This window comes from Oceanobacillus luteolus (assembly GCF_023715655.1).
Classification (GTDB): Bacteria; Bacillota; Bacilli; order Bacillales; family Amphibacillaceae; genus Oceanobacillus; species Oceanobacillus luteolus.
In genome coordinates, this window is record NZ_JAMBON010000010.1 from 1 (window position 1) to 57671 (window position 57671).

General features: G+C 38.3%; 64 protein-coding genes, 4 pseudogenes and 1 other annotated feature (1 of these 69 running past the window's edge). Of the genes and pseudogenes, 13 read left to right on the forward strand and 55 right to left on the reverse strand.

Going from position 1 to position 57671, the window contains the following annotated elements; genetic code table 11:
• Positions 1 to 597 precede the first annotated feature (597 nt).
• The gene (locus tag M3210_RS08310) at positions 598 to 2481 is read left to right on the forward strand and encodes a collagen-like domain-containing protein (protein WP_251513186.1); all 1884 of its coding nucleotides are present in this window, start codon (positions 598 to 600) and stop codon (positions 2479 to 2481) included.
• Between the two features lie 160 nt (positions 2482 to 2641).
• On the opposite strand, the gene M3210_RS20690 is transcribed toward M3210_RS08310, so the two are convergent.
• A complete protein-coding gene (locus M3210_RS20690) occupies positions 2642 to 2896 on the reverse strand; it encodes a YfzA family protein (RefSeq protein ID WP_432806980.1) in 255 nt (84 codons plus the stop codon).
• Between the two features lie 103 nt (positions 2897 to 2999).
• Positions 3000 to 3299 carry a YfzA family protein gene (locus M3210_RS08315; protein ID WP_251513188.1) on the reverse strand — a complete coding sequence of 100 codons (300 nt, stop codon included), beginning with the start codon at positions 3297 to 3299 and terminating at the stop codon, positions 3000 to 3002.
• A gap of 342 nt (positions 3300 to 3641) precedes the next feature.
• Between M3210_RS08315 and M3210_RS08320 the strand changes: the two genes are divergently transcribed.
• A complete protein-coding gene (locus M3210_RS08320; protein ID WP_251513191.1) occupies positions 3642 to 4262 on the forward strand; it encodes an NAD(P)-dependent oxidoreductase in 621 nt (206 codons plus the stop codon).
• A gap of 64 nt (positions 4263 to 4326) precedes the next feature.
• On the opposite strand, the gene M3210_RS08325 is transcribed toward M3210_RS08320, so the two are convergent.
• From M3210_RS08325 to M3210_RS08350, 6 genes are all read right to left on the reverse strand, one after another.
• A complete protein-coding gene (locus tag M3210_RS08325; RefSeq protein WP_251513193.1) occupies positions 4327 to 4812 on the reverse strand; it encodes a tetratricopeptide repeat protein in 486 nt (161 codons plus the stop codon).
• Entirely contained in the window at positions 4793 to 5491 is a 699-nt protein-coding gene (locus M3210_RS08330) for a class I SAM-dependent methyltransferase (RefSeq protein WP_251513195.1), read from the reverse strand. Before M3210_RS08330 ends, M3210_RS08325 begins: the two co-directional genes overlap by 20 nt.
• Positions 5492 to 5572: 81 nt before the next feature.
• The gene (locus tag M3210_RS08335; protein WP_251513197.1) at positions 5573 to 6010 is read right to left on the reverse strand and encodes an NUDIX hydrolase; all 438 of its coding nucleotides are present in this window, start codon (positions 6008 to 6010) and stop codon (positions 5573 to 5575) included.
• A 149-nt stretch (positions 6011 to 6159) separates the two neighbouring features.
• Positions 6160 to 6504: an ASCH domain-containing protein gene (locus M3210_RS08340; RefSeq protein WP_251513199.1), complete on the reverse strand. Its 345-nt coding sequence runs from the start codon at positions 6502 to 6504 to the stop codon at positions 6160 to 6162.
• A 42-nt stretch (positions 6505 to 6546) separates the two neighbouring features.
• Positions 6547 to 6777: a hypothetical protein gene (locus M3210_RS08345; RefSeq protein ID WP_251513202.1), complete on the reverse strand. Its 231-nt coding sequence runs from the start codon at positions 6775 to 6777 to the stop codon at positions 6547 to 6549.
• 161 nt (positions 6778 to 6938) lie between these two features.
• Positions 6939 to 7688 carry an alpha/beta fold hydrolase gene (locus M3210_RS08350; protein WP_251513204.1) on the reverse strand — a complete coding sequence of 250 codons (750 nt, stop codon included), beginning with the start codon at positions 7686 to 7688 and terminating at the stop codon, positions 6939 to 6941.
• Between the two features lie 363 nt (positions 7689 to 8051).
• Between M3210_RS08350 and M3210_RS08355 the strand changes: the two genes are divergently transcribed.
• Positions 8052 to 8879: a helix-turn-helix transcriptional regulator gene (locus tag M3210_RS08355; RefSeq protein WP_251513206.1), complete on the forward strand. Its 828-nt coding sequence runs from the start codon at positions 8052 to 8054 to the stop codon at positions 8877 to 8879.
• On the opposite strand, the gene M3210_RS08360 is transcribed toward M3210_RS08355, so the two are convergent.
• The 14 genes and pseudogenes from M3210_RS08360 to M3210_RS20580 form a co-directional block, all read right to left on the reverse strand.
• Positions 8816 to 10063: an MFS transporter gene (locus M3210_RS08360; RefSeq protein ID WP_251513208.1), complete on the reverse strand. Its 1248-nt coding sequence runs from the start codon at positions 10061 to 10063 to the stop codon at positions 8816 to 8818. The two genes, M3210_RS08355 and M3210_RS08360, sit on opposite strands and share 64 nt — an antisense overlap.
• A 269-nt stretch (positions 10064 to 10332) precedes the next feature.
• On the reverse strand, positions 10333 to 10803 hold the full coding sequence (tnpA, locus tag M3210_RS08365) for an IS200/IS605 family transposase (RefSeq protein WP_251511490.1): 471 nt from the start codon (positions 10801 to 10803) through the stop codon (positions 10333 to 10335).
• Between the two features lie 225 nt (positions 10804 to 11028).
• Positions 11029 to 11214, reverse strand: a complete 186-nt coding sequence (locus M3210_RS08370; protein ID WP_251513210.1) for a MerR family transcriptional regulator — start codon at positions 11212 to 11214, stop codon at positions 11029 to 11031.
• Positions 11215 to 11419: 205 nt separating this feature from the next.
• On the reverse strand, positions 11420 to 11863 hold the full coding sequence (locus tag M3210_RS08375; protein WP_251513212.1) for an SRPBCC family protein: 444 nt from the start codon (positions 11861 to 11863) through the stop codon (positions 11420 to 11422).
• Between the two features lie 111 nt (positions 11864 to 11974).
• Positions 11975 to 12181, reverse strand: coding sequence for a DUF4177 domain-containing protein (locus M3210_RS08380; RefSeq protein WP_251513215.1), 207 nt, complete (start codon positions 12179 to 12181; stop codon positions 11975 to 11977).
• 218 nt (positions 12182 to 12399) lie between these two features.
• A complete protein-coding gene (locus M3210_RS20695) occupies positions 12400 to 12717 on the reverse strand; it encodes a DUF4181 domain-containing protein (protein ID WP_432806982.1) in 318 nt (105 codons plus the stop codon).
• Between the two features lie 60 nt (positions 12718 to 12777).
• Complete coding sequence (locus M3210_RS08385; RefSeq protein WP_251513217.1) at positions 12778 to 13191, reverse strand: VOC family protein; 414 nt, start codon at positions 13189 to 13191, stop codon at positions 12778 to 12780.
• Between the two features lie 171 nt (positions 13192 to 13362).
• Complete coding sequence (locus M3210_RS08390; protein WP_251513219.1) at positions 13363 to 13746, reverse strand: VOC family protein; 384 nt, start codon at positions 13744 to 13746, stop codon at positions 13363 to 13365.
• 83 nt (positions 13747 to 13829) lie between these two features.
• Positions 13830 to 14108 (reverse strand): ArsR/SmtB family transcription factor, encoded by a 279-nt coding sequence (locus M3210_RS08395; RefSeq protein ID WP_251513392.1) that lies wholly within the window; start codon positions 14106 to 14108, stop codon positions 13830 to 13832.
• Positions 14109 to 14296: 188 nt separating this feature from the next.
• Entirely contained in the window at positions 14297 to 14848 is a 552-nt protein-coding gene (gene lepB / locus M3210_RS08400) for a signal peptidase I (protein ID WP_251513220.1), read from the reverse strand.
• A 454-nt stretch (positions 14849 to 15302) separates the two neighbouring features.
• Positions 15303 to 16055, reverse strand: a complete 753-nt coding sequence (locus M3210_RS08405; RefSeq protein WP_251513221.1) for a tryptophan-rich sensory protein — start codon at positions 16053 to 16055, stop codon at positions 15303 to 15305.
• A gap of 292 nt (positions 16056 to 16347) precedes the next feature.
• Complete coding sequence (bla, locus tag M3210_RS08410; protein WP_251513222.1) at positions 16348 to 17277, reverse strand: class A beta-lactamase; 930 nt, start codon at positions 17275 to 17277, stop codon at positions 16348 to 16350.
• Between the two features lie 369 nt (positions 17278 to 17646).
• Complete coding sequence (locus M3210_RS08415; protein ID WP_349774332.1) at positions 17647 to 18057, reverse strand: hypothetical protein; 411 nt, start codon at positions 18055 to 18057, stop codon at positions 17647 to 17649.
• Between the two features lie 9 nt (positions 18058 to 18066).
• Positions 18067 to 18243 (reverse strand): annotated as a pseudogene (locus M3210_RS20580) (TetR family transcriptional regulator); the annotation flags it as partial.
• Positions 18244 to 18279: 36 nt separating this feature from the next.
• Here M3210_RS20580 and cyoE point away from each other — a divergent pair.
• Complete coding sequence (cyoE, locus tag M3210_RS08420) at positions 18280 to 19185, forward strand: heme o synthase (protein ID WP_251513223.1); 906 nt, start codon at positions 18280 to 18282, stop codon at positions 19183 to 19185.
• A gap of 143 nt (positions 19186 to 19328) precedes the next feature.
• Here cyoE and M3210_RS08425 read toward each other — a convergent pair whose 3' ends face one another.
• The 7 genes from M3210_RS08425 to M3210_RS08455 form a co-directional block, all read right to left on the reverse strand.
• Complete coding sequence (locus M3210_RS08425) at positions 19329 to 19520, reverse strand: hypothetical protein (RefSeq protein WP_251513224.1); 192 nt, start codon at positions 19518 to 19520, stop codon at positions 19329 to 19331.
• Positions 19521 to 19573: 53 nt separating this feature from the next.
• Complete coding sequence (locus M3210_RS08430; RefSeq protein ID WP_251513225.1) at positions 19574 to 20191, reverse strand: DUF5412 family protein; 618 nt, start codon at positions 20189 to 20191, stop codon at positions 19574 to 19576.
• The gene (locus tag M3210_RS08435) at positions 20175 to 20909 is read right to left on the reverse strand and encodes a hypothetical protein (protein WP_251513226.1); all 735 of its coding nucleotides are present in this window, start codon (positions 20907 to 20909) and stop codon (positions 20175 to 20177) included. Before M3210_RS08435 ends, M3210_RS08430 begins: the two co-directional genes overlap by 17 nt.
• 124 nt (positions 20910 to 21033) lie before the next feature.
• Complete coding sequence (yidC, locus tag M3210_RS08440; protein ID WP_251513227.1) at positions 21034 to 21828, reverse strand: membrane protein insertase YidC; 795 nt, start codon at positions 21826 to 21828, stop codon at positions 21034 to 21036.
• Positions 21783 to 22148: a hypothetical protein gene (locus M3210_RS08445; protein WP_251513229.1), complete on the reverse strand. Its 366-nt coding sequence runs from the start codon at positions 22146 to 22148 to the stop codon at positions 21783 to 21785. The genes yidC and M3210_RS08445 overlap by 46 nt, the downstream gene beginning before the upstream one ends.
• Positions 22149 to 22255: 107 nt before the next feature.
• On the reverse strand, positions 22256 to 22810 hold the full coding sequence (locus tag M3210_RS08450; RefSeq protein WP_251513230.1) for a nucleotidyltransferase family protein: 555 nt from the start codon (positions 22808 to 22810) through the stop codon (positions 22256 to 22258).
• Positions 22811 to 22821: 11 nt separating this feature from the next.
• Positions 22822 to 23847: a DUF2332 domain-containing protein gene (locus M3210_RS08455; RefSeq protein WP_251513231.1), complete on the reverse strand. Its 1026-nt coding sequence runs from the start codon at positions 23845 to 23847 to the stop codon at positions 22822 to 22824.
• Between the two features lie 324 nt (positions 23848 to 24171).
• On the opposite strand from M3210_RS08455, the gene M3210_RS08460 reads away from it, so the two are divergent.
• Positions 24172 to 24378 (forward strand): helix-turn-helix transcriptional regulator, encoded by a 207-nt coding sequence (locus M3210_RS08460; RefSeq protein ID WP_251513232.1) that lies wholly within the window; start codon positions 24172 to 24174, stop codon positions 24376 to 24378.
• Complete coding sequence (locus M3210_RS08465; protein WP_251513233.1) at positions 24375 to 24764, forward strand: DUF2178 domain-containing protein; 390 nt, start codon at positions 24375 to 24377, stop codon at positions 24762 to 24764. The genes M3210_RS08460 and M3210_RS08465 overlap by 4 nt, the downstream gene beginning before the upstream one ends.
• A 146-nt stretch (positions 24765 to 24910) precedes the next feature.
• Here M3210_RS08465 and M3210_RS08470 read toward each other — a convergent pair whose 3' ends face one another.
• The 8 genes and pseudogenes from M3210_RS08470 to M3210_RS08495 all read right to left on the reverse strand — a co-directional run bounded on the left by M3210_RS08470 (position 24911) and on the right by M3210_RS08495 (position 29970).
• Complete coding sequence (locus M3210_RS08470) at positions 24911 to 25393, reverse strand: NUDIX hydrolase (protein WP_251513234.1); 483 nt, start codon at positions 25391 to 25393, stop codon at positions 24911 to 24913.
• A gap of 316 nt (positions 25394 to 25709) precedes the next feature.
• Positions 25710 to 26273, reverse strand: coding sequence for a GNAT family N-acetyltransferase (locus tag M3210_RS08475; protein ID WP_251513235.1), 564 nt, complete (start codon positions 26271 to 26273; stop codon positions 25710 to 25712).
• Between the two features lie 85 nt (positions 26274 to 26358).
• Positions 26359 to 26608: a binding site (T-box leader), on the reverse strand.
• Positions 26609 to 27205: 597 nt separating this feature from the next.
• The gene (locus M3210_RS20700; protein ID WP_432806981.1) at positions 27206 to 27415 is read right to left on the reverse strand and encodes a DUF4306 domain-containing protein; all 210 of its coding nucleotides are present in this window, start codon (positions 27413 to 27415) and stop codon (positions 27206 to 27208) included.
• A gap of 75 nt (positions 27416 to 27490) precedes the next feature.
• Positions 27491 to 27871: pseudogene (locus M3210_RS20820) on the reverse strand (DinB family protein); the annotation flags it as partial.
• Positions 27872 to 27893: 22 nt separating this feature from the next.
• Positions 27894 to 28418, reverse strand: a complete 525-nt coding sequence (locus tag M3210_RS08480; RefSeq protein ID WP_251513236.1) for a helicase — start codon at positions 28416 to 28418, stop codon at positions 27894 to 27896.
• A gap of 40 nt (positions 28419 to 28458) precedes the next feature.
• Positions 28459 to 28944 (reverse strand): GNAT family N-acetyltransferase, encoded by a 486-nt coding sequence (locus tag M3210_RS08485; RefSeq protein ID WP_285853671.1) that lies wholly within the window; start codon positions 28942 to 28944, stop codon positions 28459 to 28461.
• Positions 28945 to 28987: 43 nt separating this feature from the next.
• Positions 28988 to 29623, reverse strand: coding sequence for a YdeJ family lipoprotein (locus tag M3210_RS08490; RefSeq protein WP_251513238.1), 636 nt, complete (start codon positions 29621 to 29623; stop codon positions 28988 to 28990).
• Between the two features lie 5 nt (positions 29624 to 29628).
• Positions 29629 to 29970 (reverse strand): hypothetical protein, encoded by a 342-nt coding sequence (locus tag M3210_RS08495; RefSeq protein WP_251513239.1) that lies wholly within the window; start codon positions 29968 to 29970, stop codon positions 29629 to 29631.
• A 278-nt stretch (positions 29971 to 30248) separates the two neighbouring features.
• On the opposite strand from M3210_RS08495, the gene M3210_RS08500 reads away from it, so the two are divergent.
• The 4 genes from M3210_RS08500 to M3210_RS08515 all read left to right on the forward strand — a co-directional run bounded on the left by M3210_RS08500 (position 30249) and on the right by M3210_RS08515 (position 32648).
• Positions 30249 to 30590: a hypothetical protein gene (locus M3210_RS08500; RefSeq protein ID WP_251513241.1), complete on the forward strand. Its 342-nt coding sequence runs from the start codon at positions 30249 to 30251 to the stop codon at positions 30588 to 30590.
• A 50-nt stretch (positions 30591 to 30640) separates the two neighbouring features.
• A complete protein-coding gene (locus M3210_RS08505; RefSeq protein WP_251513244.1) occupies positions 30641 to 30853 on the forward strand; it encodes a hypothetical protein in 213 nt (70 codons plus the stop codon).
• A 124-nt stretch (positions 30854 to 30977) separates the two neighbouring features.
• Entirely contained in the window at positions 30978 to 31940 is a 963-nt protein-coding gene (locus M3210_RS08510; protein WP_251513246.1) for a helix-turn-helix transcriptional regulator, read from the forward strand.
• Positions 31941 to 32015: 75 nt separating this feature from the next.
• Positions 32016 to 32648, forward strand: coding sequence for a type 1 glutamine amidotransferase family protein (locus M3210_RS08515; protein WP_251513249.1), 633 nt, complete (start codon positions 32016 to 32018; stop codon positions 32646 to 32648).
• Positions 32649 to 32961: 313 nt separating this feature from the next.
• Here the strand turns inward: M3210_RS08515 and M3210_RS08520 are convergent, their stop codons facing one another.
• The 8 genes and pseudogenes from M3210_RS08520 to M3210_RS08555 all read right to left on the reverse strand — a co-directional run bounded on the left by M3210_RS08520 (position 32962) and on the right by M3210_RS08555 (position 42580).
• Positions 32962 to 33978 carry a DUF1835 domain-containing protein gene (locus tag M3210_RS08520; protein ID WP_251513251.1) on the reverse strand — a complete coding sequence of 339 codons (1017 nt, stop codon included), beginning with the start codon at positions 33976 to 33978 and terminating at the stop codon, positions 32962 to 32964.
• Between the two features lie 56 nt (positions 33979 to 34034).
• Positions 34035 to 34626: pseudogene (locus M3210_RS08525) on the reverse strand (HAD family hydrolase).
• A 119-nt stretch (positions 34627 to 34745) separates the two neighbouring features.
• Positions 34746 to 35432 (reverse strand): hypothetical protein, encoded by a 687-nt coding sequence (locus M3210_RS08530; protein WP_251513254.1) that lies wholly within the window; start codon positions 35430 to 35432, stop codon positions 34746 to 34748.
• 246 nt (positions 35433 to 35678) lie between these two features.
• Entirely contained in the window at positions 35679 to 35906 is a 228-nt protein-coding gene (locus M3210_RS08535) for a hypothetical protein (protein WP_251513256.1), read from the reverse strand.
• 66 nt (positions 35907 to 35972) lie between these two features.
• Positions 35973 to 37178: a threonine ammonia-lyase gene (ilvA, locus tag M3210_RS08540; protein ID WP_251513398.1), complete on the reverse strand. Its 1206-nt coding sequence runs from the start codon at positions 37176 to 37178 to the stop codon at positions 35973 to 35975.
• 199 nt (positions 37179 to 37377) lie between these two features.
• Positions 37378 to 38717: pseudogene (locus M3210_RS08545) on the reverse strand (SagB/ThcOx family dehydrogenase).
• A gap of 20 nt (positions 38718 to 38737) precedes the next feature.
• Positions 38738 to 40681: a TOMM precursor leader peptide-binding protein gene (locus M3210_RS08550; protein WP_251513257.1), complete on the reverse strand. Its 1944-nt coding sequence runs from the start codon at positions 40679 to 40681 to the stop codon at positions 38738 to 38740.
• A 114-nt stretch (positions 40682 to 40795) separates the two neighbouring features.
• Positions 40796 to 42580: a S9 family peptidase gene (locus M3210_RS08555; RefSeq protein ID WP_251513261.1), complete on the reverse strand. Its 1785-nt coding sequence runs from the start codon at positions 42578 to 42580 to the stop codon at positions 40796 to 40798.
• 327 nt (positions 42581 to 42907) lie between these two features.
• Between M3210_RS08555 and M3210_RS08560 the strand changes: the two genes are divergently transcribed.
• Complete coding sequence (locus M3210_RS08560; protein WP_251513263.1) at positions 42908 to 43474, forward strand: glycerol-3-phosphate responsive antiterminator; 567 nt, start codon at positions 42908 to 42910, stop codon at positions 43472 to 43474.
• On the opposite strand, the gene M3210_RS08565 is transcribed toward M3210_RS08560, so the two are convergent.
• Genes M3210_RS08565 through M3210_RS08580 form a run of 4 tightly spaced genes read right to left on the reverse strand, consistent with a single transcriptional unit; the run spans position 43431 to position 48147 of the window.
• The gene (locus M3210_RS08565; RefSeq protein WP_251513267.1) at positions 43431 to 44249 is read right to left on the reverse strand and encodes an HAD-IIA family hydrolase; all 819 of its coding nucleotides are present in this window, start codon (positions 44247 to 44249) and stop codon (positions 43431 to 43433) included. The two genes, M3210_RS08560 and M3210_RS08565, sit on opposite strands and share 44 nt — an antisense overlap.
• Before the next feature lie 20 nt (positions 44250 to 44269).
• Positions 44270 to 45973: an ABC transporter permease gene (locus M3210_RS08570; protein ID WP_251513271.1), complete on the reverse strand. Its 1704-nt coding sequence runs from the start codon at positions 45971 to 45973 to the stop codon at positions 44270 to 44272.
• Positions 45970 to 47091: an ABC transporter ATP-binding protein gene (locus M3210_RS08575; RefSeq protein WP_251513275.1), complete on the reverse strand. Its 1122-nt coding sequence runs from the start codon at positions 47089 to 47091 to the stop codon at positions 45970 to 45972. The genes M3210_RS08570 and M3210_RS08575 overlap by 4 nt, the downstream gene beginning before the upstream one ends.
• Positions 47092 to 47106: 15 nt before the next feature.
• The gene (locus M3210_RS08580; protein ID WP_251513278.1) at positions 47107 to 48147 is read right to left on the reverse strand and encodes an ABC transporter substrate-binding protein; all 1041 of its coding nucleotides are present in this window, start codon (positions 48145 to 48147) and stop codon (positions 47107 to 47109) included.
• 461 nt (positions 48148 to 48608) lie between these two features.
• Here M3210_RS08580 and M3210_RS08585 point away from each other — a divergent pair, with 461 nt between their 5' ends.
• The gene (locus M3210_RS08585) at positions 48609 to 50906 is read left to right on the forward strand and encodes a glycerophosphodiester phosphodiesterase family protein (protein ID WP_251513282.1); all 2298 of its coding nucleotides are present in this window, start codon (positions 48609 to 48611) and stop codon (positions 50904 to 50906) included.
• A 45-nt stretch (positions 50907 to 50951) separates the two neighbouring features.
• On the opposite strand, the gene M3210_RS08590 is transcribed toward M3210_RS08585, so the two are convergent.
• The 6 genes from M3210_RS08590 to M3210_RS08615 are packed head-to-tail and all read right to left on the reverse strand — an operon-like array spanning position 50952 to position 56486.
• A complete protein-coding gene (locus tag M3210_RS08590) occupies positions 50952 to 51389 on the reverse strand; it encodes a hypothetical protein (RefSeq protein ID WP_251513286.1) in 438 nt (145 codons plus the stop codon).
• A gap of 12 nt (positions 51390 to 51401) precedes the next feature.
• A complete protein-coding gene (locus M3210_RS08595; RefSeq protein ID WP_251513290.1) occupies positions 51402 to 52937 on the reverse strand; it encodes an ABC transporter substrate-binding protein in 1536 nt (511 codons plus the stop codon).
• Between the two features lie 20 nt (positions 52938 to 52957).
• On the reverse strand, positions 52958 to 53752 hold the full coding sequence (locus M3210_RS08600; protein WP_251513293.1) for an ABC transporter ATP-binding protein: 795 nt from the start codon (positions 53750 to 53752) through the stop codon (positions 52958 to 52960).
• Positions 53742 to 54668, reverse strand: a complete 927-nt coding sequence (locus tag M3210_RS08605) for an ABC transporter ATP-binding protein (protein ID WP_251513297.1) — start codon at positions 54666 to 54668, stop codon at positions 53742 to 53744. The genes M3210_RS08600 and M3210_RS08605 overlap by 11 nt, the downstream gene beginning before the upstream one ends.
• Positions 54665 to 55555, reverse strand: a complete 891-nt coding sequence (locus M3210_RS08610) for an ABC transporter permease (RefSeq protein WP_251513300.1) — start codon at positions 55553 to 55555, stop codon at positions 54665 to 54667. Before M3210_RS08610 ends, M3210_RS08605 begins: the two co-directional genes overlap by 4 nt.
• Positions 55556 to 55571: 16 nt before the next feature.
• Positions 55572 to 56486 carry an ABC transporter permease gene (locus M3210_RS08615; protein WP_251513302.1) on the reverse strand — a complete coding sequence of 305 codons (915 nt, stop codon included), beginning with the start codon at positions 56484 to 56486 and terminating at the stop codon, positions 55572 to 55574.
• A 371-nt stretch (positions 56487 to 56857) separates the two neighbouring features.
• On the opposite strand from M3210_RS08615, the gene M3210_RS08620 reads away from it, so the two are divergent.
• Positions 56858 to 57671 carry the 5' portion of a nucleoside hydrolase gene (locus M3210_RS08620; RefSeq protein ID WP_349774331.1) on the forward strand. Its footprint extends 140 nt past the window's final position, so the window shows 814 of its 954 coding nt (coding positions 1–814); it begins with the start codon at positions 56858 to 56860; its stop codon lies off the right edge, out of view.

Sequence of the window (57671 nt, forward strand, 5' to 3'; positions counted from 1 at the left end):
AAGCAACATGTGCAAAAAAATAAAATAACCGTAAATCTGTTTAAAACATCTCAGATTCACGGTTATTTGGCGTTTCTGTTTTTAATTTTAGTTGCTTCTATTATAAAATTTCTTAGTTCGGGCTTACGGTCTAACTATGAATGTCCATACAATCGACTCGCAATATGAATAATCTAGTATTTAACGGAGCACTCAGAGGAGTGTAATTTTTAGTGGCAAGAATAGTCAACAACCAGATATACAGATGACCGATTATTAAAAAGAATTCTCTTAGATTTTATAACTCCAACTGAAATAGTTAACCGGACAGACTAAATTGACGAACTACACTCCTGCATATACCGCTTCCATTAACTCATCTGATGAAGAAATATTTCCAAAAAATCCACGACGAGTATATCTAACTTCTCGTAAAGGAGGAGCGGTTTTATCGTAATGAATTCTAGGGCTTGAGGATTAATCAGAAAGGATTGTTCATAAAATCTAGCTTTCAATAAAACTAGCCTCGTCAAAATCGTCAGATATTAGATTAATGTATTAATCCTTACTACTATCTGTTCGTTAAATATTAAATGTAAAAGATTGGAGGTGTCTTATATGACCAAAAAAGACAATAAACATTGTTCAGACCCCTGTAAACCAAGGATTGAAAAACCAGGAACTGATTCCTTTCCAAGGAGGGTTCCTAATTGGATAGTAAATGTACCCGACTCTCCTACTGGAACAATCGGACCTACTGGGCCTACCGGGCCGACGGGACCCCCTGGCGCCACGGGGCCAACTGGGGCTACTGGAGTACTAATTCCCGGCGAATCACTGTTTAATATACTAAGCGGTACTGGTGGTGAAGGTGGTAGTGTAGCTCTTGGTTATGGAGAAAATCTAATATTCGAATCTGATACATTAGATATAACTATAAGTGAAGGATCAGCCGTAGTAGATATTGAAGCTACAGGGATAACTGGAGCAACTGGCGCGACAGGACCTACTGGAGCTACGGGGACTACGGGAGCCACGGGAGCTACGGGAGTGACTGGCGCTACCGGAGCGACAGGGCCAACCGGAGCTACGGGAGTGACGGGAGCTACTGGACCGATGGGTGTAACAGGAGTCACTGGAGTGACAGGATTGACCGGTGCAACTGGAGCCACCGGAGCTACTGGACCTACGGGAGCTACGGGAGTGACTGGGGCTACAGGTGCGACCGGGACAACTGGAGCTACAGGACCTACGGGTGTCACCGGAGCGACTGGGGCTACTGGAGCTACAGGGCCAACCGGAGCTACCGGAGCCACCGGAGCTACAGGACCAACGGGTGCAACCGGAGTAACTGGAGCTACTGGACCAACAGGAGCTACGGGAGTAACCGGAGCTACTGGACCAACCGGAGCTACGGGAGTAACCGGAGCTACAGGGCCTACAGGTGCGACCGGGGCAACCGGAGCTACGGGAGCTACAGGATCGACGGGTGCAACTGGAGCCACCGGAGCTACAGGGCCTACGGGTGCAACCGGAGTAACTGGAGCTACGGGAACTACAGGACCTACAGGTGTCACCGGAGTGACCGGAGCTACTGGGCCAACGGGGGCAACCGGAGTAACTGGAGCTACTGGACCAACAGGAGCAACGGGAGTAACCGGAGCTACAGGGCTTACAGGTGTGACTGGGGCAACCGGAGCTACTGGACCAACAGGAGCAACGGGAGTAACCGGAGCTACAGGGCTTACAGGTGTGACTGGGGCAACCGGAGCTACAGGACCAACAGGTGTCACCGGAGTGACCGGAGCTACGGGAGGTACCGGACCGACTGGGGCTACTGGAGCAACAGGAGCTACAGGTCCAACGGGTGCAACTGGAGTGACTGGGGCTACAGGACCAACAGGTGCAACAGGCGTAACTGGAGCTACAGGACCAACGGGAGGTACCGGATCGACTGGGGCTACTGGAGCAATCGGGCCTACAGGACCGACTGGCGCGACCGGAGCTACGGGAGCACCAGGACAAACGGGAGCCACAGGTGCTAGAGGACCGACTGGCGCGACTGGTACTTTAGCTTCAGCCTATGGTTATGTTTACAATACCGGAGCTCAAACCGTGGCTGCAAATGGTAATGTTACATTTAACGCAAACGGCCCTTTATTCGGTGGAGTTACTCATACACCTGGGTCTGCAACTGTTACTGTAGCAAATGGTGGCGTTTACTGGGTTTCGTTTGAAGTGAACGTGTTAATCGCCGGAGGAAACACATCACTAGCTTACGCAATAGCCCTTAACGGAACGCCCCAACCTTCAACTGTTCATGGTCAGGTAGGTGGTACAACTAATACAACAAGAATAGCTCCAGGTTCTGTACTTCTAACCATTCCGAACGGATCTACAATAGCACTCCGAAACATTGGAGCCACCGCTGATCCCTTGGCTACTACGGCGGATGGGGCAACAATTGTTAATGCGTCAATCACTTTAACAAGACTAAGTTAATATTATTTAATTACCCTTTAAAACTAATAAGCTAATTTTGTTTATGAAAAAACTGACGTATGATCCCAATACGTCAGTTTTTTTACATAAATTTGCGATCGAGCTGTTTGCCATTTCTACCATGCTTACAAACGTAATATATAAGATTGCATATGAAGTTTTATTTTTTACTCCATAGCTTAGATGAAAAAACATATAACCCAGTAATCAAAAGTTGGAGCAATGCAATGAAGGAAACTACATTAAATAGTTGGTTATCATAGACGTTATACCATTCAGTAAAAAGTTTTGTACGTAACATCCTTTCACCGAAATCCCCCAACTCAAAATTATTCAATAAAAACGTGCCATCTACAATGAATAAAAGAACCGTCATAATTATAAAAAAGCCAAGATTGTTCAACCATTTTCTCAACTGAGCATCATTCCCTTACTATTATTTTTAAAAGGTATAGAGATTTATAATAAGCTAAGTTAAAACCTACTCTTCCTCAACTTCATAGAGCTGGTAAAACAAATTATTTTTGTTTATTCATTTTCATCTGTTTAATGGCATTGATAATAACTTCAGGGAGAAAAATAATTGAAATTAATAAAGTAAGGAAGTTTAACTCTGATTTACTATATGGAGTAAACCAGTCAGTAAAGAATCTGGAATGGAGAACCTTCCTTTCAACGAAAGTCCCCTCTCGAAAATTTATTGTCCATGACGAACTATCAATGAAAAACATAATAAATAGCAAACCTAAAAATATCCCCAGGGGAAGAATCCAAGTTCGTGTTCTAATAGGGTGATTATCATCTTGATTATCAAACATGCGATAAGCCCTCCTTTCTATATCAGATAACAATAAATGTAAAGAAAAATCATTAGGAAGACGTATGATGCGTAGACAATCACTCTGGTCTGTTTTTATGTACAAAGATGATTTCTTATAAAACAAACCGTATATACATAATATACACAGTATATATTATATATACATTTAAATCCCCTTACAAGACTATTTTCAAAAAACACACAAAAACACATATATGATGATGAAATTTTTAAGGTACACATTCCATCATGAAAACAATCCATCCGCTTCACCAATAAAGTTATTCAAAGGACAATAGATAACTTTTATAGTAAAGTGATTGTGAGGAGGCGCATTACTATGAATATATTAGTTTTAGGATCAACTGGAAGAGTTGGAAGTGCAGTAGTCAGCAATGCTCTACGTGACAACCATCAAGTCACTGCGTTCGCTCGAAATCCGAAGAAAATAGAAATAAATGATGAAAATTTAACTATTACTCAAGGGAATGTTTTAAATAAAGCTGATATCGCTCAAGCCATGCATGGAATGGATATAGTTATAAGTGCACTGAATACGGATGGGACAACCACCCTGTCTGAGAGTATGCCACTAATTATTGAAGCTATGGAAAATGAAGGGATACAGCGAATTATAACTGTCGGGACGGCAGGTATCTTACAAAGTAGAACTTCACCAGAGATACTGCGGTATCAGTCCAGTGAATCAAAACGAAAATCAACTCGTGCTGCGGAAGATCATCATAAAGCTTATGATATCCTGAAAGAGTCAACACTCGACTGGACAATTGTTTGTCCCACCTATTTACCTGACGGAGAAAAAATTGGTGAATATCGTATAGAACGTGATTTTTTGCCGGAGAATGGGGCTAAAATTTCAGTACCAGATACAGCGGAGTTTACCTATAGCCAGATCACTTCGAGAGATTATATTAAATCTCGTGTGGGTATCGCCTACTGATAAACGGGTGCGACCTCCTTCATGGAGAATCGCACCCGTTACTTTAAGTACATCTTTTCATAAACTACATCCAAACCTCATCGAATTTTTCCGAATAGAACTCAATTGCTTTTTTATAACCTAGAATCTCAGTGTCACTTGTCGTTTCTATTAAGCATTTCAATAATAGTTCCATTGCTTCACTATGTTCGTTCAAATTATATAAGGTCATCGAATAGAACGTTTGGATTACTTTATTATTGGGGAATAGTTCAATTCCTTTTAATAAGGTGCTTTTTGATTTTTCATATTCCCCTAGTGTTCTATATGTACTGCCCAATCCCAATAGAGCTCCTTCCAATTCCTCTGAAGGCAACCCTAACCTGATTCCTTTTTCGTAAAAAGGTACTGCTTTCGCTTCTTCTCCTAGTAAGTCAAAACTCCAAGCACACTGATAGTTAATCGATGCATGGTCTGGAAATTCCTGTACCAATTTTAGAAGTATCTCGTTAGATTCTCTGTAATTTCCATTCTTACGTAAATCAATTGCATTATTTAACTCTTTTTCCACCACTGTCACCTCCAATGATTAAGTTAGTTTCATTTTTCTTAGATAAAATTTCTAATGTACTGTGATAGTGCGGATGTCCGTGGGTAAGATCTAAAAACTTCGACCTCACTAAGCTGATTGTTTCATAGTCTGCCAACAGATCCTCAAGCTCGTTTTGAGTGAAATAATGATGGTACATTTTATTTTTCTCATCGTAATATGTAAATTCAGCTACCTGCTTACATCTTTCTTTTGCTTTTAATATACTAGGCTCTTCGTTATCAAATACATTTATATATATTAAACCGTTTTCTTTTAATCCAGTCTTTAATTTGCTGATGATGGTAACAATATCTTCAACTGAGAAAAAGTTCAATACATTGGATAGAATGATTAAAGAGTAATTATCTTTCTTAACCTCGTATTCTCTAATGTCACCAACTTTAGCATCTATCGGAAGGTTGTATTTTTCCGCCAGTTCCACGCACCTATTTATAGCAGTCTCTGAAATATCTACCCCTTCCACCTCATACCCCTCCTTAGCAAAAAAGAAGGCATTTCTTCCTTCCCCTATTCCAATATCTAATATCTTTCCGCTCCTAGGAATAATATCTATGTAGGTGGATAATACATGGTTTGGAGTAGATCCCCATAAATTTTCAACGCTTTTGTATTCGTTCTCCCAAACTCCCTGTTTCATTGGAAACACCTCATAATAGATTTTTTGATTATAAACCCATTGTCTTTTTAAACAATTCTACTGCATGATAGTAAATTATTCTTAACTATGAACTACCCGTCCTCTATTGATATAGGGAATTGTAGACTTTTTCTTTATCAACCCTTTCAATTCACATGGAATATGTGCGTATATTTCTGCCAAATCAGCTTCCATCCAAGTAACTTCCTCAATCTCTTCAGGAATTGAGATTTCTATTTCTCCTCCTACAATTTTTCCGGTAAAAGTAAAGAAAACTGCGTGATGTCCTCGTTCTTCAAAAAATGCTTCACTTACTGTAAACATACCATCTATTTCAACATCCAATCCAGTTTCTTCCTTAACCTCGCGAATAGCGGCCGCCTCTAATGTTTCTCCATATTCTACTGCGCCACCAGGAAGTGTATAGTAAGAAGAATTTTCTCCTTTATTTTTTACCATCAATACTTTTTCATTATGCTCATCTAACAAAAGTACATAAGCAACATCAACTCTTTTCAACCAGCTCTCCCCCTCTATCTTTGATTATCCCATTTAAGGAGCGATCCTTCGGTAAGTAGTCAGGCATATATATAAAGAGTTGTCGGTTTGACAACTCTTTTAAAAGAAAATCAGCAATTATTTCTTACCTAGACCCACAGGTTTAATTCTTAATCTAATAATTGAATGGTAATCGCCAAAGTACCCCATTCCTTTTCACGCTCTGGAGTATATATTCTATAAGTGCGTTCCACCATTTCTTCAATGGAATCACCTACAGCATCAAATTCATCTGCAGGAATGCTTTCATACATTTCCTTGAATGTTGGAAACTCCCTTAACTCAATGACTTGAACTATTAATGTTTCATTTCTATCAGGGGTTTTTGTAAATCTTATCGTATCCCCTACTTTTACTTTTCTCCTTTTCTGATCATTCAATCTCACTTCCACTTTCTTTTTTCCTGACTTCATTGAATGAAAAGGAGTTTCATAAAGTCCCATATGGTGTTCCATTTTCTTCACTCCAAGTTATTATTTTCTGCTAAAGTAAAATACTTATCCAAAGTGATAATGAAACCACGATAAGATAAGAAGCATACTTAATATTCCCCAAGCTGTGGTGCCCACTATCCACCAAATGATAGATTTAGCTTGCTTTGAACTTCCCTCATCTACATGATTTGCTTTAATAAAAGCAAGCTTACTTTCCATACTCTTTTTCATAGAGGTAAGAATAACAAATCCAACTATTATAAAACCAATAGTTATCCAAAGGTATATATCCATTTTTTATACCTCCCTTCAATTTAAAGGATTGTAACTGCTATTTGTTGTTCATTCTCGTTACTTGTCAAAAACACATTTAGGACAACGTTATGGTGGGTTTATTTCTTCCACTTGCAACTTTACCGAACTGGAACAGACCCCATATCAGCTTTTTCCCGATATTACCATTCTAGTAAGCTCAAAAAATGATTGATGTGGTCGGAAACATCCTTAGGATGGGTCAAAGTGATGATATGATTAGCATCGGGTATACGCACAAAGTCAATATTGGGAATTTCCTTATATAATTTTGCGATTTTAAAGAGGTCTTCTGAGTCCTTCTCACCTATGATAAAAAGTGTCTTCGTTTTAATTTCTCCCAATCTTTCCATCGCTGAATTGGAGGAAGTTTTGAATGTTTTCCAATCAAAAGTCTTTTGAATATTATGCACCATCATCTCGCGCAATAAATCGTATACTTTTCCGAAAGAAACGCTCCAGGAAGGCTCGCTTAATATTATACTAGCCATTTTCTCGACATCAGGTGCAGCTTTAGAAACTCGGCTCTCTAATTCCGCATGTTCGGAAGAAAATTTAAACCCTGAGAGGCCAGGAGCAACCAACACCAGTTGAGATACCTTTTTTGGATAGGTCAAAGTAAAATCAGTCGCAATTTGTCCACCTAGGGAATGTCCAACGAGGGCTGCTTTCTTAATTTTAAGATGATCCAAGAGTTTTCTTAGATCCTCAACATAATCAATGGGTTCATTCGGAACGGGTGATTTCCCTGCACCTCGGACATCAGGAGTGATCACTTTGAACGACTTTGATAGATGTGGTGTGATGAATTCCCAGTCACGTGAATCCATAGCTCCACTATGAAGTAGTATAACCGGCTTTCCGTTTCCTTTAATTTCGTAATGAAGATCCATTTATTTTAATCTCCTTTCCCTGAAAAAAGTAGACAATGCCCATGACCATGACTGTCTTCGTTTCATTTCTAGGATTTCTTCTATATATTCAGTTAAATATTGAAGGAATAATTAAGGCTTTCGGCCGGCACTAAAGGGTTATCCATACATGCTCTACTCCAGATATACCTACAATTAATTCAGGTCTTATTATTTGGCTTTGAGATACTAGCCCTATTATCTATATTCAACAAAAACTTGCAGTTTTCCTTCCTTTAGGGGTAAACCTTAGATTAGACTAGATCCAGCGCCTATAAATGCTTGCTGCATTTATTTTCCTTCTCACTGTGATACAATTTTTATAAGATATAAGAAGGTGATTATTTGAGCTCAACAAAATTACTACTGGAAAACAATCATGGAGTTCTTTTATATAAAAAAGATTTCAACCAAGAAAGCAACTGGCGTACAGATGATTGTTATAAATTCATTTATTCTTTACAAGGAAATATAGATTACCAAACGAATAGAAACCAGATTACCCTTATTGACAAACAATTCATTTTATTCAATCCCGAAGATGAACATAAACAACTAGCAATAGACGACAGCAAATTTTTAATTGAATTGAACTCTTCTTTCATTAATGAAATCTCTCAATCTCTATATCCTGTTCACCATGATATTCAGTTTGCTACCAGCACCCAGAAGAACACTCAAATATCAAGCTGGGTTAATTTTGTACTAGATTTCGTACGACTTGAAAAAGATGATATTAGATCAATGGAAATTTTTTTGGAACACAGTTTCACTCAGTTGGCAATACTAATACTGAAAAGTGCCATCGGAACACATACGCAGGATATTAATTTAAATAACTATGAAACAATAGATCCACAAATTCACAAAACAATCCAAGCTTTAAAAGAGGATTATCAGCATTCATGGTCATTAGATGAGATGGCAAAAATAGCAAATTTAAGTAAATTTCAATTTGCCCATTACTTTAAGGATATTTTAGGGATTTCACCTTACTCTTGGTTACAAATTTACCGAGTTATCAAAAGTCAGGAAATGCTTAAAACAACCAATAAAACGGTGCTAAATATTGCAATGGACTGTGGGTTTTCTTCTGTTACAGTCTACAATCAATTATTTAAACGATTATACGGGATGACTCCTGGTGCTTTTCGAGAAATGGTTAATAAATAAACAGCTGAACAAATAACCATCATCATTCCACATACTACAAAAAGGATTCTTGTAGACAAGAAGGAAGAAGCAAATCCGAATACACCAAGAGAAACAGCATTTGATAAGTACAAAAGAAATGCATTAAAGCTAAAGCCCCTGCCTAGTTTTTCTGTGGGAAGATATTTCTGTAACAAATAAACTCGAGATAAGCCGGATATAGGTAATCCTATTGCCGCAACTAATATTCCAATGAAATAAAATGGAAGGATATACGCAAATCCTAAAAGGAGAATGCCTATTCCCCAAATCAACGAACCAAACAAATAAATTTTCAAACTATATTTTTTCCATATTAATGGCATAAGCAAGTTAACTGCGATTACAGCAGCACCATACCATCCTAAAAGTAAGCTATAAAGCTCCTTTCCATTTGGGGTTGTTTCTATTAGCTGCAGTAATAAACCGACTTGCCAGACCCACGTATTGAAAAACACAATAATAACTGTAACTATAAACAAAGTTCGGATTATCGATTGCTTTTTTGCCCAAATTGAAAAGTCCTTTATGGAGATAAAAATATCTTTTATTTTTCTTTGGTTTGGACCTTCTCTTGTTAAATTATTTTCTGTGAATTGGATTTTATAGATAAGCAGCGCACTAATAAGATAGGTTAGCGCATCGAATGTAAAAAAATGTATTACGTTCATAGTATTTATTAAACCTATACTAACAATAGGCCCTAATACCGTAATCCCCCTTGTAACTGTGTCGAGTAAACTGTTAACAGAAGATCTCATAGATTCCTTTGTTATTATGGGTAAGACAGCCCTATGAGTAGGATTAAAAACACAGCCTAAACACTGAATAAAAAAACTAACTGTTATTAAATGCCAATAATTTAGAACATCAAATTGGTGAAACAGCACTAGTGATAATGTTAGAGGCACTCTGATAAGGTCGATCATTACTAACATCTTTTTTTTATCCACCCAATCAGCAATAACTCCCCCAATTAATCCAAATAAAAGATATGGTACCACTTGTGAGATCGCGATACCAGTCGTATGTAAACTTGATTCGGTCATCTCATAAGCTAAAAATAAGAAAGCTAAGCCAGATATAACATTCCCCAAACTAGAAAACCCGGCACCTAATAAGTAAAACAGTACATTTTTATTATGTTTTATCACTTGTAAATACATATTAAATCACCTCAATTTGAGTGTACTTATTATTTGAGGTGATTTCTTTACTAATCTTGCTAGGTTTTCTTACAATATTCTTTATCAATTTTGTCTATAAAATCAATGTCCTTCAATATACGTAGGTAAACAGACCAAATCAAAACCACCAGTGTGAACTGGTGGTTTGCTCTGCGGCTGAAAGCCTCTATTACCGGCCTCGGCCTAAAAGGCCCACTGAATGGGTTTCCCTTCTGCACCACACTTACTCACTGATTCTAAAGAATCTCTTATCTTTTTTGATTTTTCTCTCCTGTAAATGGATCAAATTCCTCAAATAACGTTAATTGATCACTCATATAGTCATCTTTAAGCTGATTCCTTATATATTCTTGAATTTGATTTTTATTTCGGCCCACTGTATCTACAAAGTAACCTCGACACCAGAATTTGCGGTTACCATATCTATACTTTAAATTCGCGTGACGATCAAAAATCATTAAACTACTTTTTCCTTTTAGATAACCCATGAATTGAGACACACTTAATTTAGGTGGAATACTTACCAGCATATGAATATGGTCTTTACATGCATTTGCCTCGTGTATCTCAACCCCCTTCCTTTCGCAGAGCTCTCTTATAATTTGTCCGATACTTCTTTTATACTTACCGTAGATAATTTGTCTCCTGTATTTTGGTGCAAAAACAATGTGATACTTACATCTCCACTGCGTATGTGCTAAACTATTCTTGTCCTGCATGGGACGCGCCTCCTTCTTTGGTGAGATCTGGTGGTCGGGAAACCAACCATATTTTACCATGAAGGAGGCCTTTTTTGACCCCACGCTAGAAGCTCTACGGAACCCCCGGCGTAGCCGAGGGTTTTCGAAGACCATAATAAAGAAAGGATCGTTTCTTTCTGAAGAAACAATCCTTTTATATACAAGCAGCCATTTTTATAGATTAAATACTTTCGAGATGAAACTTCATCCCTTTTTAAGTTGCTCCTTTACCTGCTGTTGGATAAACTTGATACGTACGATTTGATCTTCATTGTACGTTTTTTTGCCGTTGACTTGAGCCACCTCACCAAGAAATCCTTTCTTTTCCCAGTTTTGCAAGATGTTCTCGTCAATTCCGAGCTCTTTTGAGACTTCATCTATTGTTTTCACAAATTTTCACTCCCTAATATTAAATACCGATAGCTTATGATAAAGTATGGATAAACTTATAATAGCTTGTCCTTAACCTTATTTCCAGATTAGAACATTTCCGGAGTTGGATTAGGATGTATCTTTTACTCAAGCACATACTTATAGAACCTTTTATCAACCTGTAACACTGGAAAATTACTAGGCAGATCATCAGAATCTATACTTATAAATCCTGTTTATACACAATTCCATGCTCTAAGTATATCTTTAGTAGTGTTAATGCTTCTCCCCAACCTGTTGCACAATCAATGCAGGCTTTTAAGTCTCTTTCTGAATTTGTATATCCAGTTTCATGTAGGATTACCAACGTTCCTTCTTTATAAGGTTCAAAATTGAAAGTTACTGTTGAACTTTGTTCTCCTGGTGACCATTGAAAAACAAATCTTTTGTTTGGGATTGCTTCAAGGACTTTCCCGCCATCTTCAATAATTTGATTTTCACTGCCGAAATTTGTCCATCTTAATCGCAAATCTCCCGTTCCATCTGGGTTTATCACTAGAGATGTTTCATCTGTAAACCAAGCATTCCATCCCTGAGAAGTTGAAATCGTTTTGTACACTTTTTCAACTGGCACTTTAATGTAAGTTTTATGGTCTATTTCTGGCATTTTACTATCCTCCATACCCCTAATTATTCAAATCTCGTCCTTTATACATTCAACAAAACGGGTGCCAATCCTTCTTAAAGATCGCACCCGTTAGTACATTTCAATATGTATTTAGTCTACTTTTCTTTCAAAAATTAATTCAAAGTAAGTCGCCGTTCCCTTATGATTATCTATGCTCGGAGAAAAAATTTGTACTAGCCTCCATCCTTCTCTCGCGTGTTCATGGATGATTTCATGATAATCGTCTAAAGGCCGACTATCCTTAAAACCGAAACGTGGCTCCCCTAATAAAACTTTTTCAAATTTGTATTCAAACATATGTATCTCCCTTTCCTATCTTAGATGGTTACCATGCTCTTAAAATGTATATAATACAACTCTAACATTTTTGCATCGGAATTGTTGTAAAATTTATTTAACTTACGGTAAGTTAAGAGTGGTATGTAGAGTAATTATAAAATGTAAAAGAGCAACGCAGACATTTCGCGTTGCTCTTCTTTGCCACCCATAGCGGAAAAATGTATTTCGAATTTACATCAAACATAGTACAAAATGGATGCTCCAATGATCATTATGCAGACACCGATAGTTTCTATAAAGGTAATAATATACACTCCTTGTTCCCGTTCGTACTTATATTCCATAAAAGTACGAAATCCTAGACCAATACAAAGAGTTATTACAAAGAAATATAAAAACAGGATACGGTGAGAAAAAAAGGATATAATCAAGAAAATGATTGCGCATTGAATCAATCCCCGTTCTCCCCATTTATGTGTATTATTCATATGTATGTATTCTCCAGGGTCAGGTACAATACTATATTTTTTCTTCAGAAATTTTATCAATGCCATTTTAATCACTAACACTGAAATTAATAAAATAGCAATATGAAGCAACTTACCACCCTCTAATTATTTATAGAATCTCTCTTTAAAACTTGGACTAAGCTCGCTCCATACATCGAATTTATTGCCATCTATATCATAAAAGACAAAATTCCTGCCAGAGTGACCTCTGTTTTCAATTTCTCCAACTTTAACGCCCTTATCAATAAAATCCTTATGTATTGTTTTCAATGCATCTAAACCATCTACTTCAAATGTTATTGAAAAACGTTCTTCTCCGTAGATATCAATGAAATTGGAACTTTGATGTTCATCGGATTTCACCAGAAAAATACTCTGGTTTGCTAAATTAATAATTCCTTTGTCTTCATCTTGATAACTTACCTCTGCACCTAATTTATTTTTATACCATTCCGTTGAACGTTCTATATTATTTACTGGGATATAGGTAGTTCCAATCCTTAACAATTTCTTATCCATATGAAATCTCCCCCTGAATATTTGATAATATACAGTTCTCTTCCGTGAAACGTTTCTCCTGCAAAAGTTCTAACATTTTAATCCTTAAACTATTCTGCCCATCCATACAACTCAACAAAAAAAGGCGGTTAATCCTTCTCGAATTAACACACCCTTTTATTTAATAAAAAATTACAGTTGAGCGATTTGAATAAGGTTGCCGCATGTGTCGTCAAAGACAGCCAATGTAATTTCTCCCATTTTCGTCGGTTCCATCGTAAACTTAACACCATGTTCCAATAATCTTTCGTACTCTTTTTGGATATCATCAACACCAAACATGGTTACTGGTATGCCTTGTTCAAATAAACTATTTTGATAATCTTTCGCCGCCTGGTTGTCATTTGGTTCAAGTACAAGCTCCGTACCATTTTGGTTATCGGGAGATACAACTGTGATCCATCTAAATTCTCCTGCTGGAACGTCTTGTTTTTTAATAAAGCCAAGCGTTTCTGTATAAAATTCCAATGCTTTATCTTGATCTTCTACGAATATACTTGTAACAACAATTTTCATTTTATTTTCGTCTCCTTTAAATTTTGAATCGTGATGTTGGGCTAGTAACCAACTACAAGTGGAAAAATAAATTCCTTGCTCCTTTATTCTATCCATCCCTTCAGCAAATCTTTAAGTGGGTCCTTGTTGAAAATGACTACTCGATATTTCCCCTTGCGTTTTGATATGACAAGCCCTGCATCTTCCAATGCGTTTAAATGTTTTGTAATCGCTTGGCGTGAAATAGAAAGTTCGTGATTCATAATTAGACGTGCATTGAGCTCATACAACGTCATCTCGTCACGATCGGAAAGTTCGTCTAGTATTAGTCGCCGAGTCGAGTCTGCAAGTGCTTTGAAAATAATATCTTTGTCCGTATTCATAAATCGAGTATAAACAACCAACAAGTTGCACGTCAAGTATAAACAACCCAAAGGTTGCATGTCAAGCATAATTTAAATTACTAATTAGTAGTTGGAACCCTCATTTATTGAACAAAAAAAGAGCCGACAATGCGGCTCAACGATTTTCAGGTACAGCGCCAGTATAGGATACTATTTTTAAATGAAATTCATTTGCCAATCACTTTTATATCTTGAATAGGAAAATAAACAATATTTGTTTTACCTACAACCTCTTCCATTGGGATAGCGCCAATATGTCGACTATCCTTACTGTATTTTCTATTATCCCCCATTACGAATAGATGCCCCTCTGGCACTAGATCACTTCCTACTGGAGTCTCTTGTAATGTAAATGAATCAGTTAAAGGTCCATCATTTACCTTTTGTTTATATTCATTTAAATAAGGTTCATCGAATGGTTCTCCATTTATATATAAAACATCATCCTTGTACTCAATATGGTCTCCTGGTAATCCAATTACCCGCTTAATATAATCCTCATTATTCGGTGCATGAAAAACAATAATATCAAATCTATCTGGCTCACCTATTTTTGTTACGATCAAACGCTCATTTTCGTGTAGTGTAGGTTCCATCGAAGAACCATCAACTACAACTGGTGTAAATAAAAAAATACGAATAATAAAAGCTATAGCTATTGCTATAAAAAGGGCCTTGCCCCACTCCCAAACTTCATTTTGCTTCTTTACGTCTGCCATTCCGAGAATCCTCCCTTGACTCAATTAGTAATTACTTCAATTGAGATCACGTGATATAGGTGCCGCTCATTTAACTATACTTCTACAACAAATGTGCAAACTCCTTCTGAAAGAAGGGAAGCCTTAACTTAAATATATTTCATCACTTTTTGATTTAATCATTACAAATATTGGAGTGTAGATTGAGGATGGGTTAAGTGGCTTCGACAAGGTAATCACCGCAATTAAAGAAATGGTGAATAATAGAGATAATATCGGAATAATTACTCCCTAAAACCCCATATCACTTTCAATAAGTATACCGTCCCTAAGAACAATTATCCTTTGTTAGTAAACGATAAGATCAAATGACACAAAAATAGACCCAAACAATTATTAATGCTGGGAACTATTTTTGTGTTAGTTTTTACCTTAAAGGCTATCCAAATTAGGATGGCGAGAATAATTTTTGATTTTACTGTGTCCTCGTCTGAAGGGACTGCACTTTATTGACGATAACGACAGCGGCAACAACGACAAGGGCTATACTGATTACCGCCAGTGTAACATCAAGACCAGTGGAAACACCTCCACTATTCACATAAATTCCTATAAACGGCCAAATTAACACGAGAGGGTACAGCCAGTCTTTGAAAATTAAACCGATTGCCAAGCCAATCAATGCGGCAACAATTAAAACGATAATTGTCCATGTCAGTTCACCCATGCCTAATATCGTATCCACATTGTTTGCTGTTGTCAGTGTAAATATATTTACGATAGTTGCTACGGTTACCCAAGCAAAGTATATGGAAAATGGAAGTCTGTCAAACCAATGATAATTCGTTTCACTAATTGAGGTAAATATCATAGCGAGTGTATAAAGCAGTGCTGCGATTATAATGACAGAAGCAAGCACCCACTCTTGAGTGAAAACGATAATCCATACGCCATTTAATAAAAAGTTAAGAATCGGCCAGAACTTCAAGCGTGCTGTAATATAGCTTTTATCTTTTTTTGAAAAGAAGAGATATATCATCCAGATGAACAATAGTATATAAATCAATCCCCATATGGAAAACGAAAATCCAGCAGGCTGGATGATGGCCTCGTTGTTATTCGCTGCATCACTTACATCTGTTCCGCTCATCCCTACTGTATAATTCATCGTTATCATGACAATAAAAGCTAAAAAATATCCAATGACCCATTTTCTGTGTGCTGTCACGTCCTCACTCCTTTTATACATCGAGAATTAAACAATCCTCATTTCTCGACTATCTTATTCTTCCTTTCGTTGATATCTTTCCCTAATCCTTACCCCAGACGAACTATTAAAAAACAGTCTAACGCGATTAAAACGTTAGACTGTCGTTTTTCTTTTATTGATACAAAGCAATCATATAATTAGAATTTTTTAATTAGCTGGGCATAATTCGCTTTCGACAAGCAATAGTTCTTCCATCCACTCTTCTAGGAAATGGCCCTTTTAAATTATCTAAATTATCCCCCTCTAGCATTTACTTAAGAGCGTTTATTGTAATCTTCGCAGCTTCAGCAATTAGCACATCATCATATTTGGCATCTTCATTCTGATGGCGGGACATAATCGCAACAACAATTGGCTCTCTGTTTGGTGGCCAAACGACTGCGATATCATTTCTTGTTCCGTAACTTGCAGCTCCGCTCTTGTCACCAACTATCCAATCTTCAGGTACACCCGCACGAATCAGTGGATCTCCTGTAGCATTTCCTTTTAGCCAATCATTGAACAATTCTTTTTTATCTTCGGAAAGTATGTCACTTAATGCAAAAGCCTGAAGACTAGTCGCAAGGGCTTTCGGTGTGCTGGTGTCTTGCGTATCACCTGGAGTGAATACATTTAAATCAGGTTCTAATCGTTCCGCTTGCGTAACATTATCACCAATATGACGTAAGGCCTGTTCAAAACCGTTAGGACCACCTATTGCCTCAAATAAAAGATTCCCAGCGGTATTGTCACTCTGTCGAACTGCCGCTTCACCAATTTCTAAAAGAGTCATCCCACTATCTATGTAGTTTTCTGTAACCGGAGAGTAAGGAACCAAGTCATCTTCTGTATAAGTGATAACTTCCTCAAGGTCTTCCGGTGAGTTCTGTTGTAACAAGATAGCTGCCGCTAAAGCTTTATAAGTTGAGGCAAAAGCAAATCTCTCATCTGATCGATATTCAATCGTCTCATTTGTTCCTGTATCAATCGCATATACACCGACCAGAGCATCAAATTCCTCCTCAAGTTGAGCAAAATCTTCATCTGTATTTACTTTTGGTTTCGTTTCAATTTCTTCTTTGGATGGAGAATTCGTTGATGTTTCTTTATTCCCACAAGCAGTGAGTGCTACCCCTATGAATAACAGTAACAGTAGTCTAAAAAGGTGCGTCCGGAATCTATGTTTATATGTTTTTCTCAAGGTTTTAACCTCTTTCTAATTTTTATCTTTCCATGAATGATTGGATTTTCATACTCGATATTTCACCTTAAACACAATAGCTTAGATTAATTTTAACAATAATTACCATTCCATTCATCCTAATTATTAAAAAAATTATATTAATTAAATATCTGTAAATACTTTAAGTAATAATTTTCTTCAGCAAGAGTTTTATAAGAAGTTTTTCAACAATAATAAAGCGCTACACCGAATAAGCAGGCATAACTTTTTATTCTATCTTGGTACAATTTCCTCAACAAAAAAGGCGTTAATCCCTATCTGGACCAACACCCCCGCTAATAAGAATCAAGCTTCTATTACCTTGTTACTGAGTAAATTAAATTTACATTAGTTATAAAACAATTGCCTTACAGCTTTGCCATATAATTTATTTGGAAAATCTTCGCCCAAATGTGAAAAGATCATTAGTCCATTTTCTAATGAGAGGATTGTCCATGTTATTTCTTCTGCACTCAGAAGTGAGTCTATATTTTCTCTTATTAGCATTTGGTCAATTGTGGTTGAGATCTCCTTAACTGTGTTGTTTATTAGATTTCTCCACTTGAGTCGTACAGATTCGTCTCTCATGGAATAAAGCAAGAATTCTAAGTTTAGCATACTTACTGTTTTACTCTCATTTCTAACAGTTAAGAAATACTTCTCCATTTGTTCAATAAGTTCAGCAAGACTTTTTTGTTGTGTAATTTTCCCTTGGATGACGGAAGCGTGTATTCTCATCTGTTCTTCTAATATCGTCAAAAATATCTCTTCTTTAGAAGTGAAGTGAGCGTAAAATGCACCTTTACTGAATCCCGCCTGTTCAGCTATTTTATCAATCGAAGTCCCTTGGTATCCAAATATCGAAAAAGCATCTATCGCCGACTCTATTAATAAGTTGCGTGTTTCCTTTCTCCACAAATATACTATATAGTATTTATATAGCACTAGGTATATAAATGACAATAGCTAAGGTGTGAAAAAATGCATATTAATGAATACATAGCTAAACATTCATCGATTTTAAGTAAAACAATCAAAACCGGCATTATCAAATCAAATCTGATTCCCATGCTTGCCGGATTAACATTATCACTCTATACCTATGAGATAAATCCACTTGATAGATTAGATAATATTGTTTTAGCATTGATAGGTACCTTTTTAGTAATTGGTGCTGCTGGAGCATTTAACAACTTATACGATCGTGATATTGATTCATTAATGGAAAGAACAAAAAATAGACCCACAGTTACAGGAGAAATAAAAACAGGTAAGGTTCTAGTAATTGCTGTATCCATGGCGGTTCTTGGCGTTTTAGCTCTTTCACTAACCACTCTATTAGCTGGTTTATTAGGATTTCTTGGATTGTTCTTCTATATCGTTCCATATACCATGTGGAGTAAAAGAAGAACAATCTATAATACAGAGATTGGTAGCGTATCGGGGGCAATGCCGCCCTTGATCGGTTGGTCATCTATTTATCCAGACATCACACATCCTGCTATTTTGGGGTTGTTTGTCATCACAGTTATTTGGCAAATGCCACATTTCTATTCCATAGCTATCAGAAAACACAAGGAATATAGGGCTGCGAAGGTGCCTATGTTGCCAGTTGTAAAAGGAATTAGGAGAACCTACTTACAAACTAACTTTTATTTAATTTTATTAATTGCAACAAGTTTTCTTTTTAGTTCCTTAAGCATTGGGCTTATGTTAGTATCACTTCTTTTAAGCGTTATATGGCTAGGTTTAAGTATTTTCGGTTACAGGAGGATGGATTCGGAGAGGTGGGCAAAATCAATGTTTATTTATTCCTTGATCCATATGACAACTCTTTTCTCAACTGTAATTATATATTCTCTTATGGGTATTATTTTTGATCTATAAAATTGTGATAGAAAAATAATAGGAATAACCAAAGAGAGAGTGATATATTAACCTAAAAAAGTCGAATTCCTTATGTTTTGGATTCGACTTTTTTACTCTGTAATAAACCATCCGCTTATAATAGTAATTTCTTTCTCAGACTTCTATCTTTGTTTTTCTTTCTTAATAGGAGCAGTTACCCATCCCAAAAAGATTTTAGATAAAGGGAAAACAATAGGTATAATGATAATAAGCAGCCAGTTCATTTCTTCATGAAATATCCAGTAAAATATCATTAAAAAAACAAAGAGAATGATAAACTCGATTACAAAATACTTTATTTTATTCTTCGTCATTTGATGTATCTCCCCCTAACATAGCGATTCCTTAATTAATTCTCAATCCAAGATTAGTTTTGATAACATGTCTCATATTCATCTTTCATTAACAGACTTTTACAAGCTAAACCATTTTCATGATAAATTTCTTTCCCGATTTCCAATTGGATGCTTCTATTTGAATTAGGATATTGCGGACTCTTATTTTGAATGAAAAGTTTATCCTCGCTCAGCCAATGCAAAGAAGTATTATTCATTGCACTACTATAATAAACCGTTTGCGTTTTATCCTTCTCTTTGTTGTTTGTAATTTCAACCCACATATTAACACCGCCTGCCGCTCCTCCATACAGTTCATAATAAGCATGAGCTGTATATGTTCCATTAGGTGATGTTATAGGTCCAGGTCCCATTTGAATAGAATCTCGATCAATATCATTGAATGTAAAAAAGTAAGTTTCATATATGTAAAGAGATGAAATCAGAACCATCCCAAACAACGTTACAATCAGTAGCCTCTTGGGAAAAGGTTTCTTTTTAATAAAAGAAACGATGATTCTTGCACATAAAACCAAAAATAATATCACGGTGATAATAGATAGTAAAAACCCCAATATTATAATCACGAAATCCCCCATTTTAACGTCAATATTTCTCTGCTGCCCTATTGTTTCACCTTGATAAATCAATATCTATGACATCTTCTATATAGGTTTCTCCCTCATCATTTTCTCGGACTACCTCTATTTTTACTTGTTCGTCGTTTTGCCAATGAATTTTAAAATTGTCTGGCGTATACATATCGCTTGGTACATATTCTTTATATCTTTCTAAAACACTCCCCTGTTCTCCATAAAATATTTGAACTGTGGAGTATTGAGATTTGCCTTTAGTTTTACTTACCTCTCTGAGTTCAATGATATTTTTAAGATTTGGTGATTCACTTGTCTTGAACGTAAAAGAGCCTAAATTAATTTCTACATTTTCTTTAAAGGGTTTAGGATCTTCAGCATGGAATTGAATCATTTCTGTTGGTTGTTCTTCCCCATCTATGGTGATTGTTGCTTCATTTTCATTCTCCCAGTGAATTACAAAATTGGTATCTTGAAGCATTTTCCCATCATTAGCCACGCTTCGTTCCATATATTGTCTACCGTATTTAATTCTCACGGTGGAAGGACCGAAAAAAGCGGGTTCTCCTTTCTCAACAATCTTAATCGTATGGATTTCGTTTGGAGAATGACTGACAAGAAGTGTTTTTTCTTTGAAATACATCTCGTAGGAAAACACACCAATGAAAAGTATAATTGGTAAGATCACTAAAATTATGGACCAAATTAGGCAACCAAATTTTGTTCGTGCTTTAACCAGTTCTATTTCTCGCTTGGAATCTCTTCCCCTATTCATTTATGTACTTCCTTGATCATCTGAAACACACCTTTTTTTACAAATAATACCATAAGTTCATCAAATAAGAACCCCCAATCATATTTCTATATATGATTGGGGGTTTTTCCACGTCTTCTTGGATTTAGTAACTTTCTTTCAACACGTAATTTTTTATAATTAGTGTCTGTGCAATCATAAAGATTCCACCGATAACCCAATACAAAGGCAATACTGCTGGTACGTTCAGAGAGATGATTCCGATCATTATCGGAGAAATCCAGCTCATGATAGCCATTTGTTTACGTTGTGTCTCTTCCAATCCCATAAGAGTTACTCTTGATTGGATGTAGTAAACCATGACAGCCAGGATAACAAATAAGATATCTGTTTCCCCTAAGTTAAACCATAGGAATGAATGTTGGGCTATTTCCGGCGTTCGCATAATCGCGTAATAAAACCCTATGAGAATCGGCATTTGGATAATCATTGGCAAGCATCCTGTGGCCATTGCAACAGGATTGAAATCGTGTTTTCTATAAAGCTCACCCAATTCCCTTTGCATACTCAACTGATCTTCTGTACTTTTCTTCGCTTTATATTTCTTTTGGATTCTTTCCATCTCCGGCTTTATCATTGCCATTTTTTCTTGTGAAACCTTACTATTCTTTGACTGACGAATAAAAAAAGGCATGAGCAGAAAACGAATACCTATCGTAATAAGAATGATCGCTACCCCGTAGTTACCCTCAAGCCAAAAAGCGACTTTTTTAATCAAAAGAGAGAAAGGATAAACGAAGTAATGATCAAAGAAGCCTACCGTTGAGCTATCAATAGGCGTGAAATTATTTCCACACCCACCAAGTACGAGCAAAGATAATAAGACTAAAATTACTAGACGATATTTATGAATGGACGTGAGCAAGATGTTTCTTTCCATATTTGTCCTCCTCTTATTTTAAACTCATTGTTAAAATAAGAGGCAATATTTTCTTCTTTATCATCTTTTTCATCGATTCTTTTAAATGTGATGATAAGCCAAACTATAAAAGGTTCATTAATGATGAATGGCTTTTTCAGCTGGCTAAGATTGACCTTGATATTTTGGTGTTTATTTTCCCAAAAGTAACCACTCACGAAAGAATCAACATTATGATGGTTAATGAGATACATAAACCCAAAGGAGACCAAAAGGATACCGAAATAGAAATAAAATAAAGAAGAATCGATCACGGCATTATTCAGCAGTTCTAGAAACAAGTTGCTCACCTCCTTATAATTTAGATATGTTAATGCTTATCTATAATTATATCAAAAGAGTAGGATAATTCATATTACATTTTCTGTAATTAAAAAGAGTATACAAATTAGATTTCTATAGATAACTTTTCCCATATTAGGTCCCATTTTTTCTTCATCATTCGCTCAATGTATATAGGATAATATCTACTATTCATTTGATAAAATGGTGTGGGTTTCACCTTCATTTCAAACAAGTCCTGTAATCCATAGGGGGCCATAACTTCAAGTTCTTTATTATAGAGTCTTACTGCGATTGCGGTTGGGGTTTCAGGAAAATGTGCAACGCCATCAAGTGATGAAGAAAAAGGATTAAAATCACTTTTCATATGCATGCGAGCTTGGTTTTTTACCGACCAAGGTTGGTTAGGTAACAAAAATCTTAGTTCGTTTTCTAATTGTTTCTCCAATTCCAATGTAGTATCTGAAGTATCAAAATAGATAACATCAATATCGTTAATAGGTGTTGTGATGTTATGTAAGTGGTCCCAAATTTTGTTTCGAATGAGTCCCGCACATACCCAAGCATCATTTAAGGATAGTTTTTCAACCGCATTTAGAATAGACATGATGTAAGTATCCTGACTAACTATATCCACTAATCTTTTTTCATAATTCTTCACGTCAATCTCCTTCATAAATTCCAAGTAAACCATCTTCCATGTCCATCCGTCTCTCCAACTGTATTGACGAATTCTTTTCCGTCAATGTAGTAATCTAGATGTAAGTATCTATCTTGAATGTTATTGTAAACATGGAAGATTTCTCGATCTCTGCCTATCCATTTTACTTGCTCAAGTAAGCTGTTTCTCACTTCCTTAGACATCTGATTAGCTACGTGTGTGTGGAAGACGCATACACAGTATTCTTTTGGGATCCCCTTCGATAATCCTGGAAGTAACTCAATCCCATCTCCTTCAATAAGAATTAAAGGATTTACCTTTACGTATTCTGCTGCCTTTTCAAATAGCTCTCTTCTTTCGTTATGTTCAGGCCAGATCAATGCATTCAACCAAAGATATTCTTCATCGTTGGATAAATCAATCGTATTTAGATCTATTCCAATTCTTGAAGCTACTGGTGGATTGCTTCCTTGTAAAGAAGGAGATTTATCACTTTTAATCTTGGAGGATATATGGACCTTTGAATCCTTGTCTCCATATATTTCATTTTTACCATATGAATAACTATATTTATCCCATAGAAGTTGCATTCCAGCACTTGTTCCTATTTCTATCAGGGCCAATGGCTTTTTTACGATATCGAATATATATTGAAAGATCGGAAAAAGATAAGCACAGCGTCTTACCTCATTTGTCTGTACTAACTTACTTTTTAAAATAGGAATTATTTCATCCTTGTTCCGTTCACAAAAATCTTTGAAGTAAGTAAATGACTCCTCTTTATCCTCTCTGGGCATATCCACGATACTCGGAAAAAAATCTTTAAGGTTATGATTCTTTCCTTTCAATAATAAGTAATGCACTGCACCAAATAATAAATTCGGTACGGGCTGCCCTTTCCTAGCGTGTGATGCTAATTCGAGGATCTCTTCATCTTGAGCAATTTTCAATGAAAGATATTCATATAAATGACTGGATCCTTTGCATTCCGTAATTGCAAAGTTAATGAACTTCTCAGATATGGGATTGCTTTTCATAGTAGCCTCCTATGGTAGATTTTTTTATGGAAGATTTTTTTTAATTACTTTTAATAATTTATTGAATGCTGCACGACCATTTTAAGGCCTTAACGATAATTCCAAATTCTACCTCACACCTAAATATATTCGTCAAAAATTTTGAAAAACCTTCTTGAGCTAATGCCTCGTTAGAGTAGTGAATGTTTTGTGGAACTCGGATAATGGTGTGGAACTTTACCTGACAGCAATCTGTAAAACATATTTGACAACCCAATCCAATTATATTGCAATCTAGGTGTAAAATAAGTTTTACACTAATTTGAATTTGAAGGTGCTGTTTTTATGCGAAATAAAATAAAAGAATACCGAGAAAACAAAGGTATTTCCCAAGGAGAGTTAGCTAAGTTATGTAATGTTAGTAGGCAAACAATAAATGCGATTGAGAATAACAAATATGATCCAAGTTTACAATTAGCCTTTGACCTTGCTATGACTTTGGGTACTAAAGTTGATAATTTATTTTTGGATGAGGAGGAGGAAAACTCATGAGTTCCCGGAAAATAGGTGGAATTATAATCGCCACTGCAGCTCTAATTGTTATAGGTTATTCTATTGTAAAGATTATTAATGGCGGAGATTTCGGTTTTAATGAAATTACAACAATCTCAATCTTATTAGCAATGTTTTTTTCTGCAATTACCTGGGGAGATAAAGAAGAGAACGACGGAGTATTTGTCGGAGATGAACTTGGGCAAAAAATTACGGAGAAAAGCTCAAAGATTAGTTACTATATTTTATTAGTTGTTTTATTGATTGCAGTAGATGCTGATCAAATAGTAAACGAAACGAACAACATATTTTTGTTAGCTGCGTTAGGTTTGGGCATGATTATATTACCGCTGGTTGAATTTTTAGTTGCTAAAAAATATCAGTAAATATATGCACTACATTATGAGCTGCCTTGGCAGCTCTTCAACTTATGCAACTCAGAGATTCTCTTATTTATAATCAACAGGTTATTAGGGGAGATATGTTACAGCTCAACTCAAAGAACTGTATTTTTATTCCCTTCTTCTTTCACTTAGTTTAGCAGTTCTTTAAATTTATAGTTAGTTAATTTCGCATCCTTAATTACACAAATGTGATTATATCTACCTTCACCGTTTAAAATGTTTGGCAAGTAATGGGGTATCATTTCTCCGACACCAAAGTTATTATCTTCAAGCAACCAAGAAATCTTCTTCCAATCAAGGATTCCTTCATCAACTTTTCTTGGAGTTTTATAGTCAAAATCTTCATCAACGTTCACTAAATAAACGTACATCCCACCAGTAGTGGAGTCATCCACTTTCCACGTAACAACTCCTTTATCTGTGATTGGATACCTAGTAATGTCAATATCAGTCTCTTCTTTTACTTCTCGAATGACACACTCTAATGGTGATTCATTACCTTCAATCTTACCGCCGACACCATTCCACAATCCTAATGTAGGCTTATATTCTCTATTTAACATAAGAAGTTCATCGATTCTGCGAATAAAGCACAAGGTCTGTTGGTACACTTTTATCCTCCATTTCTCTATGATAATAAAAACTATTATACTTAACTGCATCTCACTCATAGCCTACGTTATAATACTCGCTTGCGATTGATCAGTACATATAAGAGTAGCAGCATCGCCTTCCAAGTTCTGTTTCCTCATATCACTACATTTTACCAATGGTTCAATTTGGTGAAATTATTTCCAAGGCAATAAATTGATAGGAAACTTTTATTGTAGAGATTATTTATTTAACTACATCCAGATTAAACTTCCAAGGGTGGATTAGATCTATTCCATTCCTATAAGAAATTTTTCCATATATCTGTACACAATGTCAACTTACTATAGAATAAATACAAGTATCCGTCAGCTCTCTGCGATCTACGGATAAATCCTCATTTCTTAATGTACCTTCTAATACAAACCCTAGCCTTTCTGGGATGGCACGACTTTTATAGTTTGTCGATTCGCATCGTATTTCAATTCTTCTAAAGTTTAGGCTATCTAATCCAAAATCAACCAACTCTTTTACTGCTTCTGTCATATAACCTTTTCCGCTATAACTTGTATTAATCCAGTATCCAATTTCAGATTTTGGAATGTCCCAGTCAATATTGTCAAAGCTCGTTACCCCAATAAAATCACTGCTATCTTTATGGAAAATAAGGAAACGGAAACTTTCTCTTTTTAAGAAGTTAATATATGCTTCTCTTAAATTGATTTCTGTTTCTTCAACAGCAGGAAGCTCTTGAGCAAATAGCAACCATGGCTTTAACTCATAAAGAGAATCCTTAATAGCTTTATTAACAATTTCTCCATCTCCGATTTTATACGGTGCTCGGAGGATGAGTCTTTCTGTTTCGAATTGCATAGGAACTTCTAACAATAAAGGATTCATGGTTAAATAATACTCCTTTCTTTGAAATTGATATGAATAATATAAATTAGTGCAATAAATAACTCTCACCCCCCAAGAACTAATTCTTAAGGACGAGAGTTGTAACTCCGTGGTACCACCTCAGTTTGTTGATACGTCACCATATCAACCTCTTCAGGTACATTCATACCCTATCTCTATAACGAGATATCCCGTCGCAGTATCACTAAGAGATTCTTAGATCCGTGCGCAGCTCCGAGACTTTATTCATTAAGATAAGTATTACTCCCTTCCACCAAGTAGGAGCTCTCTGTAAATACACACTTCTTAATTACTCTTCTCATCATTGCTTTTAATATAGAATTTTCTAAATATTATATTACCGATTGACTCTCCTGTCAAATATTCCTTGTTCAGATCTCTCGTTAGAGAAAACAGACCATATTTGCGTTAAAGCATCTTTAGTGCAACAGGTTTAGATTTCTTTTTTTGCGATATCTCTTCTTCATTATTAAAAACGGTATAACTGAACTGATCATACCGATCGTTAGTAAAGTAACCGTAAAAGTTTTTCCACCTACAGTCGGCGAGTCGGAAACCATTAATCCGAGTAGAAACTGAATGAAGCCGAAAGAAAACAAGAAAATGTTAAGCTTTTTAGTGTCATTTTTTAATAGTAGGTATCCACTTAAAATTACTAGATAGGAAAGGCTTAGTACCATCAGTATAGGGTAGACCGGATATAATTTAGCAGCGTATGTGTTTTGCAAAGCAAAACTTTAGAACTTTGCAAGCAACAGTTTAGAATGTTGCAACTTGACATGGAGCCTCTGTGAGCATGAATATTTAGCCAAGAAGCCAGCCGTATAAGGGCTTGGCTAAGTTAACAAGGCTATCATGCCCACTTCTCCATGTAAAGTTGCAACGAGGTATGCCATTGCAATACTCTTAACTTATATTTTGCAAAACACAGCGTATATGAAATGGTCTAATTGGGATATATCTGAACCATCTATAATCCATGCATTATTTATATTGGAGAAAAATGCGGTGTATTTCCACTCCCATGGGTTTTCTCTGATCGCGCTTCCCTCATACCATGCAGCAAATGTTGAAAAAATAAATAGGATCAGCGCTGATAAGTATTGAATGATATATTTCATGCTTTACCTTCCCTCCCCTATATTTTAATACGTACATTGCCCTATTGTTGTAAGAATTTATTAAAACATAGTAATCTAATTATTTAATTTTGCATGTATTCGTTGCAAATGATGAATGTCGTGTTTTACAAATATATTTATAAAACTTTCACATGAGAACTGCCTTTTTCCTTCTCCTATTGTAAATCTAGCATCTTCTTCTATTTCTGAAATACGCTTAATAAGTTCCTTCCGTGTTTCTATGAATGCATCAATAATGGATTCTACAGTATTGTCTCTCAAGTATGATATAGCTTCCTTATTATGTTGGTCATGGTCTGGAAACGGCGGGAGGTTTACTCAGTTAGCCATTTTGGGAACCATTATCTCAAGATTATATTTATCCCAATAATATAAATGTCCTACAATTTCTCGAATGGTCCATTTACCTTCACTAATTGGTTTATTCAGCTTAGATTCTTGTACACCTTTCTTTCAGTTATAATCTTTGGCAAAAAACAAAGTGATCATCCGGATTCCAGACATGCAAATGATCTGCGATGTACCCACGTAGCCATAACACGCCCTCAATTTTTCTTAGATAGAAGCCTTTCGGGAAATCATCGTCTTCGCTTATAATTTCGGGGGCGATTGTAATCGAGCCAGATGGAGCTTGATTTTTTGAGGGGGTACCTAAATAACCTTCAGGCTGATCCACATACTCTAACCTGAGATGAGGACCCAGCTCTAGTGGACACAATTCCAATCCAAGTTTAATCGCCTTTTTGAAGATTTGCGGCAAAGTTGCTCCATTAGTAAAGCCAAGGTCCTCAACAGTTACGTCAAAAATCTTTAGTCTATATTTTGCGTGAGAAGTAATGAATCTATCATCAGAAAATAATTTCTTTGCATACTCATTCATTGCTATAGATTGTTGATGCATAATATCAATAAGCTGCGACTTGGTTAGACCTCGAACCTCTATCGTTCTAGTATTTAATTGACCATTTGGCTGTATTTGCATCTAAGGTCACTCCTCACCAATTTAATCACCATACCAGATTCTAGTAACGTTCCATAGAATAAATAGCTTGTTCCGCACCAAATCGGATAACCTTGCTTTCCAACTGCATCCCTACCTTTTCCAGGAGTCTACGAGAAGCCTTATTGGCAGTTTGTGTTTCAGCAATTAACTTTTCTTGATTCAATTCATTAAAAGCGTAACCTATGATTGGTTGAACAACCTCTGTTCCATAACATTTCCCCCACCAAGTAGGGTGTAATTGATAAGAAACTTCAAGAAAAAGCCCATCATGGTGAGGATTCAGAGAAATTAACCCTATAAAACTATCTGTGTGCCTCTCTCTAACCGCCCAATAGAAATCAGTATCAGACGGAGCTAGCATACTTTGCATTACTTCGCCAATGGATGCTTCATCTCGTATACCACCAAGGTATTTTCTTACGTCCGGGTTGACAAACAAATTTTTCACATCGGTTATATCCGCATGATTAAAGGTCCTCAGATAACACCTCTCCGTTACAAACATTCAATCATCCCTTTTCCAGCTTGGTTATCCCAATCACCTCGCTTTAAGATTGGATATTTAACCGTTCTATTAATTCGAGAATTTCTACATCATTACCTGGATCTATGTATGCTAACTCTGTAGTATCAATAATCTCTTGATAAAATTCCTCACCTGCCGGGTATTCACCATCCCAGCGCAACGGAACACGATAAACGTTTACCGTCCCATCTCCATTCCCGCTATATACGATAGATCCATCGACTAATCGTGAACCTGATAACTGAATCACATCTTCTGGATAACTTAGACTAGTTTCATCATCGGGATTGATAGGTTCACCAGCAGGAATATGGACAACATTTAATTGGTCAATTTCTTGATTTGGACCGAGTGCCAACCAGACACGAGCATATTCAATTTCTGCAGAAGAGTATGCAGATAATGCTTTTCCCTCCGTTATACTTGACTCTTCATTTTCTTCATTTTCCGATGAAACGTCTGTCGATTTATCAACTACCGGTTGTTCTGACTTGGTTTCGAATTTAGGTTCATCTGCTTTTTCTTCTAAATTACTTTCTCGTGTTTCATTATTTTCAACAGCAGAATTTAGACCATCTGCATCACTCGTTTCAGATGCACAACCAACTAGCAATAAAAATAATATTAGTGTGGAATACAACATATTTCGTTTTATCATTTTATCTATCCTCTTTCATTTTTAGAGTTATAACTAGGAAGAAACTGCTTTTTCCGGTACATATTAATCGTAATTACATTCAATAAAATGGTCCCGATAAGAAGTATTACTGATACAGATACGATAAAGCTCATAGTATCTAACAGGGCAGCCCAATCCTCCGCTTTCACTCTTTCATATAAACTGAAAATCTGGAAAAACAGAGCCGCAGAACAAGCCATGAGACTAATCATTGAAAAAGCAGCCCATCTTTTAAAATGGTCTTCATACTTCAACATACTGATAACCGGAAGGATCCAAGCCATCCCTCCCAACACAAGGCTAACAAGATTAAACCATCCAACCACAAAAGCCCTCCTTTATATAGATAGAAAATACACCAATAGAATAAATTCGACATAGAGGTTGACTTTACCTTCTTTTTCCATTTCATTGTAGAACTATCAGAAGTGAAAAAGACGAATCCTTTTTCAAAAAAGGATAAATATTCTCTTCTGTCTAATTTACTAAATGAGAGGATTATTTTAAATGTGGAAAGTAAAGAAAGGCACTCAAACACTTAATTATTTGAGTGTAGAAACTTTAGATAATTTAAGAATTTAAAGTTGGATGGGAGAATGTATCTATGGTCAAAAAGCCACTAATTGCACTGCTTGGAATCATCACAGTTATTATAATTGGGTATTTCGTTATAGCTAACATTTCGTTTGTTCAAATACAAGGATATGGTGGATTTCCTATTCCAAAAGATGCTGAAATCATTAAAGAAGAAGAAAATGTTTTTGAGTATAATTGGTCGAAGGCTTCCGAAGAACAAGGCATTCCTAAAAGATACCAGAAAGAATTGAAAAAGGAAGGCTGGGAGGTTGAATGGCGTGAAGGTTCTGCAACAATGTATGAGAAAAATGGTAAAAAGGTTGTTTTGATTTGTTCAACAGATTACTTATCAATTAACCTAACAGAATAAAGTCTTTAACTAAAGGGTTTAAAGTTAAGCCTGGAGACAAAATAACTTTTGTGATGAACTATGAACCGAAGCCAAATGAGTTCCACGTATTACAGGTCAGTGAAAGTGATGAAGCTGAAGTGAGTGTTAAAGATAATAGTTTCTCAGCTCCTTTACAAAATGGGATTTATTACTATTCTTATGGAGTATGGTGGATGGATGAACAGGAAGAGAACGTATCCAATGGTGACGCTTTTTATAATTTTGTTATAGAAGTCGAATGATTTTTATTCAACAAACGGGTGTCCTTTCGTAATGCCCCAACACAATTAAATAGCAATTCAATGAATAGGTATTTTATTTACTAGTATTTTCAAATAAATTTATTTCTAAATAAAGGTGGATTCTGTGGCTAAAATTGACAATGTACTAGCAATTCTATGGATGCTTCGTTCAGATGAAAAAATTACTGCAAAACAAATTTCAGAAAAGCTAGAAATGAATATAAGAACTGTATATCGTTACATTGATACACTTTCAATGAGTGGCGTACCTATAATTTCAGAACCAGGACATAACGGTGGATACACTTTAATAAACAATTTTATTGAGGCCCCTCTTTTTTTTGATATTGAGGAGCAAACCTCGCTATTTCACGCTGCTGTTTTTGCAGAAGAAGCCGGGTATTATGGAGGTGAAGCATTAAATAGGGCTATTTCAAAGCTAAGAAACTATTCGAATCAAGAGCAGGAAACAAAGATAAATCAACATTTAACTAGTCTAGAAGTGATACGTCGATTAAGCTCCCTAGCTTTGGAACCTTTTTTGAAGGAGTTGGAGCAGGCTGTAGCTGACGGGTACTCGGTAAAAACTCTTTACCATAAAAGTGGTGAAAAGCAATTAAATGATAGATTGGTCGATCCGTACAGGATTATTTATTGGAATAATAAGTGGTATATGATTGGATTTTGTCATCTTAGGAATGATATCCGTAGTTTTAGAGTAGATCGAATGGAGAGTCTAGTGCTAACCGAAAATAAGTTTAACCAGCCAGAAAATTTTTCAGCGCGTGACTTTTTTATGAAAAACCTCCTTCCACCTATAGAAGAAAAAGAGGGGATTACTTCTTTAGTTATTAATGGAAATACAAGTGCATTGGATGATATTTGCCAACATTGGTTTTTAGGACATTATTTAAAAGAGCGGACTTCAAATCAAGCAGTATTTCTTCTTGAAGAAGATATACTACATACATATGTACCTTATTTACTTTTACCGTACAATACATCTATTAAGGTTATTGAGCCAATCCGTCTTAAGAAAAGAATAATTGAAGTTCTATCGGAATTAATAGAATTTCATCAAATTTGATAACTTCCCTGACGCTAGGTGTCAGGGAAGTTATGTTATATTTGGCTAAATTAATTGCGATTGGAGTGTTATTGGATGCAAACACAAAAAGCTTTTCTTTATGTATTTGATACCATGTCGGATTGGGAATATGGGTATTTAATTTCTGAACTAAACTCAGGTAGATATTTCAAACAAGGTTTAGCACCTTTAAAAGTAATTACTGTAGGAGTTAATAAAGAAATGATTACTACCATGGGAGGACTGAGCATAAAACCAGATATTTCCCTTGATGAATGTATTCTTGAGAGTAAAGATCTTTTAATTTTACCAGGAGGGACTACTTGGAATGAAGAAATTCATCAACCTATCTTGGAAAGAATTGGCCAAGCTTTAGAGCTTGGAACTATTGTTGCTGCAATTTGTGGCGCAACTGATGCCCTTGCGAATATGGGATACTTGGATACCATAAAGCATACAACTAATAATTTAGAATATACTCAAATGGCATGTCCTAACTATAAAGGAGAAAAGCTCTATGAGGCGGGATCTGCTGTATCGGATGCGAATTTAGTTACTGCCTCAGGAATAGCTCCTCTGGAATTCGCGATGGAAGTACTGAAAAAGTTAGATGTATTTGCACCAGATACATTACATTCATGGTATAACCTAAATAAGACTCATAAACCTGAATACTTCTTCCAGTTAATGAACTCAATAAATAGCTAAAATCAACTTAGGAGTTTTATATTAGTTCAAATATAAATAATGAAGTAACTGAAAAGCTCACTTTCTCTATTTTGTTTTGTAGAGAAGTTGAGTTTTTTTATTTGGAATTTCTTTTGCACACTTCCATTAAAAAAGATCACCGCTTTTCTTTTAATTCCTTCAATAACTCGAGCATTTCTTGTCGCTGCTTTTATCCTTTTCTCAAGTTTCCATCTATGGATAATAAAGTCATAACCCCTTTAAAAACTAAAACCAATAACATCAACTTACTCTCCTGTCATTCTTGTTTAAGAAACATGAATGAATCCGGACATTACTTCAGCTTTACACTGTAATATCTCATCGCTTTTGGAATCCCCTTTATTTCAAATACACCTTTATAGATCAGACTTCTCACTCTATATTCTAGAAACGCATCACCAATATGATTAAATGTACCGTATACTTCTCCGATTAGCCTTGCAGATTTAATAAAGTCTTTCTCCGTTTGCTTTCTATGTATATCTCGGGCAGTAGCCACAATAAACTCATCAAAGTAGTCTTCTGTAACCATGTTGATCTTATTATCTTCCCACAACCAGACGATAGCTCTTGATTCTGACAATGCAAGCCATTCCCTCTCATAGCGTTTCCTATCTGATGCCGTTAATGGAGCTGATAATTTTTCTTCATATATCTTTTTTAATTGCTCCCCATTAATTTCGCCTGTATGAATATCTAATACTTCTAAATGAGACGTTTTAAATAGTTTTTGATAGGCATGTGTAGTATTGATCACGAAAATCTCATTCGCTTTTTCCTTTAACAAGTATAGGAAATACAATAATCCCACCTGTTCGTTTGCATTTTCTGCCGTCCAAATAACAATAGGTGTATCTTCACCTATGGCCTCTATTTCTGCGAGTGTTTTGGAAAATTTGATTTTGTATTCCCAATCCAAAATGTCATCGGAATCATTCAGATGATCCTTCAACCATTCAAGCCTATTCTTGCGACCAACCTCTTTATGAAGTTGCCAAATTGGTCCTACCGCAAAGAAATCAGGGAATGCGATGATTTTGTTTTCACGCCCCAGCCCGACTCGTAATGAACCAGCTGGAGATTCTCCGCAGACAAGGTGAACGGTTGAATAATTTTTCTCAAGCTGTCCTTTACTTTCAGACACCTCATTCAATCTATCGAATACAGAATTCAAGTTTTCTAGTATTTTCTCAGGGGGATCTTTTGCTTTCTGCATCATTTTTACTTGAAGCATGAGATTTAATAAAAAACTCTTTGCGTCACTTTCACTTAGTTCATTAATGGATTGTCGGATCTCTTCTATCTCCACGGTTTTTCACCTCATATTTCGTTTGAATGACTAGCGTTTCCTATAGTTGCAATCAGCTATTTGCGCAGGTTAGGTAATAGGTTCTGCAGCTCTTTCAAATCATCTATTACAAAATCCGCTTGAGCTAGTTCTTCTTCTCGCGCAAAGTCAAAATTGCAACCAACGGAGACTAAACCATTATCTTTCGCGGCGTTTATATCTGAAAGTCTGTCACCAACCACTGCGCCATTCGTTATGTTGTATTTTTCGATAATACTTTGAACCAAATCCGATTTATTTAATGATTCTATTTGCTGGATACTGAATGTTTCTGTCACCCATTCATCCAAACCATAATAACCGACAATCGCTTGTAAATAGTCCACCAGCCCATTACTTGCTATGTAAATGGAACAGTCCTTCTCCTTTAAATAACGGAAGACTTCTTTAACGTTCGGATATAAGGCACCTTTTCCACTTTTTATATTTTCAATGAGTCTTTCAAGAAAATAGGCATCCGTTTCTTCCCGATCCTCCACGGAATGATCTGGCAGCAATGTCTCCCATACTTCTGGTAATGGAACGAAAAGCATCATTCAGTGATAATTCCAGTATCTTATCTGTTTGAAAAAGTCTTCCATCCATGTCAAAGATTAGTGATCGTTTCATTTTTTTCTCCCTTATTATTCATTTATCGACTGTCAACAAAAGAGGATGCATATCACCTTGAAGGATCGGACCCGATACAAAGATATTTATTCTAGCTAGGTTAGTTCTGTATCATAAAATCAACTGGGGTCATTCAATGCTTTTTCCCAAAGAACCTTTCCATTCGAATCATGAACTTCAACCCTCACTCCTGCTAATCTATCAGTCGATCCATCTTCCTCAAAATCTAAGATGCTATACCAGACAAATAGGTCATCTTCAATCTGAATTATATCCGCTCCATGCTTCATATCATCTTGCAATACAAAAACATCTTCAAATTGATCATTTGTTGCTATACCACCCAGAACAGCCACATCTTCACCACTTACAAAGGGGCCAACATCAAATTCGTTTTCCTGATTTAAAGTACTGAAATCTATGTAAAATGGATATTCCTGACCTCTTACCCATACAAATAATTGAAATCCAAAATCATCCTCTATTAAGGATACATACTTATCCTCCCCAAATTCCTCATGAAGAGGTTCACTCGATTCACCCAGAGATTCATCCTGATAACCAAATGTGTGAATATACCTATCAAAATAATCTGCATGAATGGATTCCATTTGATTTTGCAGATCCTCCTTCTCCGCTTTCAAATTGATGTAATCTAAACTTAATTGATTGAACTCCTTCTGCAGCTTTTTCATTTCCTCTGATTCTTCTGGAATAGACTCTTCCATTTCTACTGGGTCTATAAAATAATTGGCTCCGACGATAAAAAGAATAATAGCAAGGACAAGAAACAATTTTTTATTCATTTCATTCCCCCCGAGAGTATCGTAATTTCCAAGTTCATTTCCATTTGTGAGATTTACATGAAAATTATACCATTTTTCTACAAATATTAAATGTAAATTTCTGAAATTATATGAGTAAGGTAGAATAATAGAAAACCTCCCTGCTGTATTCTCTTACAACAGGGAGGATAATGAAATTTTGGTACAGGGTCTGTTATTTTTATATGGAACTCTAGGAATTATGATTGAAGCTTTTTCAAAATCACCTTAAATATGTTGACGCAGCATTTTAACTTGGACCAAGATTTCAATATCTACACAGCTCACTCCATCATCATTTACGATAAAATGTTCGTCCGCCTTTTTGTCATAAAACAAATTATAAAGCTTTCCGTTTTTTACTCCAATGGCATTTAATCTCTCGGCATCTTCATCTTCAATTAAGAAATGTGTGCATTCTTCATGAGAATCAACAATAGAAAATTGCAGCTCCATTGATTACACCCCTTTATATTTAGAGGGCGTACCTCTTCAGAAGCCGCCCCTTTCCTCCGTCAAGCTTTAAATAAACTCTACATGCATATATTTTTCTTTCAACATCCAATCAATTTGTTCGATATGTGCTTTGTTTCTCGTTTCAACGGATATTTCCACTTGGACGTAGCCTGGAAGGACATCTTTGCCAGCATGATGATGAATAACTCGGCGGATATTCGCATCCGTTACGGCAAGTTCATGCAGTAATTGTTCGAGTTCACCTGGTTTATCGTTTAAGATGACTTTGAATGTGGTGTATCTTCCCGACTCCACTAATCCTCTTTCGATAATCTTGGAAATGAAATTGACATCCACATTTCCACCGCTGACCAGACATACGACATTTTTATTTTCCAACGGAAGTTTTCCGTAGATAAGGGAAGCTAGTGCTGCTGCACCGGATCCTTCCACCAACAGTTTATTTCTTTCCAACAATAAAAGCATGGTACGCGCAATTTCCATTTCATCGACAAGAACGATATCATCAACGTAGTTTTGCACGATTTCAAATGTCTTATCACCCGGTTTTTTAACCGCGATTCCGTCAGCCATCGTTGGTAATGCATTCACCATGATCGGATTCCTTTCAGCTACAGACCGCTTCATGCTTGGAACTGCGCTTGTTTGGACTCCGTATATTTTGACATTCGGATTGATTTCTTTTATCGCCGTGGCTATTCCTGCAATCAAACCACCGCCACCAATCGGACAAACGACAGCGTCCACATCTGGTAGCTGCTCGAGGATTTCCAAACCGATCGTGCCTTGTCCAACAATCACACCTTCATCATCGAACGCGTGGATAAACGTTGCACCTGTTTCCTGTTGCAGATGACGTGCGTAGTTGTTGGCGTCATCAAATGTTTCACCTTCTAAAACGACTTTTGCGCCATAGTTTTCGGTCGCTTGAATTTTACTGATTGGCGCTCCTTTTGGCATGACGATTGTGCATGGAATGTTCCATGCACTTGCAGAAAACGCAACTCCCTGGGCATGGTTACCAGCAGAAGCCGCAATCACCCCTCGTTTCAGTTCCTCCTCCGTTAGGGAATGGACTTTATTGAAAGCACCTCTAACTTTAAAAGAACCCGTTTTTTGCAGGTTTTCTAGTTTTAAATAAATTTCATTATTTGTCAGTTTGCTGAACGTACTGGAGTACTCAAGATTCGTTTGATGGACAGTTCCCATCATCTTTTCTCTAGCAGTAATTATATCGTCGATGTTCATTATGATTGCTCCTTATTAATCCGAAAAAAATCTTCATTATTGTTCTTCCATCTTTAAATTAGTATAAATCATTGTATCTGTAAATGATTTTGGTTGGGAATAAATTCTAGTCATTTAATAATTATCCTATCAGAAAAATAAAAAACCTCCTAAGATGTAGGTTCTACAACTAGGAGGAAATAAAGCGTCTGACCCTATGCCCTCAGCTGCGCAAACTCCCCTTTAACCAAGGTCTGGGGCGATAGGGACCAATTGGGATTTGGATTAGACTGGTCTTACCTTGTTCATCTAGTTTATATAGTTCATCAGTCAAATTCGAGTCGAATCCAAGAAGCGGGTGGCCTCCCATCCCGAGGGCCGATGCCCCTCAACATTATATAAACAACAGTAAATAGATACACGGGGTTCCCTTCTATACGCTTCATCCAAATCATTTCTGTATGAAAAGGCAGTCGTTGCCTCTACGAGAAGAGTTGCTAACTGTTCTTGGCTCACTTTTCCTAAAACAAAAGCCACGTCTGGAGAAAATCGCTCTTCACAAACCTCGGCGAAATCATACGACAAGGGGTTTACAGGAGGCAATGCCACTTGACGCTCAGCCCGTTCAATTTCAATGTCTTTCTTCCCTCTGTACACTGGAAATGAGCCTGTCGAAGCCAGTTTGGAAGCTTCGTTCATCGCAGTGATCATCGGATATTCTTTGACCCGTTGTGACCGCTCCAAATGTTCGGTTTGAATTGCTGACAGCTCCTGGATTAATTGTTCCGATGTAATATTTTTATTATGCTTCCTTCCATCAGCAGACCAGTTTGTTACTTCTACCGATAACGGGATGACACTATATACACTCTCCTCCATTTCAGATAGTCCCAACAGATGATTGATCGCGGAATCAAGAAATTGAAAGTACACACCTGAGGCATAGCCAAACCTTTTCGTTACCTCCAATAATTGTCCCATAAGCACACCAGCATCCAAGCCTTGAAGTCGATAGGCAAAGTTATTGTATTTAAAGAAATTTTTCCAGAACATGGTCGAGACAAAAACTGTACCAAAACACGAGGAGATGTCGCAGCGATTGCCGAGGGCTTTGGATAAATAAGAATCAAAATCTCCTTCGCGCAATAATACGAGCCGATGGTGTGCTGCATCATAATGGTAGACTCCATCAGGGAGTTCCTCCACTTTCAGATACACGTACAATTCGTTAGGGTACAGCGCCCCACCAGATGGAGCAAACCGCCGATAAGAGTGTAAAGGATAGGAATCTTGCTCCTTGGAATCTGCTGGGAAGACCGATTGGCTCCATTGCGTCGTACCGAATACATACCAGAGAAAATGACCGACTCGATGAAGATTTGGTTTGGCAGGAGGTTCTCCTCCAGTTAGCATCAACGGCACTTCCAAAGACAATGGAACAGCCGGTAATCCACGGTAGATTTTATATGCTAGTGGTGCATCGTCCCAATCCACTTCCACATTTGGCTGATTTGCCTTATCAATATCAAACTGCAGATTGTGTAAAAACTCTTCCAGATTCATCTTCTACCTCCTCATCAGCCTTAGGGAAACGGGTGCGGATAGGGATTCAGTTGCTCTGGTGTCAACGGTTGTTCCGTATACCCAAGCTCCATTGGGACGCGGAGTACCCTCTCCAGTCCTGTGAGGCGAGTAAGGTGCTGCCCAAATGTCATTGGCAGCATCCCTGGAATCAGTACTTTTACACAATACAATCCGTTTCGTAACGTTTCCGGTGTCGACTGGTCCACTACAATAACATCAAGGTTAGACTTTTGAAACGCCTGAAGGATATCTTGCAAATCCTCGGTAAGGTCTGCATGATTCGACTTCCACTTGAACTCTTTGAATGTCCTCATTGGTTCATCATTGTTAAGCAAAAAACTTAAACGCTCTTCTGCTTGCGGTAAACCATAAAGCATGCCATGGTCTTCCATTTGTCTCACCAAAGAAGAGTCATGCAGCATTTTTTCATATTCCTCTTTATTCGCTTCCAATTTTTCATCCAGGTTCAGCATCATACCTGCGAGCTCATGAATCGCGCCTTTCACTGCCCGTACTGGATCGAGATGGGAGCCGGCTGCGCAGATGAGATTCAATCCCTTTTCCTTTCTGTTTTTAGCTATTGCAAAAATACTAGGTACACCGTGTTCCATCGTAGCATCATACAAATACAAATCATAGCCAGCAACCGCCCGCATACGTTCGACCATAAATTCCAACTCTTCGTCATCAGCTGATAAAGGATCGAGCCGTGAAAGATTCAGCTTTGCATACCAAGTCATCAGGAAGGAATCACGTTCGATGACTTCCATCATTCCATAGAAAATGGCTTCCTCTAAACTTCCCCCAAGTGCACATCCGTTAGAAGTTTCATAGACAAAACCTTCTGTTCCGTGTCCGATACTGTAATAAGCAAGGAGCTCAGGAACTAGGATGGAACGCTCCTCCAACAATGAATAACCCCAAACCCAATCGATGGAACGATCGGGATCAAACGGTTTAAATGGAAAAACAGGTTGCGCATAGTTTTCCTTCGCGTGCACGCCGACACTCAAAGGATTGAGTGCTTGATTTTCCAGATTACGATAACTATCACGGGTTACCGTCCGTTTGCCACGTGGCTTTAAACCACAATATCGCTCCAACCCTTCTAAGATTGCCGTCAATACACTTTCTTCATAGACATGGGTTCGGCCACCGGTTCTCTCGTCCCCGGCTAACATCGGCAGATTAACACTCACATCAGCAAATGGAGTCACGAGATCATAGATTTTACTGTTCAAAACTCCCGTACGGTTATCCAAATAGTCTGTGACAATAACTTCTTTCATCTCATCCAATGAACGGCTGCGGAAACTGCCGGAACTGACTTTCGGACTTGGTTCTAGTGGAATTCGGGCTAATTCCTCTGTATCGTCAGGTAATCCACCGCAGACTGGACACAACGGATTGGGCAGAAAATAATGTGACGAGGTCCTCAGTGTTTTCAGATCAATGAGAAGAACCTTTCCGTCTGCATCTACCTGGTCACCCCGTAATACTTTCTGTACCTCCACGTTTATCAGGTGAGCCATTTGCAAAAGTCCGTTTCTTGAAGCCCACGGGTCACTTCCAATACCTCCACCTGCAGCCAGCTTTTGCTGTACTTCCACCATTTCCGTGCGATCACGCCCGCCCATAAAACGCCTCATATCCGCACATTGAGAACAGCCTGCCTTGCCAGGTTGGACAAACGGACCAACTACCCCTTCCCCAAATGAAATGAAGCCTCTGAGCCAAGGAGTATCCGTTTGTTGTAATAACTTTTCCGCTTTTTGATGTATCGAAGGTTTCCAACCATCATCTAACATAAGCACCAAATCTGTATTACTTGGAATACTTTCCCCGAGATTCGACTTACGGAAAACGAGATGATGTGCTGCCAGTTCTTCACTTACAAAACCAGCAAGCACCCCTTCCCCGACGATCAACACGAAGGAATTCATCATGAATCCTCCTCTCGCAACAAAACACCAAATACTAACAATAAATTTTCTTACCAATCACTCTTTCTCCATAAAAAAAGCCCCCATTACAATGGAGAGCCTTGGATAAATATTTTATAGTTTTCCTATACACTGCTTCAAAAAAGCAGCTATCATCGAGTAAACAGTAATTTCATTCTCTGGATTCACTAGTTTATGCCCTTCCCCTTCCATCCGATGATATGTAACCGAGTGCCCTCGTTGCTTCAGTTTATGGACGATTTGTTCCGACTCGCCAATGGGGACACGGGGATCATTCACACCGTGGATGACTAGCAAGGGCGCTATAATTTCATCAGCATGATGTAGAGGATCTATCTGATTAAAAAAATCCCCATCTTCTTCAACCGTACCGTATTCCATTTCTCTTTGCCACTTCCTCCATGGACTAGTTGTTTCGATGAACGTTCGCAGACTCGACATTCCTACAATATCAACCGCGGCCACCCATAATTGGGGATAGTGACTAATCGCCGCCAGCGTTAAAAAGCCGCCATAACTTCCCCCGATAATAACAATTTTCTCTTCATCAATGCTTGAATCTTGTTTAAGCCAATCCACCATGGATATGACATCTTTTACTGCATCCATCCGTTTCCGTCCATCATCCAAATGAGTATATGTCTTTCCGTATCCTGTACTTCCGCGGAAATTAGGAACTGCGACAGCATAGCCTTTGCTTAGTAAAAATTGCAAGAGTGGATGGTAGGAAGCTCGGCTTTGACTTTCCGGTCCTCCATGAAGATAGATGACAACAGGAAGTTTCTTGGAAGTTTTCTTTGGCTTATAGTAAAAAAATGGGATGTTAAGACCGTCAAATGAACGATAGGATAGTAAGCTAGGCTTGATTGGTTTTCTTTCTATAAAAGATTTGCTTAACTTCATTAACGGTTGGGTCTGTAGGGTTGGAAGATGAAGAACCCATAATTCTTGAGGGTGTTCCGGCCCATTCAATTGAAAGAGCAGCATTTTTCGTCGAGGTAAAAAAGTGAGATTAGTGATTACACCCATTGGGGTGTCCCATGTATAAAGAGCCCCTTGTTTCAAATCAAATAAATATCCTTTAGAGATTCCACCTTGATTTTCGGTAAAAGCAAACAAGCTAGTCTCCTTATGATAGGCCAATCCTTCGAAATCCCAATTTCCCCGCAGCAGCCAAGTCAGCTTTTTCGTAGATAGATGAACACATGCCAGTCCGTAGAATTCACTATCTTTGTTGGATAATAAATATACCATTTCCCCACATGGACTGAAATGGACATCACGGTAACTTGCTCCATCTGAATGATTTGTAATCCAGTCGATTTCCCCAGTTACAAGCGATAAAACTCCTAAATCATGGTCCATTGGGGAGTTCGCTCTTCTGACTAATAATGCATTTCCATCCGGAAACCATTTCGCCACTGAAAATATTCCATCTTCAGCAAATAATAAATGAATCTCAAATGTTTCTAGACACTGGAGATAAATATCTAAAAAGGCTTGATTCCTTCGATTGCTGGACCAGGCAATCCATTTCCCATCAGGGGAGCAGCCCCCATAGCGATGAACATGTTCTGGAGAATCAGTCAGTGGGATAAGATTTTTATTTTCCTTCAGTAGATATAATTGCTCCCTTTCATCCCCCGTCAAATCCATGCCGATAATTAAATCCGAAGTACCCGTAACATATCTGGCGAACGTAATTCTATCTAACTCTAAAGCCGGATGCTGTGGTCCTCTTTGACCGAGAATCCACTTCTCTATTCGTGGCTTTCCCATATATTTTACAACTACACTTAGTTGATCACGATTCGGCTCATAATCAAAGTCACTAATCATCGGCTGATTCACATAAGGGTCTGGAACCATATTGTTCATTTCCTTCCCACCCATTCTTTGTTGATATAAAAGTATGGCCTTATACTTCATATAAAAAAACGTTCAGATTCATTATATTTGGGCAAAGTTGGAAGTATGCATGGCAGGAAGATAGGAACAGGTTTACAGGTTTACAGAATATAGAACATAAAAATAATACTCCCCTCTTGCCGCCTCTATGAGATGGACAATTTAAGGGAGAGTAATTTTTTCGAGTTACTACCATTTTATAGCTGTATGCTATGCTTCGAACTGAAGAATTTTAAATTCTTAAAATAATCACTATTATGATATAATAGTAGAAATCACCATGAGGGGGTCATTCTTTTGGATAATATTGTCGATCTAGTCGAATCTCAAGTCATTGCATCTGTAAATGAAAAAAATCATTTAGAATTAGCTGCTAAATCCAATGCTAACATTGTATTTCTATTAACCGGAAACCTCATAACTACTAAAAAATATCTCGATCAATTAAAAAAGTATAATAAGACAACGTTCATCCATGTTGATTTTATTGATGGCTTATCCAATACAAGAAGTGCTATCGAATACATAGCCAATGTTTGGCAACCAAAAGGAATCATTACAACGAAAAGCAACCTAATCAAATTCGCAAAGGAAGAAGGTCTCATGACGATTCAGCGTATTTTCCTCATCGATGGAAGCGCTATGAGAAAAGGCATCGAAATCTCCCATGCAAGCAGACCTGATGCCATAGAAGTCCTTCCCGGAATCATGCCATCCATCATTGACAATTTAACAAAACTAACTCGCCTACCAATTATTGCAGGAGGGTTAATCAGCGAAAAACAGCAAATTATTGACGGACTGGAAGCAGGTGCACTAGCTATGTCTGCAGGTGATCCGCAGCTTTGGAATCTAAATCTCTAGTTAAGTTCGGCAATTCTTTAATACTATCAATAATAAAATCTGGTTGGTCTTTTGCATGCCTTACCATACTTTTTTCTGTAATACCGGTTAGCACGAGAACAGAGTTTACACCATAGTCATTTCCCATCCGAATATCAGTCTCTAACCGGTCTCCCACCATGTAACAATTACCAGGCGGCAGTTTCAATATGTCATCGACAATAAATCTAGCAGCAAGCGGAGAAGGCTTACCTAGAATGATATCGACTTTTTCTCCGGTCGCCCCCTCCATCGCTCCGATCATTGCCCCACAATCCGGTATTTGTCCTCCTTTAATAGGACAGGTACGATCAGGATTCGTTGCCACGACAACCGCTCCGTTTTTCCATGCTTGGAATGCACGATTCAGTTTTTCATAAGTGAAGTCCCTATCCCAGCCTAATACAACGTAGCTGACTTCCGTTTCATTATCTGATACCTCTATCCCCATATCGGCGAGTTCATCCAATAAAGGCTGTTCCCCGATGACCATCACTTTTTCATCTGGACCCATTCTAGAGCTAAGATATCGGGCAGTAAGATAGTTCGAGTTCACTACGTGTTCATGACTAACATCAATCCCAAGCCTTTGTAACTTTTTTACATAGCTATCGATCGTATCAATTGATTTATTCGTCAAAAACACAATTTTATGACCATCATTTCTTAATTCCTGTATCGCCTCTATTGCGCCATCAATCAACAGGTCATCAACATAAATCGTTCCATCTAAATCAAAGATATACCCTCTTTTCAAACTAACCCTCCTTAGGAGCACTATGATTTATTTCCTCCTGATAGTCTATTAGCGAGAGCTTGTAACACAAGGACCATCACAACGAGAATGACAGACATCGCTGCCGCAGAATAATACTCTGCCCTTAATACGTTTTGGAAAATAGCTAAACTCATCGGTGCCCAACTAGCCGGCGCCATCAAGATGGAAATACTTGTTTCTTTAATAACCGTAACAAACACTAAAATCGAGCCAGCCGCAATACCCGGAAGCATTAAGGGACCAACGACTGTAGTTGCTGCGGTTAAAGTCGACGCTCCAAGACTGACTGCCGCCTCTTCAATATCTTGCTTGATTGCCCGCATCGTACCAACCGTAGAACGAACCATATATGGCAATCTGCGGATACTATAAGCGATGATTAAAATCAGCGCAGTACCTGTCAGTTGTAGTGGAGCAGTATTGAACGTTTGAATTAATGCTATACCAAATGCGATTCCCGGCACGATTAAAGGGATAGTTGTCATAAAATCCAGCGTAGTGGAACGATGGCGTACAACAAAGTAGGAAACAAACACGGATATAATGACGCTAAGAATCAAAGCTCCACCAGCTAAAATTAAGCTGTTTTGGATATTGCCCAAAGATGATGTAAAGATGGTGCGATAATGTTCTAATGTATATCCACTCGGTAACGGATCTTTCCCCCAAGTTGTAGCCAGCGACTGTAAAATGATTGTAGCCAAAGCAAGAATTGGTAATAGTACTACGAGACTTGAAAATATCGCCAAGGGTATCGTTAATGCTTTATTATCATTTAATTTAATCTCTTTAGGCTTGCCGGAGAGAATGTCATAGTTCTTCCCTTTTAAGAGATAGTTTTGCAGCCAATACACCACTCCCGCAACCGCAATCATAATAACCGTCAAGATGGCAGCTCCACCCCAGTTAAAGAATCCAGATATTTCACGATATGCATCCACGACAATTAAGTTCAAATCGTTCGGTGCCAAAATAATCGGTGTCCCAAAATCGGAAAAACTTACAGCAAATATGACGAGCATCGTTGAAAGCATGCCTGGCAATGCAATTGGAAACGTGACAGTAATAAACGTCAGCCAGCCTTTTGCCCCCATATTCCGTGAAGCCTCCTCCAAAGAAGCATCCGTCACTTTAAAGGCTGCTACCATCGGCCAAAGCGCATAAGGGAAAAAGAAGAAAATCTGTACAATCGCAATCCCTGTCATCGTGTACGGATCGAGCAACATTCCTTCGCCACCGAATTTTTCGTAAATATAGGTGACCCATCCTGAGCGCCCAAACATAATGATAAAGGCATATGCAGAAATAAATGTCGGGATGACCAATGGAATCGTACATAGGGCACCTATCGTCTTTTTAAATGGCATCTTCGTCCGTGCGATTCCATAAGCAATCGGAATACAAATCACGAGCACCCATAATGAAACGATAAGGGATAACTTTAGACTGTTTATCAATCCGGTAAGGTATCCACCATACGTGAATAAAGCTTTAAAGTTATCTAATGAAGCATTTCTAAACTGGTCAATCGTCTGTTGCATCCGTTCCATACTAATAAGCAAACCAAATACATTGATCGGCTGATTTGTAAATGCAACTAGAAATACAGATAATAGCGGAATGATTAAAAATAACAGAAAGAATCCATAGATTAATAGCTTGATTAGACCAATTCCTACAAAATGTTTTTTGAATTTATTCATATGAGCAGCACCCTTTCAGGTGATACACTTAATCGAATCGTAGAACCATTCGTTTTGATACTATCGCCGGACTCGTATGTTGTATCAACCAGTAAGTTATGTTCTCCGACTTTCACATCATAACGAACAATCGATCCAAGATATGTGGCCAATAATATTTCCCCTTCAAACGTGTTTCCTGTCTGATCTTTCGCACCGTTTAATACTTGTATATTTTCTGGCCTGACGACAACATCTACATGCTTTTTATCTGTTGGTGATGCAGACTTGATGCGCTGATTGCCAATCTTTACGGTTGTAAGCCCGTTTTCAGTCCCTACTACTTCACCTGGCAGGATGTTGGATGTACCGACAAAGTCAGCAATGAATGGTGTGTTCGGTTTACTATAGAGATCTGTAGGTGTTCCTATCTGCAAGATCTTCCCATCCTTCATGACAGCGATACGATCGGCCATGCTCATCGCTTCTTCCTGGTCATGAGTAACGAATATCGTAGTGATTTTCAAATCCTGCTGAATGCGCCGGATTGTATTACGCATCGTATGCCGAAGCTTTAAATCTAGATTAGACAATGGTTCATCCATCAACAACACTTCAGGCTCCATCACAAGTGCTCTCGCAAGTGCAACCCGCTGTTGCTGACCACCGGAAAGTTCACTCGTAAGCTTATTGGCATGATCCGTTAATTCTACGTATTCCAAGATGTCCATTACCTTTTCCGTAATATGCTTTGGATATTTTACGATTTTGCTATTGAGCATCCGAGTGTAGACGCCAATCTTTTTAAACAGATTATTTTTCTTCAGTTCCTTTATATTTAGGCTATACGCAACATTGTCAAACACATTCATGTGAGGAAAAAGTGCATAACTTTGAAAAACCATTCCACAGTTACGCTCATTGGGCGCCAAGTTGGCTATATCTTTCCCACCAATCATGATGGATCCTTTCGTTGGCGCTTCAAAACCTGCGATACATCTCATCGTTGTTGTTTTTCCACATCCTGATGGACCGAGGAGGGCAAAGAATTCGCCCTCTTTTATGTCCAAATTTATATCTTGAAGTACTGTTACTCCTGAAAATTCTTTCCTAAGTTGTTCAACAACAACTGATCCCATACTTATCAACTTCCTTTAATTAGTTTTACTGTTCCATTCATTACGGATACGATCATAGTTTTCATTCACCCAATCAATGTCCAAGTCGACTGCATTTTCTTTTAAACTCTCCACATTTAATGGTGTTTTCGATTCTACTTCTGGGTTGATTGGGATATGGTACCAATCTGCTAAAATCTGCTGTGCTTCCTCTTCCAACAAGAAGTCCATGAACTTCTTGCCTCCCTCTGGATTAGGGCCTCCTTCTACTAGAGTAGCTGGATTTACAAGAATAGGAGTTTTATCAGGTACGATGAAATCTACTGTTTCACCGTTTGCTTGAAGTTCATATGCCATAAAGTCAAACCCAACAGCAATATGAGCTTCACCCATCGCCACTGCTTTTGTCGGGGCAGATCCCGAGTCAGGAACGGAGTTTGCATGAGAAGCAAGCTGTTTGAAATACTCCCATCCCTCTTCTTCGCCATGCTGCATCATATAGCTAAGCACCATTAATGTAGCTGTACCTGACGCTGCTGGATTAGGGAACTGAATTTTCCCTTCCCATTTCGGGTCGAGTAAGTCTTCCCATGTTTTCGGCGCTTCCTCTTCCGAAACAAGTTCTGTATTATAAGAAAAGCCAAGCACGAATAATTCTGTACCGACATAATATCCATCTTCATGCTTCATCTTGATTCCGTTTTCGACGACTTCCCAATCCTCTGCACTCTCTGGAATATACTGAGTGATGATACCTCTATCAACTGCAGATTCAAATGGAAGAATACCGCCACCACCATACCACACATCCGCTTGTGGATTTTCTTTTTCTGCCATCATCTGGTTCACTAATACGTTTGTTCCTGCATAGTGGACATTCACTTTCTCTCCATACAATTCTTCATATTTTTCTGCGAGCTCTTTTGTTAAATCAGGTGTTTCAGGTGAATATAACGTAATTGCACCTCCGGAAGAACCATCGCCACTTCCAGCTTGTCCATCCGTATCCTCCGCACAAGCAGCAAGCATTCCAAAGGCTAAAACAAATAAAAATAGTAAAGTTGTAAACCTTTTCATTTTAATCCCCCTTTGAACTTACGAACATTCTTCAGAAATGATAAAAGAAGAGATTGAAAAATATACTCCTCCAAAGGAGTACCATTTCATCTCTTCTCTTCCGCTCTCTGAGAAATATTCGATTGAATTCCATATTAGCAAATTATTGGTTGATTGTAAATACTAAATTATTAAATAATATAGTTTAGATAGAAAATTCGGACATTGTTCCTATCCATTTATTCATAATAAGCTATTCTTCCTATAGACGATTCCGCATTTTCACATCATAATAATGGTAAATTTAACAATATTTTGGTAGGAGTCTAAGAGAAGATGCCTTAAAGGACCCCTGATTTATTCAGGGAACACTTTGGTGTCTTTTTTTATTATTTTTTCTATTAAAGGAGGGATCAAAAAAAACGAAGAACCGGACCTCTATAGATTTAGCATAGACAAACTAATCTGAAGGAGGAATAAACATGGACAAGAAGAAATTATTGTTTCTACCAATTCTCGCAATCACCTTTCTATGTGCTAGCTTCCTAGGTCAGCAGACTATCTCAGCGAGTGAAAATGTATTACTGGAAGAAGACTTTGAAGCAGATGTGTTACCAGACGGTTTTGAAGTCATCGAAGGTACTGCAACGGTAAAGGACGGAGCATTAGAACTCACATCAACGGATATCTCCTCCCCCTCTCGTGTCATCTTTTCGGTTGCAGATGGAATAGGAGATTTCGTATTTGAAGCGGATGTGACGTTCCAATCAGCAGTAAATGATGCACGCTGGGCTTCTTTAATGTTTCGCATCCAAAATGAGGACTACCCATATTATCAATTTGCCGCCAGAAAAGGAACATCTGCATTAAATGGCTTAGAATTCGCCATTCGTACGGAATCGAACAGTTGGAACGTTCCAATGAAGACATTTTATCCTGAGGATTTTGGATACGATGAAACGTATCGGATGAAAATCATCGCTAAAGGCGAACGTGTCCAACAATTTGTCAATGGACAGCTCGTCATCGATACGGATATGGCAGATCAGTATTTGGAAGGAGATCTTGGATTCCAAGTATCTGGTGCAACGGTAGCTTTTGATAATGTTAAAGTCACTACAAGAACAGAAGACCTGCCACCACTTGAAGATTCCAACGCCTTTTTGCCGGTGGAACCTGAAACGAATATGGTAAATGCACCAACGGTCATTTCAAGTGAAGTATTTGATGATATCGCTGCGTATGAAGGAGTGTCATCCGTCATCCTTCCTGTCGAAGTAAATGAAGATGGCGAGGTTATGGTTGGGGATACTACTTTAGCGGATAGGTTGCTCGCTATAAGAGGAGAAGTCATCCCGATTATTCAAGTGAATGATATGCAGGCAACGGACGGGGTAATTGAAGTTTTAGAGTCCACATCAACAAGGGATGTTCATATTTTATCTCCTCAAATTGATGTTTTAGAAAAAATTAAAGCTGCGTACCCAACAGCTCGAGGAGCCATCTTATATGAGAAAAATCATTTCAATAAACACGATATGAAAAAGTTGGTTGAGGATGCTAATATTAGTCGCTCCTTCACGGTCGTTTTACCTGAGCGACATGTTTCGATTGATACGGTTTATTATTTCCATAACCGGGCGATATCTGTTTGGGGAATTAGCGATGACGCTCATGCTTTAATCCATGCCGGGGTCGATGGAATTGTCACCAATCACCCACAAGAAGCAGTGGAAGTATTTGGAGAGTACCCTGAAAACACGATCATCCAGCGTCCAATCGTCGTCGCTCACCGAGGCGTCCCTTCACTTGCACCGGAAAATACGATGGCAGGCTACCATCTATCCTATGAACTAGGTGCAGATTTGATTGAAACCGATATTCAACAAACAAAAGATGGACATATCGTTATCATGCATGATGCAACAGTCGATCGGACAACAGATGGCACGGGGGCTGTTGCGGACTTAACGTTGGAAGAAATTCGCGAGTTGGATGCCGGGAGCTATTTTGGTGAAGAATTTGCCGGTGAAAAAGTTCCTACCTTCCGCGAGTTTCTAGAAGGCTTCAAGGATAAAGATGTAGTGTTGCTCGTTGAGCTAAAGGCAACAGATATTGAAGAGCAAGTACTTCAAGAAATTATGGAAGTCGGCGTAGAAGAAAAAGTCGTCCTGCAGAGCTTTAATATCGAAAGCGTTAAGAAATTCAGGGAAATCTCCCCACATATTAGTGTCGGTTTCCTTTATTCCGCATCGGTGCCTGGTTCACCGGAACAACGGATTAAAGATGCTGAACAAATGTTAAACTATGCAACCAGCATTGGCGCTCGTTTGAACGCAAGCTATGGCAGCCTTTCCAAAGAATCGATCACCTATATGAGACAACGCGGATTAATTAATATGCACTGGACATTCCGTGATCAAGAGCCATTTAAAAACTTACTGAAAAGCGGCTTAATCGGACCAATTACAGACTATACCCAATGGTTGACGGATGGGCCAACCTATATTGAAACACCAATTAAAAAACGTAATCTAAAAGTAGGAAAATCAGCAACTATTAATGCGAAAACCTTCGTCAACTATCGCACAAAACATAAAGAAAACGCAGAAACTTCACTTTATGTGTACGATGGTCAAAGTTATGTCGATGTCGCTGAAAATGTCATCACAGCAGTCGCACCAGGGACAGCGGATGTTTTTGCTATGCATACCTTCCATATGTTGGATGAAGATTGGAACTTAGTTTCTGAACCGATTGAAGTTAAGGTTAGTGAGTAAAAAAATAATCCCTCAGCTAATACTACGCTGAGGGATTATTGGCGTCTAAGACTGTGTCTTATGGACAATATCAAATGTGATGTTGGAATCATTTTCTTTTTTATTCGTGATTACCCAGTTCGGAGAAAGCATGTTTTCAAAAGAAGCAAATCCATCTGAACTCAATTCGATTCCTAAAAATCGATGTTCTTCTAATGTATAATCTTTCCCTGATTCCAGATTGAATTTAATATTCAAGATACGTTCGATTCCGTAAACAGACATAAATTTGATGCTATAGCCGGAAAGGATAGCTTGTTCGATACGTTCTGGATCATCTTTTACTTCGTGGACAAACTTCAGATAATCGAAGCTATCATCTTTCTCCAAAATGGCATCGATGTCAGCAGTTTTGATCGCATGAACTAATTCCGACTTTGTCATGCCAGCGGCAAGCAAAGTTTCAACCATGTAGGCTTCCATTAATGTCAGTGATGCTGCCATTATTTCTCCCCCTTATTCACTTAATGTAATTTCATCCACTACGTATAATTCATCCAGTCTTGGTGTATAATCAATCCGGTCACTCACACCATAGCGGCCTTCCAATTGGAACAGATAAACAACACCTCTGTCTTCCGCTAAGATTTCTTGTACTTTCTGGTACTGTTCGCTACGCTCTTCTTCATTCATATTATAGGCTGCTTCATTCAGTAATTCATCCACTTCTTCATTTGCATAACTCGTCACGTTGTCTTCTCTAAATAGCTCGAGGACACTTCCGTCAAACATATCATTACCCCAACCGACGAAAACACCTTCCGCTAAATCTTCAGCGAATAAACGTTTTGCAAATTGGCTTTGCTCCAATAACTCAAGGTTAGCAGTAATTCCAACTTCCTGAAGCATTCCACCAACTACTTCAGCCATTTCTGTGTAATAGTTGTTTACTGAGATATCAACTGTAATTCCGTCTTCGTATCCAGCTTCTGCCAATAATTCCTTGGCACGCTCTGGGTCATACTCATACGTATCATAAAGGGACTCATTTGCACCGAAGTTTCCTGGAGTAACATGCGTTCTTGTCGGTGTAGCTGCACCTAATAAAATTTCATCAATAATCACTTGGTTATCGATGGCAAGATCAATTGCTTCACGAACTCGTGGGTCAGCAGTAGGTGCATCCTCTTCTGTTGATAACCAAAGCTGAATCACACGTTGAATCGGTTCTAATTTCACGTGCGTTCCGTCATTGTCATTGATTCTATCAATATCTGCTGTTGGAATATTAAAGGCGATATCCACTTCATTCGTCAATAGCTCCGCCACTCTCGTTGAGTCTTCTGGAACGACAGTGAAGTGAACTTTTTCCCAATTTGGCTCACCTTCGAAATAATCTTCAAATCTCGTCAGCTCTACATAATTATCTTTTTTCCAATCAGAGAATTGATAAGCTCCTGTTCCTACAGGATGTTGGAAAAATTCTTCCGCCCCCACTTCTTCAAAATGAGCAGCAGGGAAAATGCTTGCTGCAACGGTTGATAGTCTGCTTAATAATTGTGGATCAGCTTCTTCTGTAACGATATGTACCGTATGATCGTCCACCACTTTCACTTCGGCAATTTTGTTGAATACAGAGTATTGCTGTAGTGTGTTGTCATTCGCAACCCGTTCTAATGAGAATTTCACATCTTCTGCAGTGAAATCATCACCATTATGGAAAGTTACTCCTTCTGTCAATGTAAACTCCCAAGTTGTATCATCCATTTGTTCCCAACCTGTCGCAAGATCTGGAACGATTTCCCCTGAAGCATCACGCTTCACCAATTTATTGTAGATATTCACAAGGACTGCTGACGTTGTGATGACATTATTGTTTTGCGGGTCAAGCGTCGTAATATCTGCAGGATTGGCAATGGTCAGTAAAGAGTAGCCATCTGTTGTTTCGCTTCCTTCTGTATTTTTAGGTTCTTCATCTGGATCAGTAAAACCACAAGCGGCAAGCAACATCGTAATGATGAGCATCATGCTGAGTGCTTTAAACTTTTTCATGTTGTCATTTCCTCCTTCAATTATTTCATCTCTTCCCTAAACTTTGGGTGAGATGGTGGAACTGCGTTAAGTAATGTTTTCGTGTAATCATGTTGTGGATTTTCAAATATTTCATCGCGACTGCCGGTTTCAACAATCTTCCCTTTGTACATGATGGCAATCCGGTCGCTGATGAGCCGGACAGCCGGCAATCCATGCGCGATGAAAATATAGGCAATCCCATATGTCTTCTGTAACGTATCAAGTAAATGTAAAATTTGCGCCTGCGTCGATACGTCCAATGCGGAAACAGCTTCATCACAGACAATTAGGTCTGGTTTTAAAGCTATTGCCCGGGCAATACTGAGTCGTTGCCTTTGTCCTCCACTGAATTGATGCGGAAAACGGTTGAGATGCTCTTTCCCTAATCCGACTTCCTCTAGAAGTTCGAGCGCCTTCTCGTATCGTTCCCTTTTCGGCATCCTTTCATGAATGAAAAGCGGTTCGGTGACGATATCTTTTGCCCTCATCCTTGGATTAAGCGAGCCATAAGGATCTTGGAAAATAATTTGCAGCTTCCTTTTCTCCGGACGGGATAAGCTAGTTATCGGTTTTCCGTGAAAAAGGATGTCCCCTTTCGTCGGTTTTTCCAGTTGCATAATCATTTTCGCAACTGTTGATTTTCCCGAACCGGATTCACCGACGATACCGAGTGTCTCTCCTCGATTCACATGAAAGTTCACGCCATCTACAGCTTTTACGACCGAACCATTCTTCTGGTTGGCGTAATGTTTTTTCAAATTACTTACTTCCAACAGTTTCTCTTCAGCTTTCATCCCGGGCAGCCTCCTTCCTACGTACAAAATGGGTTTCACTTAGTTGTTCAAAAGGGGCATCCTCGAATTCATCCAGCTCATGAGTCTCTTCTGGAAGTAAATCTTTCGTATCAGTCTTCATATCCAGCGTCGGCATGGCTTTCAATAACCGGATCGTGTACGGATGTTGCGGATTGTCAAACAGTTCAAAAACAGTCGCTTCCTCGACGATTTTCCCTTTACGCATGACGAGGACCCGATCCGCAATATCAGCCACTACACTTAAATCATGCGTAATGAACACAATCCCCATGCCGTTTTTACGGTTCAAGTCTTTCAATAAAGATAGGATTTGTTTTTGAATCGTCACATCCAAGGCAGTTGTCGGTTCATCGGCAATTAATAGTTGCGGTTCATTTGCGATGGCAATCGCAATCATGACGCGTTGGCGCATGCCCCCGGATAATTGGTGAGGGAAACGGTTAGCGACGGATTCGGCATCTGCAATCTCCACTTGGCGTAATAAATCCACGACCTTTTCCTGGATTGCTTTTTTGGAAAGCTCAGGGTGGTGAATTCTTAACGTCTCGGCAATCTGTGTCTTGATTCGCAGCATCGGATTCAAGGACGACATCGGTTCTTGGAAAATCATCGCCATTTCCCTGCCGTTCACTTTTCGTCGTTCTTTTTTGGATAAGGTGAGCAAGTTCCTTCCCTGATATTCGATCGTACCATCAGTAACTTGTCCACCACCTTTTAACAGCCCCATAATCGCAAGGGATGTCATGCTTTTTCCACTTCCGCTTTCCCCGACAATCGCAAGGATTTCACCTTTGTTGACGTGGAAAGACACATCATCGACTACCGTGATTTCTCTTTTATCCCGTGAAGGAAATTGAACTTGGAGATGATCCACGGCTAATAGTGGTTCAGTCATTTCCATCCCCTCCTCGTTTTTAGTCTAGGATCGAGTGCATCCCGGAGCCAATCCCCAACAAACGTAATCGCTAATACCGTGATGGTGATAGCAAGTCCAGGGAATGTGGCGATCCACCAACTTGTCGCAATATAATTCCGGCCATCATTCAACATGCCACCCCAAGTAATATCCGGTGGCTGGACACCGAGCCCGAGAAAGCTCAGAGACGATTCCGTTAAAATAGCCGAGGCAATTCCAATAGTCGCAACGACAATAAAGGATGACACGACGTTGGGCAAAATATGACGGGATAACAAGTATGTATGTGATGTCCCGAGCGTCTGTGCCAGTTGGACATATTCCCGTTCTTTGACACTTAATACTTCCCCGCGGACGAGCCGTGTATATTGCGGCCAGCTTGTTAGACCAATCACAAGAATCAGCGTCATCAGCCCAGGTTCAAACACAACGACGGCAACAAGAACGAGCAGCAATGTAGGAATCGCCAAAATCGCATCGACAATCCGCATCAACACGTGGTCCACCCAAGTTCCGCCTAGATATCCTGATAGTAAACCTAGTAAAAGTCCAATCGCTCCTGAAATGATGACAGCAAACAATCCGACGAGCAGGGACACACGGCCACCATAGATAAGCCTGCTTAAAATGTCTCTCCCGACATGGTCCGTTCCTAGAATATAGGTAGTCGACCCACCTTCCACCCAGAACGGAGGAATCAGACGTTTTGTTGCATCAATTGCAAATGGATTATGCGGGACAATCCACGGAGCAAAAATGGCCAATAGGACGATGATGGCAAAAATGACCAATCCAATCATCCCCAGTGGCGAAGAATTATTACGTATTTTAGCAACCATCCGTGCTAATGGATTATTCGTATTCAATACACCTCACTCCAAACTACTTGTATTTAATCTGTGGATCGAGGATTCGATAAACAGCATCTGTTATTAAATTGGCGACAATCGTAATCAGTGCGATGACAAATACGATTGCTTGCACTACCGCCATATCACTTGCCCCAATGGAAAATAGCAATAATCTACCTACACCTGGCCAAGAGAAAACAGTTTCCACGACAATCGCTCCACCAATCAATTGTGGGAATTGGATCCCAACAATCGTAACAACGGGAATAAGCGAATTTAAAAACACATGTCGTAAAACTACAATGAATTCTTTTTGCCCTTTACTCCTTGCCGTTTGGACAAATTCCTGTTCGAGAACTTCCAAGACACTTCCACGTATAAGACGTGTCATCTCCGCAGCAAGTGCCACGCCAAGTGTCACGGACGGCAAGACAAAGTGGATTGGTGTCTCGGCACCTGAGACCGGGAATATGGGAAGCATAACTGCGAAAAATAGAATCAACATGATCCCAATCCAATAGTTCGGCATCGCCTTTCCAAGGATGGAAACTCCAGAAATAATAAAATCAAGAAATGAATTCCGTTTCAATGCAGCATAAATTCCGAGTGGAATCGATATGATAATCGCAATCCCCATCGCCATCAGCGAGAGGGTGAGCGTCGCCGGAAGCCGCTCCATCACAAGTTGAAGGGCAGGTTCCCGGTATTGTAGTGAATTACCGAAATCTCCCGTGATTAAATCCTTAATATAATTCAAATACTGCACAAAGAAAGGGTCGTTCAATCCTAACGCCTCTTCCAGTAAAGCACGGTCTTCCGCTGTCGCATTTTCAGGCAGCATCATCGAAACCGGATCACCGGCCACATAAACAAGACCAAAAACAATTAACGTTAATATAAATAGCGTCGGTACAATTTGCAGCACCGAACGTTTTAAAAAGGCCAAGCAATCACCTCAATGTCGAATATTGTCGTAAAACATCATTACTATATTGTAACGGCAAATGTATAAACGCACTAGCAAAATGCACTGTGGGAAAACGAAAATAATCGGTATTTTGAGAAACTTCCCTCCTGTGAGTGAGTGAAGGCTTAGGTATGGTATTAGCGTTTGCTTAAAGTGTGGAATATAGTCATGAAAATGTGTCCCATGAAATGAGAGCGCTTTATTGTTATTTTTTATCGATGGCATGTGGCCGGCGTTCATGACAAGAGGACCGCTCTATTGTTAATTTTTCAATGAAGCAACCAATAATCTAACGATGATAGAATTGAGCTATGGATTGAATAATTTCTCAGGATTGGAATATATAGATTATAAATCGAGGCAAAGGGGGGCTTGTTATAGCGAAAAAAATACTGTTATTTTGTGATCCCGGAATTGATGATTCTTTAGCAATTATGTATGCCATGCTGGAACCTGAAATTGAACTAGTCGGTATTGTCACTAGCTACGGAAATGTAACAAAAGAACAGGCTACAGCAAATGCAGCATATTTACTGCAATTAGCAGGTAGAAATGACATACCGATTATTCCCGGTGCTTCTCAGCCGGTACAGCAAGAAGGGATAGCGTTTTATCCAGAAATACACGGTAAAGGTATTGGCCCGATACGACCTCCAAGTCATTTGCAATATCAGATTTATCCTTTTGATACAATCCGTTCTATTATTGAAAAATATAGAGATGAGTTAATCATTGTAGACACAGGTCGATCTACCACCCTTGCATATGTAATGGTACTGTTTCATGACTGTATCAATATGATTCATTCCTATTATGTGATGGGGGGAGCATTCTTTGTACCAGGTAACGCCACAGCATTGGCAGAAGCAAATTTTTATGGTGATCCAAAATCATCCAATTTTGTGTTAAACTTTGCTCATAATCTGACCATAACTCCATTAAACGCCACTCAATTCGCCATTCTTACTCCTGAACTCGTGGACGCAATTTCCAATAACGCGAATAATTTCTATGCTTCCATGATGATTCCTGTCTTTGAATATTACTACGAATTTTATAAAAAGTCAGTGCCAGGTATCCCCGGTGCTCCAATTCATGATTTGCTTACCGTTATGCTCGTTACTAACCCTGCAATCTGTGACTATATTTACTATGATGCAAATG

Excerpts from the sequence above, each read along its gene's own strand:
- yidC (WP_251513227.1), bottom strand. The coding sequence starts at position 21,828 with ATGGAAAGAAACATCTTGCTCACGTCCATTCATAAATATCGTCTAGTA.
- M3210_RS08350 (WP_251513204.1), bottom strand. The coding sequence starts at position 7,688 with ATGGATCTTCATTACGAAATTAAAGGAAACGGAAAGCCGGTTATACTA.
- M3210_RS08435 (WP_251513226.1), bottom strand. The coding sequence starts at position 20,909 with ATGAATAGGGGAAGAGATTCCAAGCGAGAAATAGAACTGGTTAAAGCA.
- M3210_RS08330 (WP_251513195.1), bottom strand. The coding sequence starts at position 5,491 with ATGAAACAGGGAGTTTGGGAGAACGAATACAAAAGCGTTGAAAATTTA.
- M3210_RS08605 (WP_251513297.1), bottom strand. The coding sequence starts at position 54,668 with ATGACTGAACCACTATTAGCCGTGGATCATCTCCAAGTTCAATTTCCT.
- M3210_RS20700 (WP_432806981.1), bottom strand. The coding sequence starts at position 27,415 with ATGAAATATATCATTCAATACTTATCAGCGCTGATCCTATTTATTTTT.
- M3210_RS08530 (WP_251513254.1), bottom strand. The coding sequence starts at position 35,432 with ATGAATAAAAAATTGTTTCTTGTCCTTGCTATTATTCTTTTTATCGTC.
- M3210_RS08360 (WP_251513208.1), bottom strand. The coding sequence starts at position 10,063 with ATGTATTTACAAGTGATAAAACATAATAAAAATGTACTGTTTTACTTA.
- M3210_RS08375 (WP_251513212.1), bottom strand. The coding sequence starts at position 11,863 with ATGCCAGAAATAGACCATAAAACTTACATTAAAGTGCCAGTTGAAAAA.
- M3210_RS08585 (WP_251513282.1), top strand. The coding sequence starts at position 48,609 with ATGGACAAGAAGAAATTATTGTTTCTACCAATTCTCGCAATCACCTTT.
- M3210_RS08385 (WP_251513217.1), bottom strand. The coding sequence starts at position 13,191 with ATGGATAAGAAATTGTTAAGGATTGGAACTACCTATATCCCAGTAAAT.
- M3210_RS08310 (WP_251513186.1), top strand. The coding sequence starts at position 598 with ATGACCAAAAAAGACAATAAACATTGTTCAGACCCCTGTAAACCAAGG.
- M3210_RS08580 (WP_251513278.1), bottom strand. The coding sequence starts at position 48,147 with ATGAAAAGGTTTACAACTTTACTATTTTTATTTGTTTTAGCCTTTGGA.
- M3210_RS08600 (WP_251513293.1), bottom strand. The coding sequence starts at position 53,752 with ATGAAAGCTGAAGAGAAACTGTTGGAAGTAAGTAATTTGAAAAAACAT.
- M3210_RS08455 (WP_251513231.1), bottom strand. The coding sequence starts at position 23,847 with ATGAAAAGCAATCCCATATCTGAGAAGTTCATTAACTTTGCAATTACG.
- M3210_RS08550 (WP_251513257.1), bottom strand. The coding sequence starts at position 40,681 with ATGAATTCCTTCGTGTTGATCGTCGGGGAAGGGGTGCTTGCTGGTTTT.
- cyoE (WP_251513223.1), top strand. The coding sequence starts at position 18,280 with ATGCATATTAATGAATACATAGCTAAACATTCATCGATTTTAAGTAAA.
- M3210_RS08570 (WP_251513271.1), bottom strand. The coding sequence starts at position 45,973 with ATGAATAAATTCAAAAAACATTTTGTAGGAATTGGTCTAATCAAGCTA.
- M3210_RS08390 (WP_251513219.1), bottom strand. The coding sequence starts at position 13,746 with ATGAAAATTGTTGTTACAAGTATATTCGTAGAAGATCAAGATAAAGCA.
- M3210_RS08475 (WP_251513235.1), bottom strand. The coding sequence starts at position 26,273 with ATGAATCCTTTATTGTTAGAAGTTCCTATGCAATTCGAAACAGAAAGA.
- M3210_RS08590 (WP_251513286.1), bottom strand. The coding sequence starts at position 51,389 with ATGGCAGCATCACTGACATTAATGGAAGCCTACATGGTTGAAACTTTG.
- M3210_RS08340 (WP_251513199.1), bottom strand. The coding sequence starts at position 6,504 with ATGGAACACCATATGGGACTTTATGAAACTCCTTTTCATTCAATGAAG.
- M3210_RS08535 (WP_251513256.1), bottom strand. The coding sequence starts at position 35,906 with ATGGAGCTGCAATTTTCTATTGTTGATTCTCATGAAGAATGCACACAT.
- M3210_RS08395 (WP_251513392.1), bottom strand. The coding sequence starts at position 14,108 with ATGAATACGGACAAAGATATTATTTTCAAAGCACTTGCAGACTCGACT.
- M3210_RS08345 (WP_251513202.1), bottom strand. The coding sequence starts at position 6,777 with ATGGATATATACCTTTGGATAACTATTGGTTTTATAATAGTTGGATTT.
- M3210_RS08515 (WP_251513249.1), top strand. The coding sequence starts at position 32,016 with ATGCAAACACAAAAAGCTTTTCTTTATGTATTTGATACCATGTCGGAT.
- M3210_RS08315 (WP_251513188.1), bottom strand. The coding sequence starts at position 3,299 with ATGTTTGATAATCAAGATGATAATCACCCTATTAGAACACGAACTTGG.
- M3210_RS08555 (WP_251513261.1), bottom strand. The coding sequence starts at position 42,580 with ATGAACAATATGGTTCCAGACCCTTATGTGAATCAGCCGATGATTAGT.
- M3210_RS08380 (WP_251513215.1), bottom strand. The coding sequence starts at position 12,181 with ATGTTTGAATACAAATTTGAAAAAGTTTTATTAGGGGAGCCACGTTTC.
- M3210_RS08465 (WP_251513233.1), top strand. The coding sequence starts at position 24,375 with ATGAGTTCCCGGAAAATAGGTGGAATTATAATCGCCACTGCAGCTCTA.
- M3210_RS08480 (WP_251513236.1), bottom strand. The coding sequence starts at position 28,418 with ATGCAAATACAGCCAAATGGTCAATTAAATACTAGAACGATAGAGGTT.
- M3210_RS08500 (WP_251513241.1), top strand. The coding sequence starts at position 30,249 with ATGGTCAAAAAGCCACTAATTGCACTGCTTGGAATCATCACAGTTATT.
- M3210_RS08320 (WP_251513191.1), top strand. The coding sequence starts at position 3,642 with ATGAATATATTAGTTTTAGGATCAACTGGAAGAGTTGGAAGTGCAGTA.
- M3210_RS08490 (WP_251513238.1), bottom strand. The coding sequence starts at position 29,623 with ATGATAAAACGAAATATGTTGTATTCCACACTAATATTATTTTTATTG.
- M3210_RS08425 (WP_251513224.1), bottom strand. The coding sequence starts at position 19,520 with ATGACGAAGAATAAAATAAAGTATTTTGTAATCGAGTTTATCATTCTC.
- M3210_RS20695 (WP_432806982.1), bottom strand. The coding sequence starts at position 12,717 with ATGGCATTGATAAAATTTCTGAAGAAAAAATATAGTATTGTACCTGAC.
- M3210_RS08460 (WP_251513232.1), top strand. The coding sequence starts at position 24,172 with ATGCGAAATAAAATAAAAGAATACCGAGAAAACAAAGGTATTTCCCAA.
- M3210_RS08595 (WP_251513290.1), bottom strand. The coding sequence starts at position 52,937 with ATGAAAAAGTTTAAAGCACTCAGCATGATGCTCATCATTACGATGTTG.
- tnpA (WP_251511490.1), bottom strand. The coding sequence starts at position 10,803 with ATGCAGGACAAGAATAGTTTAGCACATACGCAGTGGAGATGTAAGTAT.
- M3210_RS08485 (WP_285853671.1), bottom strand. The coding sequence starts at position 28,944 with ATGTTTGTAACGGAGAGGTGTTATCTGAGGACCTTTAATCATGCGGAT.
- M3210_RS08575 (WP_251513275.1), bottom strand. The coding sequence starts at position 47,091 with ATGGGATCAGTTGTTGTTGAACAACTTAGGAAAGAATTTTCAGGAGTA.
- lepB (WP_251513220.1), bottom strand. The coding sequence starts at position 14,848 with ATGGCAGACGTAAAGAAGCAAAATGAAGTTTGGGAGTGGGGCAAGGCC.